At 42.2% G+C, this 57,671-nt stretch carries 42 protein-coding genes (1 of these 42 running past the window's edge); 11 read left to right on the top strand and 31 right to left on the bottom strand.

Annotated elements, in window-relative coordinates; all coding sequences use genetic code 11:
• Positions 1-519, top strand: partial view of a methyl-accepting chemotaxis protein gene (locus DPF90_RS17355; protein ID WP_114787586.1) — the 3' portion only. It extends 1,029 nt beyond the left edge of the window; 519 of the gene's 1,548 nt are visible here — the last part of the coding sequence; its start codon lies off the left edge, out of view; its stop codon occupies positions 517-519.
• Between the two features lie 46 nt (positions 520-565).
• Here the strand turns inward: DPF90_RS17355 and DPF90_RS17350 are convergent, their stop codons facing one another.
• Positions 566-1,096 carry a 3'-5' exonuclease gene (locus DPF90_RS17350; RefSeq protein WP_114787585.1) on the bottom strand — a complete coding sequence of 177 codons (531 nt, stop codon included), beginning with the start codon at positions 1,094-1,096 and terminating at the stop codon, positions 566-568.
• A 307-nt stretch (positions 1,097-1,403) separates the two neighbouring features.
• Here DPF90_RS17350 and DPF90_RS17345 point away from each other — a divergent pair, with 307 nt between their 5' ends.
• The 3 genes from DPF90_RS17345 to DPF90_RS17335 are packed head-to-tail and all read left to right on the top strand — an operon-like array spanning position 1,404 to position 6,824.
• The gene (locus DPF90_RS17345) at positions 1,404-2,036 is read left to right on the top strand and encodes a DUF2760 domain-containing protein (protein WP_114787584.1); all 633 of its coding nucleotides are present in this window, start codon (positions 1,404-1,406) and stop codon (positions 2,034-2,036) included.
• Positions 2,036-3,961 carry an Hsp70 family protein gene (locus tag DPF90_RS17340; protein WP_114787583.1) on the top strand — a complete coding sequence of 642 codons (1,926 nt, stop codon included), beginning with the start codon at positions 2,036-2,038 and terminating at the stop codon, positions 3,959-3,961. Before DPF90_RS17345 ends, DPF90_RS17340 begins: the two co-directional genes overlap by 1 nt.
• Before the next feature lie 55 nt (positions 3,962-4,016).
• The gene (locus DPF90_RS17335) at positions 4,017-6,824 is read left to right on the top strand and encodes an Hsp70 family protein (RefSeq protein WP_114787582.1); all 2,808 of its coding nucleotides are present in this window, start codon (positions 4,017-4,019) and stop codon (positions 6,822-6,824) included.
• 90 nt (positions 6,825-6,914) lie between these two features.
• On the opposite strand, the gene hppD is transcribed toward DPF90_RS17335, so the two are convergent.
• Together hppD and DPF90_RS17325 are read right to left on the bottom strand one after the other, a co-directional pair.
• Positions 6,915-8,117, bottom strand: coding sequence for a 4-hydroxyphenylpyruvate dioxygenase (hppD, locus tag DPF90_RS17330; protein ID WP_162814058.1), 1,203 nt, complete (start codon positions 8,115-8,117; stop codon positions 6,915-6,917).
• Between the two features lie 106 nt (positions 8,118-8,223).
• Positions 8,224-8,697: a GrpB family protein gene (locus tag DPF90_RS17325; protein WP_114787580.1), complete on the bottom strand. Its 474-nt coding sequence runs from the start codon at positions 8,695-8,697 to the stop codon at positions 8,224-8,226.
• 195 nt (positions 8,698-8,892) lie between these two features.
• Here DPF90_RS17325 and DPF90_RS17320 point away from each other — a divergent pair, with 195 nt between their 5' ends.
• Positions 8,893-10,218 carry a CAP domain-containing protein gene (locus DPF90_RS17320; protein WP_114787579.1) on the top strand — a complete coding sequence of 442 codons (1,326 nt, stop codon included), beginning with the start codon at positions 8,893-8,895 and terminating at the stop codon, positions 10,216-10,218.
• A gap of 62 nt (positions 10,219-10,280) precedes the next feature.
• On the opposite strand, the gene DPF90_RS17315 is transcribed toward DPF90_RS17320, so the two are convergent.
• On the bottom strand, positions 10,281-10,640 hold the full coding sequence (locus tag DPF90_RS17315; RefSeq protein WP_114787578.1) for a DUF6559 family protein: 360 nt from the start codon (positions 10,638-10,640) through the stop codon (positions 10,281-10,283).
• A 103-nt stretch (positions 10,641-10,743) separates the two neighbouring features.
• Here DPF90_RS17315 and DPF90_RS17310 point away from each other — a divergent pair, with 103 nt between their 5' ends.
• Positions 10,744-12,306, top strand: coding sequence for a response regulator (locus DPF90_RS17310; RefSeq protein ID WP_114787577.1), 1,563 nt, complete (start codon positions 10,744-10,746; stop codon positions 12,304-12,306).
• A gap of 118 nt (positions 12,307-12,424) precedes the next feature.
• On the opposite strand, the gene DPF90_RS17305 is transcribed toward DPF90_RS17310, so the two are convergent.
• The 11 genes from DPF90_RS17305 to DPF90_RS17255 all read right to left on the bottom strand — a co-directional run bounded on the left by DPF90_RS17305 (position 12,425) and on the right by DPF90_RS17255 (position 24,872).
• On the bottom strand, positions 12,425-13,708 hold the full coding sequence (locus DPF90_RS17305) for a glycosyltransferase (RefSeq protein ID WP_114787576.1): 1,284 nt from the start codon (positions 13,706-13,708) through the stop codon (positions 12,425-12,427).
• Positions 13,709-13,798: 90 nt separating this feature from the next.
• Entirely contained in the window at positions 13,799-14,587 is a 789-nt protein-coding gene (locus tag DPF90_RS17300; RefSeq protein WP_114787575.1) for a family 16 glycosylhydrolase, read from the bottom strand.
• Positions 14,588-14,659: 72 nt separating this feature from the next.
• Positions 14,660-15,634 (bottom strand): hypothetical protein, encoded by a 975-nt coding sequence (locus DPF90_RS17295; RefSeq protein ID WP_114787574.1) that lies wholly within the window; start codon positions 15,632-15,634, stop codon positions 14,660-14,662.
• Complete coding sequence (locus tag DPF90_RS17290) at positions 15,631-17,013, bottom strand: DUF3131 domain-containing protein (protein ID WP_114787573.1); 1,383 nt, start codon at positions 17,011-17,013, stop codon at positions 15,631-15,633. The genes DPF90_RS17295 and DPF90_RS17290 overlap by 4 nt, the downstream gene beginning before the upstream one ends.
• 12 nt (positions 17,014-17,025) lie before the next feature.
• Positions 17,026-18,426 (bottom strand): DUF3131 domain-containing protein, encoded by a 1,401-nt coding sequence (locus DPF90_RS17285; protein WP_114787572.1) that lies wholly within the window; start codon positions 18,424-18,426, stop codon positions 17,026-17,028.
• A gap of 35 nt (positions 18,427-18,461) precedes the next feature.
• Positions 18,462-19,787: a DUF3131 domain-containing protein gene (locus tag DPF90_RS17280; protein ID WP_114787571.1), complete on the bottom strand. Its 1,326-nt coding sequence runs from the start codon at positions 19,785-19,787 to the stop codon at positions 18,462-18,464.
• A complete protein-coding gene (locus DPF90_RS17275) occupies positions 19,777-21,636 on the bottom strand; it encodes a glycosyltransferase family 2 protein (protein WP_114787570.1) in 1,860 nt (619 codons plus the stop codon). The genes DPF90_RS17280 and DPF90_RS17275 overlap by 11 nt, the downstream gene beginning before the upstream one ends.
• 62 nt (positions 21,637-21,698) lie before the next feature.
• Positions 21,699-22,181, bottom strand: a complete 483-nt coding sequence (locus tag DPF90_RS17270) for an ATP-binding protein (RefSeq protein ID WP_114787569.1) — start codon at positions 22,179-22,181, stop codon at positions 21,699-21,701.
• Between the two features lie 19 nt (positions 22,182-22,200).
• Complete coding sequence (locus DPF90_RS17265) at positions 22,201-23,325, bottom strand: nucleotidyltransferase family protein (protein WP_114787568.1); 1,125 nt, start codon at positions 23,323-23,325, stop codon at positions 22,201-22,203.
• A gap of 9 nt (positions 23,326-23,334) precedes the next feature.
• Positions 23,335-23,667 carry an STAS domain-containing protein gene (locus DPF90_RS17260; RefSeq protein ID WP_114787631.1) on the bottom strand — a complete coding sequence of 111 codons (333 nt, stop codon included), beginning with the start codon at positions 23,665-23,667 and terminating at the stop codon, positions 23,335-23,337.
• Complete coding sequence (locus DPF90_RS17255) at positions 23,619-24,872, bottom strand: SpoIIE family protein phosphatase (protein ID WP_114787567.1); 1,254 nt, start codon at positions 24,870-24,872, stop codon at positions 23,619-23,621. The genes DPF90_RS17260 and DPF90_RS17255 overlap by 49 nt, the downstream gene beginning before the upstream one ends.
• Positions 24,873-25,075: 203 nt before the next feature.
• Between DPF90_RS17255 and DPF90_RS17250 the strand changes: the two genes are divergently transcribed.
• Together DPF90_RS17250 and DPF90_RS17245 are read left to right on the top strand one after the other, a co-directional pair.
• Positions 25,076-26,071, top strand: coding sequence for a hypothetical protein (locus DPF90_RS17250; RefSeq protein WP_240314539.1), 996 nt, complete (start codon positions 25,076-25,078; stop codon positions 26,069-26,071).
• Positions 26,072-26,219: 148 nt separating this feature from the next.
• Entirely contained in the window at positions 26,220-31,085 is a 4,866-nt protein-coding gene (locus tag DPF90_RS17245) for a beta strand repeat-containing protein (RefSeq protein WP_114787566.1), read from the top strand.
• A gap of 84 nt (positions 31,086-31,169) precedes the next feature.
• Here the strand turns inward: DPF90_RS17245 and DPF90_RS17240 are convergent, their stop codons facing one another.
• From DPF90_RS17240 to DPF90_RS17220, 4 genes are all read right to left on the bottom strand, one after another.
• Positions 31,170-31,877 (bottom strand): hypothetical protein, encoded by a 708-nt coding sequence (locus tag DPF90_RS17240; protein WP_114787565.1) that lies wholly within the window; start codon positions 31,875-31,877, stop codon positions 31,170-31,172.
• Positions 31,878-32,144: 267 nt separating this feature from the next.
• A complete protein-coding gene (locus DPF90_RS17230; protein ID WP_114787563.1) occupies positions 32,145-33,461 on the bottom strand; it encodes an HlyD family type I secretion periplasmic adaptor subunit in 1,317 nt (438 codons plus the stop codon).
• Positions 33,458-35,173 carry a type I secretion system permease/ATPase gene (locus tag DPF90_RS17225; protein ID WP_114787562.1) on the bottom strand — a complete coding sequence of 572 codons (1,716 nt, stop codon included), beginning with the start codon at positions 35,171-35,173 and terminating at the stop codon, positions 33,458-33,460. The genes DPF90_RS17230 and DPF90_RS17225 overlap by 4 nt, the downstream gene beginning before the upstream one ends.
• Before the next feature lie 121 nt (positions 35,174-35,294).
• Positions 35,295-35,930: a hypothetical protein gene (locus tag DPF90_RS17220; protein ID WP_114787561.1), complete on the bottom strand. Its 636-nt coding sequence runs from the start codon at positions 35,928-35,930 to the stop codon at positions 35,295-35,297.
• A 276-nt stretch (positions 35,931-36,206) separates the two neighbouring features.
• Between DPF90_RS17220 and DPF90_RS17215 the strand changes: the two genes are divergently transcribed.
• Positions 36,207-37,523 (top strand): DUF3131 domain-containing protein, encoded by a 1,317-nt coding sequence (locus DPF90_RS17215; RefSeq protein ID WP_114787560.1) that lies wholly within the window; start codon positions 36,207-36,209, stop codon positions 37,521-37,523.
• Here DPF90_RS17215 and DPF90_RS17210 read toward each other — a convergent pair.
• The 7 genes from DPF90_RS17210 to DPF90_RS17180 all read right to left on the bottom strand — a co-directional run bounded on the left by DPF90_RS17210 (position 37,520) and on the right by DPF90_RS17180 (position 45,423).
• Positions 37,520-40,213 carry a glycoside hydrolase family 3 protein gene (locus DPF90_RS17210; protein ID WP_114787559.1) on the bottom strand — a complete coding sequence of 898 codons (2,694 nt, stop codon included), beginning with the start codon at positions 40,211-40,213 and terminating at the stop codon, positions 37,520-37,522. The two genes, DPF90_RS17215 and DPF90_RS17210, sit on opposite strands and share 4 nt — an antisense overlap.
• Before the next feature lie 323 nt (positions 40,214-40,536).
• Positions 40,537-40,734, bottom strand: a complete 198-nt coding sequence (locus DPF90_RS17205; RefSeq protein WP_114787558.1) for a hypothetical protein — start codon at positions 40,732-40,734, stop codon at positions 40,537-40,539.
• A gap of 188 nt (positions 40,735-40,922) precedes the next feature.
• On the bottom strand, positions 40,923-41,399 hold the full coding sequence (locus tag DPF90_RS17200) for a DUF2127 domain-containing protein (RefSeq protein ID WP_114787557.1): 477 nt from the start codon (positions 41,397-41,399) through the stop codon (positions 40,923-40,925).
• 122 nt (positions 41,400-41,521) lie between these two features.
• Entirely contained in the window at positions 41,522-42,454 is a 933-nt protein-coding gene (locus DPF90_RS17195; protein WP_114787556.1) for a VirK/YbjX family protein, read from the bottom strand.
• Between the two features lie 71 nt (positions 42,455-42,525).
• A complete protein-coding gene (ompV, locus tag DPF90_RS17190) occupies positions 42,526-43,299 on the bottom strand; it encodes an outer membrane protein OmpV (protein WP_114787555.1) in 774 nt (257 codons plus the stop codon).
• 82 nt (positions 43,300-43,381) lie between these two features.
• Complete coding sequence (locus DPF90_RS17185; protein ID WP_114787554.1) at positions 43,382-44,689, bottom strand: ATP-binding protein; 1,308 nt, start codon at positions 44,687-44,689, stop codon at positions 43,382-43,384.
• A 17-nt stretch (positions 44,690-44,706) separates the two neighbouring features.
• The gene (locus DPF90_RS17180; protein ID WP_114787553.1) at positions 44,707-45,423 is read right to left on the bottom strand and encodes a response regulator; all 717 of its coding nucleotides are present in this window, start codon (positions 45,421-45,423) and stop codon (positions 44,707-44,709) included.
• 250 nt (positions 45,424-45,673) lie between these two features.
• On the opposite strand from DPF90_RS17180, the gene DPF90_RS17175 reads away from it, so the two are divergent.
• Entirely contained in the window at positions 45,674-45,856 is a 183-nt protein-coding gene (locus DPF90_RS17175) for a DUF2986 domain-containing protein (RefSeq protein WP_114787552.1), read from the top strand.
• Here DPF90_RS17175 and DPF90_RS17170 read toward each other — a convergent pair.
• Positions 45,848-46,321, bottom strand: coding sequence for a LabA-like NYN domain-containing protein (locus DPF90_RS17170; protein WP_114787629.1), 474 nt, complete (start codon positions 46,319-46,321; stop codon positions 45,848-45,850). The genes DPF90_RS17175 and DPF90_RS17170 overlap by 9 nt on opposite strands.
• A gap of 345 nt (positions 46,322-46,666) precedes the next feature.
• Between DPF90_RS17170 and DPF90_RS17165 the strand changes: the two genes are divergently transcribed.
• Positions 46,667-47,713 (top strand): GGDEF domain-containing protein, encoded by a 1,047-nt coding sequence (locus DPF90_RS17165; protein WP_114787551.1) that lies wholly within the window; start codon positions 46,667-46,669, stop codon positions 47,711-47,713.
• Here the strand turns inward: DPF90_RS17165 and DPF90_RS17160 are convergent.
• From DPF90_RS17160 to DPF90_RS17145, 4 genes are all read right to left on the bottom strand, one after another.
• Positions 47,710-48,375, bottom strand: coding sequence for a DUF2726 domain-containing protein (locus tag DPF90_RS17160; RefSeq protein WP_114787550.1), 666 nt, complete (start codon positions 48,373-48,375; stop codon positions 47,710-47,712). The two genes, DPF90_RS17165 and DPF90_RS17160, sit on opposite strands and share 4 nt — an antisense overlap.
• Positions 48,376-48,476: 101 nt before the next feature.
• A complete protein-coding gene (locus DPF90_RS17155; RefSeq protein ID WP_114787549.1) occupies positions 48,477-49,280 on the bottom strand; it encodes a hypothetical protein in 804 nt (267 codons plus the stop codon).
• Between the two features lie 35 nt (positions 49,281-49,315).
• The gene (locus DPF90_RS17150; RefSeq protein WP_114787548.1) at positions 49,316-50,077 is read right to left on the bottom strand and encodes a substrate-binding periplasmic protein; all 762 of its coding nucleotides are present in this window, start codon (positions 50,075-50,077) and stop codon (positions 49,316-49,318) included.
• A 146-nt stretch (positions 50,078-50,223) separates the two neighbouring features.
• Entirely contained in the window at positions 50,224-57,663 is a 7,440-nt protein-coding gene (locus tag DPF90_RS17145) for a Calx-beta domain-containing protein (RefSeq protein WP_205395202.1), read from the bottom strand.
• Positions 57,664-57,671: the final 8 nt, after the last annotated feature.

Raw genomic sequence — 57,671 nt, 5'->3', positions numbered from 1 at the left:
ACGGAAATTTTAGGAATTATTCGTAATATCGCCGAACAAACTAATTTGCTCGCACTTAACGCCGCCATCGAAGCAGCGAGCGCAGGAGAAGAAGGCCGAGGATTTGCCGTGGTTGCTGACGAGGTTCGCAGTCTAGCGGAAAAAACCTCCAATTCGACGAACCAAGTAGAGGAAATACTGACCAAACTTGGCAATGTCTCTAACTCTCTGATTCAAATAACAGAGGAAGGAAGCAGTACCAGCGAGGCAAGTCTCAACTCGATAGAAAACGCGGTAAAAGACATAGAAAAAGCGCTCGAAGATGTGTCTCAAGCGGACCAGATGTGTTCAAACATCGCCAATTCATCCGAGTCACAGATAAATGCTATGTCTGAACTTGTTGAAAGGTTGCTCAGCGTTGATCAACAAATCAACAGTCTAGTTGAGGACTCACAGCATATCGAGACCAATAGTGCCAAGCTCTTCTCACAGGCCAGCAGCACAAGCGAGCACCTATCTAGCTATAATCTAGCGGTGTGAGTTCAAACTAAAAGGGTGACGTTAGACAACGACACCCATTATCAATTCAGAGCATAGTCAACGCCAACTTAGCGAGGTTGTAAGCATCGACATAACCAGAATGTTGTCGGCCTTCCCATTCAATGTTTTGTGCTTCCTGAGCCGCCCTATGGCCTGTACGCTTGTCTTTAAAACGGTGCTGCACCCGGTATAATGTCGCCAAGTTAATACATTCGCGAAAAGGCATATCAATCTCCTTCGCTTGGCATTCTTTGGCTAATATCAGGTCATCTCGCCCCCAAGAAGCATAGATTTTATTGGCGCCGCCGAAATTTTTTATCATTGACTTCAAAACGTCAGCCAGTGGACGACCTTGCTTTTCTATTTTACGAGGCGTAATGCCTGTTAACTCTGCGCAAAATAACGAGATTTCATCCTGTTCGGGCTTTACATAGTACTGAGCACGCTTGACTATCTCACCTTTGGTAAGATCGATTTCTGCTAATCCTACTTCTATGATTTCACCTGTTGTTCCGACACCATTTTCATTCCAGCAACACATTTCCAAATCGAAACAAACAATACGGTTATGGTTCATTAATCGCCCAAACTTTAGTTTTCCAACAAAACGACAAATTCTATATTAGTTAAGCGTAAAACTCGACCGGGTACGACTCAATTGATCAAAACGACGTCAATTCTGTCTCTACAGCCTTCAGGTGCGTCATAAATAAGCTAACTGAGACCATAAAATGACTAAAAATAAACCAATCAAATCCGCACGCTTTCTTTTATAAGGGCCTAGCTGGTTGAATGTGGTAATATTTGCCCCAATTTAACCGAATAATAACGACAATGGTGGTCAGCTGTGACCGCTATTTATCCCTTAAATTAAGAGAAATCTCATGACGTTCGATTTACAAATGATCCCTCAAACGTTTGATATGCTGCATGCAGGCCTCACCGTTTCAAGCATTCTTTTACTTCTTATTGCAGTATCACGCAAATCTACAATCGTCGAAAAAGTAGTAGAGAAGCCGATTGAAAAAATTGTTGAAGTCGAAAAACCCGTTGAGAAAATCGTCGAAGTTGAAAAAGTGATTGAAGTAGAAAAGGTCGTAGAGAAAGTGGTCGAAGTAGAGTCTAAGCTAGCAACCGCGTCTACTGACTCCGCAATGCAGCTGCTGTCCATCATGCAGCAAGAAGCTCGTCTGATTGATTTCCTAAAAGAAGATCTCACTTCATTCTCTGATGAAGAGGTTGGTGCCGCAGCAAGAGTCATTCACACTGGCGGACAAAAAGTGCTGAGTGAGTACATTACTCTCGAACCTATTCGCAATGAAGATGAAGAAACGCTCATTACTGTTGAAGAAGGCTTTAACTCACAGCAAGTTCGCCTCACAGGTAACGTCACTGGCAATGCACCATTTAATGGCACCTTAATCCATAAAGGCTGGAGAGCCAGCTCTATGAAGCTACCCAAATTAGCTGAAAACTATGACGCTTCAATTATTACTCCCGCTGAGGTAGAGCTGTAATGGACAATCATAACACGAACTCTGCCCAGACACCTAAATACAGTGTAGGTATTGACTTGGGTACAACGCACTGCGTTTTGTCTTACCTTGATACTGCTGACGAAAGCGCAAGCGTCGAGGTCATGCCAATCGCTCAGTTAACTGCACCGGGGACGGTTGAAAATAAAAGCCAGTTAGGTTCGTTTCTCTATCAACCTCATGAACATGAAATGAACCCAGCTTCGCGCGTATTACCTTGGTCGTCGGAGCCCAAAGCACTAGTGGGTGCGATAGCTCGTAATTTGGGAGCTAAAACGCCTATCCGTCTGGTTGCTAGCGCTAAGTCGTGGCTTTGCCATGGCGGAGTTAATCGCCGTGATGCCTTTCTTCCGACAGGTAGCCCAGAAGAAGTAGAGAAAGTCTCGCCTCTTCGCGCAACTGAGCTCTACTTAGAACACTTAAAAGAAGCATGGAATCATTCGCATCCAAACCATCCACTAGAAGAACAAGATGTGACCATCACGGTCCCTGCCTCTTTTGACCCAGCAGCGCGCGATTTAACCGCAGAAGCGGCAAGAAATATAGGTTTAGCGCACCTAACTTTGCTAGAAGAGCCGCAAGCGGCTTTGTATAACTGGATAGATAACAGTAGTGAGCAGTGGCGCGATCAAGTATCCGTCGGTGACGTTGTTCTTGTGGTAGATATCGGCGGTGGCACCACTGATCTTTCATTGGTTGAAGTCACGGAAGAAGAAGGCAACCTTACCCTAAACCGAATCGCAGTTGGCGAGCATATTTTGCTTGGCGGCGACAACATGGATTTAGCGCTCGCCTATCGACTAAAAATGAAACTGGCGCAAGACGGAAAAGAGCTTCAGCCATGGCAAGTTCAAGCAATAACTCACGCATGTCGGGACGCAAAAGAAGCGTTACTCAATGACGCTTCTCTTGAAGCTGTGCCAATCGTGGTGCCGAGTCGCGGCTCCAAGCTGCTCGGTGCCACTCTAAAAACTGAGCTGACCCAAGAAGAAGTCCAACAAACCCTAGTGGATGGTTTCTTCCCAAAAGTGTCAGTCACAGAACATCCAGTACAACGTAGTCGCGGCGCCTTAACCCAAATGGGTCTGCCTTACGCTCAGGATGCGGGTATTACTCGCCATATCGCTGCTTTCTTATCCAAACAAGCTAACGCGCTGGGGAATGAGAGCGAGCAGGTCGATTACAACCCATTCGCTTCAATGCCGGGGATGGACGGATCTGATACGGTTACTACTGATTTTATTAAGCCCACCGCGATTCTATTTAACGGCGGCGTGTTAAAGTCACAGCTGCTCGCTTCTCGATTAGAAGAAACGATTAATGAGTGGTTGATTGATTCAAACTCGGAAAAAGCGCAGCGCCTGACTGGCGTTGACTTGGATCTCGCAGTTGCTAGCGGCGCATCCTATTATGGCGCGGTGCGTCGTGGTCAAGGTGTTCGTATTCGCGGTGGTATTGCATCTAGCTACTATGTGGGTATTGAAAGCGCAATGCCTGCTATTCCTGGAATGACTCCGCCACTAGAAGCTTTGTGTGTAGCACCATTTGGTATGGAAGAAGGCTCATCAGTCGATATACCAAGCCAAGAATTTGGCTTGGTTATCGGTCAACCAGTGAATTTTCAGTTCTTTGGTTCAAATGTTCGCCGTGACGATCTAGCCGGTGCACACCTTGACCATTGGGGACCTGATGAGTTGGAAGAGCTGCCAGAAATTCAGGTTACCTTACCTATTACCGATGGTCGTAGTGAAGGTGAAGTTGTCCCAGTAACTTTAGCTTCTCGGGTGACAGAGCTTGGTACCTTGTATCTAGAAGCGATTGCCGCCGACAATGATCAAAAATGGCACGTTGAGTTTGACGTTCGCGACGAAGCAAACAACGACTCATCTCATAACGAACTTGCATAATAATTTAACGGCACCTTAAACGGTGCCGTTGCTTCTCTCATCTTCAAGGTTTTTTATGGCATCTCCTCGCTTTCTCGTCGGTATAGATTTAGGCACCACAAATACAGTTGTCGCTTTTTGTGAAATCACAGACAATCTAGAGCAATCAAGCATCTCTCTTTTTGAGATTGACCAACTCATAGGTCCAGGCGAAGTAGTTCGCAGACCTTTATTGCCCTCTTTTCGCTATCATGCAGCCAAAGAGCAAATGTCGCCCCTAGATCTTACCCTGCCATGGGACTCAGAACCAATTTCTGGTGATACAGATAATGTCATCATTGGAGAGTGGGCAAGAGAGCTAGGCGCCAAAGTTGAGGGGCGTCAAGTATCGAGTGCCAAAAGCTGGCTATCTCACCAAAGTGTTGACCGTAACTCAGACATTCTTCCCTGGGCTAGTGCCAATGATGTCACTAAAGTCTCACCTGTTATTGCTAGCGCCAGTTACCTCAATCACATCAGACAAGCATGGAACTATCGTCATCCAAGCAACAAGCTCGAAGATCAAGACGTTGTGGTGACTGTGCCTGCATCATTTGATGAAACAGCGCGTAAACTTACCCTAGAAGCGGCATCTCTAGCTGGCTTAAACAAGATTGTACTGCTCGAGGAGCCACAAGCGGTATGCTATGACTGGTATGCTCGTCACCAACAAACTGCCGCAGATGAACTCAAGCAGTTGCCGCTCATTTTGGTCTGCGATGTCGGAGGAGGCACCACAGACTTGAGCTTAATCGCAGCAAAGCATGAGCAAGACAAACTCTCTCTGGATAGAATCGGTGTGGGTGAACACTTAATGCTTGGCGGTGACAATCTCGATTTAGCCTTAGCTCATCTTGCGGAAGGCCGTTTTAATCAAAGCAAAAAACTCAATGCTGCGAGCCTCACTAAACTGATTCAACAAACTCGACAAGCTAAAGAAGCATTATTGTCCCTTGAAGCGCCTGAAGAAGTAAAAATCACCATGCTTGGTAGTGGCTCAAAGCTACTTGGTGGCACGAAAAGTATTAGCCTTAGTAGACGAGAAGTACACCAGATTGCACTAGACGGATTTTTCCCTTTATCTGATTTTTCAGAAATGCCAAGTAAGCGTCGCAGCGCTATGGTCGAATTTGGTTTACCTTATGTAGCCGATCCAGCGGTCAGTAAACATTTAGCTGAATTTCTCCACCAACACCAGCAAGTATCATCCACCGCTCTTGGCAAACCAGAAAATCCTGAACCCGCCATCCCCGTAGGCCTGCTCCTTAACGGCGGTGTTTTTAACAGCGAGCTCGTCACAAAACGCATTACAAATTTACTTGAGCATTGGCGCGGCTCTCCTATAACACTGCTTGATAATCCTCACCCTGACTGGTCTGTCGCGCTCGGAGCCGTGGCCTATGGCAAAGCTAGGCGGGGCGCTCAGCTCAAAATTGGTGGTGGTTCGGCGCGCTCTTATTTTCTGCATATGCAAGAAAAGAACAACATGGGTAAAGCACTGTGTCTGCTCGCTAAAGGAACGGAAGAAGGCCATGAGATACGCTTAACTGGCCGGCGTTTTGCTCTCACATTAGGAGAGCCAGTGCGGTTTAATCTGCTTACTTCAACCCATGACACCCTGACTCAAAACGTTGCTATCCAGAATGGCATAATGGTGGATGTGGATCCTGATATCTTCGCTCCCCTTCCCCCTTACATCTTGACGTTAGAAGGTGAAGGCGCAGAGCTTCAAGCCAATCAAAAGGAGCGAGTTGAAGTGCAATTAGCCTGCCAATTGACCGAAGTTGGCACGTTAAAAATAGAGTGTGTGAACATCGATGATGACAACAAGCGGTGGGAATTGGAATTTGAAGTCCGCAATCAACAATCTGACGAGTCAGAACAAGTAACACTTCCACCACGCCTTGTTAAGTCTAAAGAGCTCATCACTCGTCTATACAGCGGCAACAAAAAAAGCGCTGATTCAAAAGAAATCAAAACACTAGCAAAAGATCTTGAGAAAAAACTAGGTAAACGTGACGATTGGGACTTTGCTACGTTGCGTCAACTGTTTGATGCTTTTGCCCAAGGACGAAAACGTCGCCGCCGCTCTGAAGCCCACGAAAAGAACTGGCTGCGCTTAGCTGGTTTTTCCCTGCGACCAGGATTTGGTGACGCGATAGACGCTTGGCGATTAGAGCAGGTCTGGGGCTTATATCAACAAAGTATCCAATTTAAAAACCATCAGGGCTGGACAGATTGGTGGGTGTTTTGGCGCCGAATAGCTGGCGGCCTTAATCAAGAACAGCAAGAAACTTTACTTGCCGATATCGCCAAATATCTACACCCGGGAGCCATGAAAAACCCACAGTCCGCGAAAGCAGCCCATGATATGGGGTATGAATCTATGGTTCGACTCGCTGCTTCCCTAGAGCATTTGGATGTAGAAGATAAAGTGCTGTTATCCAGCTGGTTTTTAACTAAAGCTATTAACCATAATCAGTTTGAACAGCCTCATTGGTGGGCATTGGGTCGTTTAGCCGCTCGCACCCCTCTGTATGGAAGCCAACATAGCGTCATCCCCCGAGAACAAGCAGAACAATGGCTGCCCAAGTTACTGGAACAAAACTGGCAAAAAGAGTCCATGATCGGCTTTGCTGCCGTGATGATATGCCGTAAAACAGGCGATCGATTATTTGATATCTCTGATGATTTTCGCCAGCAAGTTCTTACCAAACTTAAACAAAGTAAAGTACCCAAGGCTTGGGTTGAGTTAGTCGCTGAAGTTAAAACGCTTTCGCACACCGAATCGAAACGAGCCTTTGGTGATGCACTCCCCGCGGGCCTATCACTAATCTCTCGCTAAGTTTTTTGGGTGAACAAAAGGCTGCTTTTAAGCAAATAGGCAGCCTTAATTATCTCTGGATATTATGGATTGTGATTTTCTAAATTTAACTCACAAAGTCCCTCTTAGTTTCTGCTGCGCTTCAATTGCGCTAAATAAGGATTTAAAGTTACCAGCGCCAAAGCCATCGTGATTATTGCGTTGCATAAACTCAAAAAAAAGGGTTGGTCTACTTTCTACTGGCCGAGTAAATATCTGCAAGATAAAGCCTCTGTCGTCATAGTCTACGACAATGTCTAATGCTCTCATGGTTTCAATACTGATACCCAAATCTAAATCGTTCTCACAAATAGCGGATTGGAGTTCATCATAATAAGCACTAGGAACAGGTAAGACGTAACACCCTCGCGCTTTTAGAGAATGAACAGTTTGCTCTAAGTTCTCCACACAAATCGCGATATGCTGAATACCACCACAACCATGAAAGTCAACAAACTCTTGTGTTTGTGATCGCCCATCAAAGCGCGTCGACGGCTGATTGACTGGTATTTTGATTCGCTCATCAAAGTCACTGACAACAATTGAATTGAGCCCAGATGTGCCTGTTTGCAATAACTTGTCATCAACCGACCAAAAGCGTCTAAAGCATAACGAGTTTATATAAAAATCAACCACCTCATTCATTTTTCCCTGAGGTTGATTCGCTACTACGTGATCGATTCGGCCCATAGGTACCGGAGGCAAGCTTTCAGCAAAAGTATTGACTAAATTTGGCTCTATTGGATGAAAGCCAGGAAGAAACAAGCCGCGATATTGTTCACTCTGTATAAAGGAATGCACTGTGTTTCCATAGGCGAGCACACTAGCGATGAGTACCTGACCATGCTCATCTTCACTGTATGTAGGCGACAAGATAACTTGAGCGCCATTCGCTTTAGCATGCTCAAACGTTTTTTGTACGTCTTCTACACAAAAAGCAACATCACGAACCGCATCACCATGCTCTTTAACAAAAGGCGCTATAATTTCATCATTTGGGTGCAGTGGTGACTTAACCACAATACAGGCTTGATCCCCTCTCAAAACGTAAGCAGTAAAGTTTTTCTCACCCGTTTCTAATCCGGCATAGGCAATCGTTTTAAATCCTAAATGCGTTTCATAAAACATCTTGGCCTGAAAAGCATTACTGACCCAAAATTCAATATGATGGAAATCAAAATACTCACCACATTCGGGCCGCTGTTCACTTTTGCTATACTTCACTCCCGCATCAGATCCAACCAAGCTTGAAATATGGGATAACTCATTTTGCATAAAACACCTTTTTATCATTATTAATCAGATACTTAAAATAAAAATGCATGGTATTTCAATTTGAATTATTATTACAACTTAAAAATGAACTCTTTCGGGAAATGGGTTATGTATGCCCTAACACTCGCTCTATAAAAACTGATTTTTTTCTACGATAGTCATCTGCAGGCCAACCCTTGCACGACAGTTTTAGCTCATTGTACTCTTGAACTAAGTTAGGGTCTTCAAGAAGCTTATCTCTAAACTTTACAAAGAAATTAAATTCTGGACCATTCGCTACAACTTGGAAGGCTACATCTTCACCAGATCTAGACTCCATCATACATAACTGCGGCGTTCTTAATGTATCGAGTTTCTCTTTAAAGCCAAGCGTAGTAAGTCGTTTCACTGCTTTCTCTAGTTCACTAGCATTGACACCGACAAGTATATCTAAATCACCCTTAGATATTGCATTGGGAATAGAAGAAGAACCAATATGTTCAATGGCCGCATCTGGAAGCAAAGCCGCTATCTTAAGCTCATACTCACGATACAGAACTTCGCAAGAGATCTGATATTCATCGGCTTTGTAAAACTTCATATTTTCCCCTACCAAGTTTAACTATAACCGCTCTGTCAATTAAAAATCATTAATGTATTCACAACGTTAGAAACCTATCATCAATGCAAAATTACAGTCAATGTTTTGCCTTGATTACATTCACCTGAAATTTAACTCTTCGCTATCTGGCAGCATCCCTTAGCCCCAACATAATGTATGACTAAAGGAGAAATTATGAGGCAAGATAATGTATTAGCAGTAATTCTGACTACACTTTCCATTTCAGGATGTGGCGGAGGGAGTTCATCAGGAGACAATAATTCAAGTAGTAGTCCCTCGGCTTCGACTAATGTAAATCCATCATCTAATCAAACGTTTTCAACCCCAAAGGAACAAATACTAAAAGGAAATATGATTTTTGCTATCGAAGGATTAGTTGATAAAGGTGGGAGTGTGTCCAACTATTCTTCGATTCCTGTTAAGCCAAGATTACCTGCTTTCAAAGGTGCTAACACTCGAAAGGTCAATATAAACATTCCTACTCCAACCATTATTATTGATAATGATAGCCGCTGGGTTCATGACTGGCACTGTTATCAAGCGGTCGGGCTAAGTGCGCAGAGGGTAAATAATCAGTTATTGGTAGACGGCACCTTTTCTGAATATCGCTATGACATGGATGCGAATACCTGTACGAGTGAACATTTAGCAACTTATGTGTTTAACAATGCTGTGTTTACTTCATCTTTGGTATTTGAAAGCTTTGGAAGCGTTACATCTAAAACTCAGCAGGGCTCTGAGCAAACACTCCCTACCTACCACTTTATCGCTTTGGCTCATGCCAATCAGTTACAAACGAATTTTGGTAGTGCATGGGAGCAAATGCAAAGACCCCAAATTGCCGCTGCGGCCAAAAACGCTGGTGCTTCAATATTTCAGCTAAATGATTCTTCTGGAGAGATAACCTTGGATATAAGTCAGTTAGATAACGACGTCGTTATAGACTTCGCGTCATTAGATAAAAGTCAAATACTCAGCGGTTCAATTTGGGGTATGCCTGGCCAGGGTGCTGCGGATAAAAGATGGTGTCGAATCGTCAACATCCCAGATGACTTAAGTCATAGCAGTATAAAGTATCAGTCAGTCATTGCGACTAATTGTGCAAGATCGACACAGCGATACTGCGATCAATCTGAGCAATCTGCTGCTGGTATTTATCCGCCAGTTTCGCCCATTGCATGGGACAGTGATACCGCTAACAACGCTCAATTAAACTCAAATGAACAATACAAATTAGATGAGATAGGTCATTTTGTTGTTAATAGCATGGCGCAAAATTCAGCACTCATCACCTCTTCATCAGCTATCAGGCCCATCTTCGGAAATGGTAAGAAAAGAAGTGACGGACAAGTTAACAATGCTGGTGCTGACAGCTGGGCAGGGCACCCAGGGCACTGCCAAAACGTGATGAGTCATCACAGGACCAAAATGGGAATAGGTTTTAGGCAAGACAGATCAGACTCATCAAAGATGTTCTACTGGACCCAAGATTTTAATTAACAACAAGACAGGTGCGGTCTACCTCAGAGTTGGCCGCAACTTAATAGTTCGTTAATTCGTAATCAATAGCGGCTGTGCATACCAAATCGGTGTGACATATCATCATTCATTCGACCACCTTTCCAGCCACCACTAATCAGCAAATTAATCACGTCCTGCGCATTGTAGTGGTTGGAATCGAAAAAATCATTCGCTATGTCATTGCGAAGCAGCTTAAGCGATGGGCTATTGTCTAAGTCGAGATCATCAGGATTAGCAAATAACGCCAAGGCAATCTGCTGCTGACGCTTACATAACAACCTAGCACTTGTGTTAACTTGCCCAAGACTGAAATAATCACGGCTGCCATAGCCTTTTACTAACATAGGCGAGAGTAGCTTAATCACTTTTTTAATTCTACGGCGCTGGATATACCTAAGCATGTTTATCCCCTATCTAAACACTTATCCACTTTAGCGACTTATCACCTTGATCATAAGCAACCAAGTGCCTATTATTTAGGTGGCTAGGTGGAAAAGCATCATTATGAAAAAAAAGTTATCAGAATCGAATATATTGATTATTGATGATTCTCGTACTTCTGTAGTGCTTATTAAACAACAATTAATAGCATTAGGAGCAAAAAGAGAGCAAGTCTTTTCGTCGACAGACTGTAAACAAGCCATAAACATGATTGAATCAAGTTTCTTTGATTTATTGATCGTGGACTACCACTTAGAACAGACTCTCACTGGCTTTGAACTCACCTCTATTTTAATAAACAATAAGCTCATAAACCACAAAGTCGGTATCTTGATAATATCGAGTGACACAAAGCAGGGCACTGTACTTACTGCCCTTTCAGGTAGTGCACGGCATTTTATATCTAAGCCAATTCAAACCAAGTCTCTTGGAGAAAAGTTAGAGCTGATTCTTACTGAGTCGGAAAAAATAGCACTACTGTATGACCTCACTCCGATAAATAACTTTGATAAGATTTCATGTGCTATCGAAGTAGTAGAGCAAGGAGGCGCATCAGCCACAATTGAATCGGTACTAATTGATCTTGTAATTAGCAGTGAGTCATGGGATCTACTGCAACACTTTATTGACACATCTACCCTTAGAAATCATCCAAGTAAGGCTGTCGCACAAGCACACTGTTTGTATCAAACCGGACAAAACCAAGCGGCAATCAATCTTCTACATGATTACTTGATCGAGTCCCCTTTATCTTTGAAAGTCATCGACTGTTTGAGTGAATTATATCGGGAAGAAGGTGAACTCAAACAAGCTCTAAAGTATGCACTCAAATCGTTCGAGCTAACACCCAGTATCAGTAGTCGTGCGATAAGCGCAGTGAATATGGCTGAAAGTTTAGGCCAACGTGAGACATTAATAAAAATAGGCTACACATATGCCTGTCATATTTCATTGGCAGACAAAAATTGGATGAACTCGGTATCGCAATATCTCCTCAGTCTAGAAGGATGCTATAAATCGAGCCCTGAACAACAAATAAGAAGCACTATACTCCAGCACCTTAATAATTTTTATCGTCTAGCCTCGCGCCGTTTGACTCCTCTTCGCGTCCTTCATTTAAAAGCGATGCTCTCTCTATTTCAATGCCATATATTAATTCAAGAAGGGAAAGACGCCCAAGCGCACAACAAGCTATTGCTTGGCCTCTCTCTTTTTTATGAACACGACTATAATTTTCCGTCCATTATCATAAAGCATTACCTTCCTGCTCTTCTCTATTTTGGCGAAACCAAGATTGCACATACCTTCAGCATTCTTCTTAAAAAAACCAGTAGTAGTCACAACTCGTTAGAAGATCTGCCAAGGTTGTTTAGTTATACAACCGTGATTCCGCAGCCAAACTCTCTAGACAGTCTAAAAATGTATATCGGTAAGTATCCATATTCTGTGGGTGCAAAACTCGACTACATCTACAGTCTTTCACAGAATGGCCAAAGGCCTCTGATACTAGAAAATCACTTGAGTGATTTATCATCCCTAGCCCTTCCACCAAACTGGATGCAATGGGTGCAATATGCACGCGTTGAAGGTGTCTATTTACCTCCTCCCGAGCCTTTTAGCATTTAGAGAAAACGAGTGTAGAGTATAGCGATTTGACTCAGTGTAACCGCATCGTTTCTCGGGAGTATTTGGGCTCTACACAAGCCGTAGCATGATTGCTAGGCTTGCGTATGTTTAGGAAAACTTATGCTGTAGCTTGTTCATTAGACTCTTTCGCCTCTTTAATCCACTGACGAACTGAATTGGGAGACATAATCGTGGGATTGCCCAACTCTTTATCCTCAGCGTCAGCGAGCTCAGGAGGAAGGACATCAATGATAAGCTCTAAGTCATGGTAGGATTTTATTTCTGATTTAAAGACATTCGCCATTTCCTCACTATATTCGGCATTTCGAGCCTCTGCTGCCTTCACTAACCCTTCAATGAGTACGTACCAAGTCGTCATAGGACCTTGTACTATTGATGCGGACTCTGCTGCAGAATCGATAAACGCAAAAGGCACTGTCGCAATTGATTGCTTGAGTTCCATAGCCGCATAAATCCAATCTGTATCGAAAGAGAAATCAAACACTGTGGGGTTTTGCAAAATTTTAGATAGCACCTCTCGTCCATATAGTTTGAAGGCTGCCTGAGTATCTTTTATGCCGTTATCGAAGATCTGTGCCCCAATCATGCGCTGCATATGCCGTAACGTTTTAATTCCGACTCCCCAACGCTCTTCTTGTTTGACCAAAATAGAGTCTGGATGCTTCCGATTGCCAAGCACAACTTGCTTTGCATGTTTGCAAAAAGGACCGACTATCGTTCCCAGTTGCCCCAAATGTACAGAGTTGTCGGCATCAGTATATACCACGGCGTCAGCGCCATCATTTAAAGCTTGCATGCATCCATAAATGATAGCTCCGCCTTTGCGTGAGTCGTCAGCAGAAGTTAGATTTCTCAGAGGACCTTGAGTCGTCGGTAAAGCCTTACTAAGTTCAAGCACTGACACCCTCTTTGATAAATGTTCATCCAGACCATCAACTATACGTTGGGCAATGTCTGCACTTTCGTGAGGGCAACCATCATCTACCGCGTATAAATGCCAATCGACCAAACTATCTCTGGTTATCCACTCCAATTGCGCAATCTTAGTTCTTAATGAGTCTTCGCCATTAGGGTTCTCTTCGTCTTTGGCTAGCAGACGATTGTGTTCCCCCCACATAGCAAAGACAACCGCTATTGAAGCTGGCTGAGTTATAGAAAGTATTTCTCTTCGAGATTGTACTAACTTAACCGCTAATTCGAACTCCAAAGGGGCATCATAATTTTCTGATATCTGCAATAAATCGCTAAGTGGCATATCTTCAAAACAAAGCAACTTATCTGCCAGAGAGAGTAAACTGACCTGATGTTCCGGGTTGGTCAAATCAAAATGTGTATTAGACTGGTCAAGTAGCGAACGCGCCGCAGTTTTAGAACTATCCATGGTAAACTCCTAGCCGAATTACTATATTCAACTAGAAGCATAGTACTCTATTTAATAAGCAACAAAGATAGTATTAAATTTTATACCTAGTTAATGTGAGCACCTCTGAAGGGGCGTGTAACTAAAGTTTTTATAAACAGCGGTATAAGTTTTTTTCTTAGTGTGATTAAATTTTCCTGCCCAGTTAGCGATCTTTGGATCTGTAGCCCAGACGTTAAACATCATCCTTAGCCTTGAGCTTGAAATACTAGGTATGGGATCAAATGGGCTGTCAAGCACTTTCAGCACAGACTTGCCATCTATGAACCATTCTATCGAATCTTCACTCCAGTATATTCCGTATCGGTGAAAGTCTTTCGACGCATCAAAATCCAAGAATATGAGAGTTTCATGGCTGTTCGAATAATCATCATCATCAGTCCAAAAGTTCATCTGTACCATATTGGTGTTCGAACCTAGAAATTCGATGTCTATTTCGTTATGCATACCATTGCCGTCGTGAGGCTTGTCATAAGGGCCGGAAAACAAGAAAAAAGAAGTAACCACCCCTGGAGCCCTTATCGGCTTAATATCAATTTCAAAACATCCATACGAATAGAAATCATGACTCCGCACCTCCCCAGAGTAGAAATTATAACTCCCGTCACTGTTTCTTTTAGGGTCAGGTGCTAATGATATACGCATTCCTTGCTTACCAAATTTTACAGCGTCAGCTTCCCATCTGCTCAAAAAAGGATAACCATTTTCCCACCCGTCTGCTAGCCACCACTGTGTTTCATCAAAATGTTGAAGAGAATCTGTAATTGGAACTTCACTTTCAGCTTGAGCAAAAGCCATAAAACACAGCGGGACCAAAGAGAGTAAATTTCTATTGCGCATGTTTTTTCACATAGTTTTAATTTGATATTTATATTAATAGTAATGCATAATGGTGCTTTTTGAAGAATTGATTTAATTTTCAGGTGTTGGAGGAGAAAAACTTCGCCTTTGAGATGCCTGAACTGGCTCTATAACTTGCTTTTCGGAGCTGCCTCTAGATATCTGTTGGGAAGATTTATTTGTTGGCGCATCCTGCTGCTGTACCTCATCACTCGCTTGGTCAAACTCACTTATAGCGTGGTTTTTTTTAATCGGCATAACCTCTACTATCGACTCACTCCCATCTTCATTAACTAAAGATGATTCAAGTTCAGTATTTTGACGAGACTGATACGGAACGCCCCGTAAAGCAGACGGCTGAACCTCAGATGAAATTGTGCTTTTTTTCTTATTTTCAACAGGTTGGGCAGGTTCAACGACAAAAGTTTGCTTCTCCGTAAACTGGGTGCCAATTGCTAATTTTGTCTTAGGTCCATATTGGCGTAAACCTTCACCGGATTGACTGACTTGATTTTGCTCTCGTATTATTTCCGAAGTGGAACTCATCAATCCTGGTGAGGGAGATGAATAGTTTAGAACCGACAGTTTTTTATCCCATATATCGATAAGAGCAACAAGCTGTAGCTGGTACTCTTCAACATCTAAGCCCGCATCTCCCGGGACGACATTGACTTGCATGCGATTAGTATTTAGTTCTAGTTCTCTATACAAACCTGTCTTCACATCATCCCAATTGGTGCCACCCATTAAGAAAAATCGTACGCTATTGGCCCAAAACTCATAGGCAACTGGATCATTACTTTTTTCAGCACAAATAGCGGCTAGCCCCTCTAATAAACCCGCAGTACGCCACATGTTTTTAGTCCCAAGTTTGCGCTCCATAAGCATAGCTTTACTCGCTTGCACATGAAAACTATTCGCAGCTTGAGCGTACCGCCCTTGCATAACAAATATGCTTGGCGCATTCATGAGGTCTACTGAGGCTAGATTGAAGGCATTGACGGAAAATGATAATACAACTGCCAGTAAGCAACATAATCGCTTCATCTAAATGTCTCCACTAGACATTTTCGGGGGTGATCAAAACGTGAATTGAACTTAACATCTCGATACTCTTTCTCATCACGAGCTTTGTACAGTTTCCCATTTTGTTTATACAACAAAGCCTCAAGTACGCCCGAGTTGGTCTTCAAACTAATGCTTTTTTCATAAGCACTGGTTAATTCATATCGCCCTTCGTACCAGCCTCTTTTGGGGTCGTAAAGTTCTTTCACTAAAGTCATTAAACGATCTGTATAATCTGTCTTCCATAACGCCCACATCTGAAAAGCAACTCGAGTGGAAACTAACGCAAGCTCATCATAAGAAGCTCCATCTTCGGCGACAGTTATCCATGGTGTACCTAAAGCATAAATTGCATCATAAACAAAATAAGGGTCTTTGCTAACGACATGCTCTCCTCTCGCTGTGTATATACGCTCCCTATTCCAACGTTCTTCCTGAACTTGATAAATAGCGTCGGCCATCGCGGCCAAAGTATTATTAGAGTGGACAGCATCTGAAGAAGAAACATCGCCAACCTGATCCCAATTAAACTCTAAACCCATCCATAGGTAAGGTGTACTATATACTGGTCTTAAAACGTTAAATATACGTGGGTCCCTACCATCAAACAGCAAGTCAATATTATAGATAGTTGCTACGTCATAAGGCTCGATGTTCATCGCTTTATCAGGAATTAAAGACCAATCAAGGTAGCCATATGACGTGTACTCTTCGATACCTAAACGACCCTCTTTATATCGAGTTAACGTATTTTCATTCAGTGATGAACCATAAAGTTCGCCGTCAAAACTAACTAACTCACAAAAGTTCCACCTAAGAACCGCTTTATCAATGTATTCAGAAAATTCTGGTGAGTGACGTTTTACAATCGCTAGAACAATAAGAAGTCGACCGATATCAAGTGAAGACCACCCAATGTCAGTTGGCTTGCCTGAGTAATCCGTCATTTTTGCTGTTTGTGTACTGTAAACTTTATTCGGAGCATGACCATAACTTAAGTCCATTTCATTTAAGAATGTTAATACTAAAGTAAGCCTTTCGTCATACTGTTTATTCGGGATAAACTCAAATTCTCTCGCAGCCAACAATGCAATTAGATAGTCTGCAATACCGGACATGTTTGTAGTGGGATACTTATCAAGACTGTTGACCAGACCAGTATTTAACTCGGTATTATTTTCCACATATTTCCATGCGATTTGCGCCCACCCTAACTCTTCTTCAGTCAACTCACCATAGCGACCCTGCCGAATATATTGGGATTGATTAATCGAGCTGACGCCATCTGATACTCCTCGATACACCACACCGCAAGCAGTAATGGAAACAGCTAAAGTTAAAATTATCCACTGCTTAAGCATTAATAACCCCTGTTATTTAACAGGTTCTATTTTTCGGCGAGGCAAACACTGACCTTCATAACCAAATGGTGACTCAAGGGCTTTTTCCCACACACTGGGAGCAACATTATCTTTATATGTAAGTAGCTTGCCTTGTTGCTTGTAAAGTAGTATTTCTAGCGTTATTCCATTGTTGTTTGAAGTGAAGGTATTAATTAAACCCGTCCCATTTTCAAAAATTCCTTCATAGAAGCCTTTTTCTCTGTCATACGCTGTAGAGACATGATCAAACAGCAAGTCTGTGTACGGGGTGTCCCACAAGACCCACATTCCCATCGCCCCTTTTATCGCTACAGCAGAGTACTGAGGTAAAAATTCCCCGACCTCAGAAATAGTATTCCACGCAAATCCATCAGTGTAGATAGTGTCGTAGACAAAATATGGAGCACCAGCCAATTGATGCTCTGTTCTAGCGGTAATTATTCCTGTTTGTTTATATCGTTCTTCTTGAACTCGGTATATCTGTAGTGCAAATTCCGCAATCCAATCATGTGAGTAGTTCAAATCATGCGGAGTTCTATCCGAAACTAAATCCCACCCCATTTCGATACCGTCGAGCACATAACTTTCTGTAACTACATAGCTGTGAGCTTTTAACTTTCTGGGATCCCGGGTGTCATAAGGAACGTCGTAACCGAAAAGATTTATCGTCGCATAAGGCTCTGCCATAGCGGCTTGCGTTGTATCAAACCCCCATAATTCGAAACCCTTTGCAGCATATTCTTCATAGCCCAACCTACCTTCTTGCAGGTATTGAACTTCTTTACCTGGCTCAAGTAATGCTCCAAACATGGTGCCATTCTCATCGACAACATTACAAAAGTTCCATCTTAAAACGGCTGAGTCGATACTACTTGCAAACTCGGGGTAGCGATGCTTAACGATATACAACCAAATCATTAACCGCCCTAAATCGAGTGCTGAATAACCAATTTCGCCCGGCTGATTGGCATAGTCAACTTTTGCTGCATTCTGAGTGTTATAAGCTTTATTGGGTAGCTCTCCCTTAAAGAGATCTAAGGTGTTTAGAGTCGTTAGAAAACGCACAAGGCGCTTATCAAACTCTTCTTTTTTAATGATTTTTAACTCGTATGCGCTGACCATTCCTGCCAGATAAGAAGCGGCATCCCACCAAGTAACGGAAGGGTAGTTGTTTACCGCATTAACCAGACCAGTCGATTCTTGATAGTTGTTTTCAAAATATTTCCATGCAATTCGGGCAAGTTCCATCTCTCTCTCAGTAAGTGGTCCGTGCCTGGGGCCAGGTGCTGTCCAATGGTTTTTTCGTTCAACAATGTCATCAGAGAATTGGTTATACTTATTACCGCAACCAACAATGGCTATGGTGATTAAACCAATACAAATTGCTCGCATACCTCTTCCTTCTTATTTATCTTTGTTAGACATCATTACTGCGGTTCACCTATGGTTAGCAAAGGTCCATTCTCGATATAGGCTAATGATTCAAGAACAATTCCGTTAGTATTGGCCGTTATTGCCTTATTAATGCGCCCATCAGACTCATATTTCCCTGAATACCAACCTTTATTGTTAGACATGAGTTTTGCGGCTTCATCAATGAGTAAATTGGTATATTCGGTATCATATAGGGCATACCAACCAAACGCGGCTTTCGTGGAGAGCGTTTTCAGGTGTGATTGATCTTTACCGTCATCAGATATGGCATTCCACTTTTTTCCATCTGAGAAAACGGTGTTATACACAAAATACGGCGCTTCATCTACGTTATCTTCACTAACTGCGGTTAGTGTACCTGTCTTTTCATAACGTCGCTCTTGTGCTTGATATATGCGATGAGCAAACACTTTGGACACGCTGTCTGCACCAAACTCTATACCATCGAGAATATAAGACTCACTAACAACATAGTTATGAGCATGATATTTCGCTGGATCTCTTTTGTCTGTCGGAATACCAATGCCATATACGTCGACTATTTCAAGGAAATCAATATATTTCATTGAGTTAAATACATCTCTTCCCATTAACGCAAGTGATTTAGATGCGTATTCTTCGTAGCCAATGCGCCCTTCTTGCACCAGTTCCATAATGCTATCATCGGTCGAGGTTGGACGAGAGCCATACATATAACCGTCTTTCAACATATGACTGACTTGCCAATGATTAAGAACATCGTTCACTTTCTTATTGTACTCTGGGTACTGCCATATCAGTATGTTCATCGGGACCAAGATGCGACCAATATCAATCGCAGACCAACCGATCCCATTTTCTTTCGGGTTATTCGAATAATCTACCATTGCTAAAGTCTGAGTATTATAAGCTTTGTTTGGTAACTTCCCGTCAACCAATGGTAATTTAGCCAAAGTAGAAAGCGCTTTATCAATACGTTGACTGAACTCTTGATGTGTAATTACGTTAATTTTTTCAGCGGCTAACAACCCCATAAGATACGACGCAGTGTCCCACATGGTTGTGGAAGGATAACCGTCAACAGAATTGACCAGACCAGTGTTGTCTTGATAATTGTTTTCAAAGTATTGCCAAGCCACTTTAGCCCATTCAAACTCTTCCTGTGACAACACTCTTGTGGACTTGAAAGGAATGTCTTCAGGTATGTCAAAAGTTATATTACCAAGTACTCTTCCTGGCTCCCGGCTTTCTATACTGAATGCAATAATGAGCGCCGTCGCTAACCCCAAGATGAAAACCACATGATGGCGAGCGTTCACTAAAGCCTGTTTAAACCCCATACTTCAACTCCTCCGAGTCTGTCGTTTCTTGTTTATCTTCAAAAGATGTTGGCGGTGTCCAAAATGCTGCTGCAATCATTCCCCACATGGCCATCATATTATTAATTATCCAAAACGTATTTAGCACTAAACCACCAAATGAATAGTTACCCCAACTTCCAGTTGAGTGGCCAAACCAAGCAAAGCATAAACTGAACAAACTAAGCATAAACACAAGGGTTTGAGGGATGACTAATCCAAAAAATGTTCCGCTTTGCCTTTCTTTAGGTGTCGTAGGAAAACTTATTTTTCTGCCTCTAAGAACCGTCCATAAAGCACGGAGGTTCACTGGGAAAAATGATAAGAAGTTCGTTTTCCCCTTATAACCAGCCACTCCCCAAGTCCCTATCATCATCGCAAGTTCAGCAGTCAAAACGTATGGAAGAAAATGAAGATAAAAAGTGACATCATAAGCGCTGACAGGCGCTATGGATGTTAAAAAGTAAACGATTGGACATGCCAAGAAAATGATGTTCCATATTGCAGAAAGGTTCGACCAAAAGCTTGCGCCATACATTAGCTTTTGCTTAAAGTTTAGACCCTTACGAAATATTGGATTGTCATTCATAAAGATATCAATCGACCCACCCGAGTATTTAAAGCGCTGCACAGTCCATGTTTGAAGATCTTGAGGAGAAAGCATCTTGCTTTCTACCCTAGGGTGCATTACCGAACGCCAATTTTTATCCCGATCAGAATGAAGCACTATCGATGTATAAAGGTCTTCGGAAACGTGGAATTTGTAAGGTGTAAATTCGGTGTCAAACAAAATTTCATCTTTCAAGTTCGCAGAAATAGACGAATCGATAGTTTTTTCACGCGTTAACCGTCTGATCTGCTTTTCTACTTCCTCGTGTTCTCGAGTAATTTGATCTGCATAAGCTCTAAGAGCGGCTTCCATTACCGCTTCCCTTCGATGTATTGAGCCAGCACCACAGCAAAAAGAGGCATTAACCCAATTACGGCGTCTTTGAATGACGTCATAAAACATTTGTGGGTCATTCACATACGGATCTTCGCCAAGAGTAACTGGTCCATATATCCTTTCAATTCCTTGTCCTACAATACGAGACCATCGACCAAGTTTACGTTCAAGAAAGTCAGGCAGGCGTTCTCCCTCTGGCAAATCAAAAAACCATTGTGGCGTTTGAACCCATGCAACCGTCGAATCTCTGAAGTAACCTAATGTGTTCTCTAAAATTGTGGGAAAGGGACGAGTATCAGCATCACAGATCACAACAAAATCTCCGCTAGTTTGCTCCATAGCATTGCGAAGATTACCCGCTTTAAAACCAATATTACCCTCACGAGTGATATAGCGAACACCCATTTCATCAGCCATCAACCGCATATCCTCGCGTTTGCCGTCATCAAGTATATAAATATTGATATCTATTGGGTGTGGATAACGGATTTTTTTTGCGTCCAAAATACTGAGCTTAACTAACTCCGGCTCTTCATCATAACTAGGAAAAAAAACGTCGACACTTATGGCTCTGTCTTCATTGGTCTCCTTCACACACTCTGCGATTTTGTATGGTGGTGCTTTGACTGGCTCGTCTTCAGTTTTCCATAAATTGAAAGTAAATAGTATTGAGCCTATGAATGCACAGGATTCAGCAAAAGCCAAAGGTAGAGAAAACCACAGAGCCTCATAATTTAGTGCATATAACCAACGCCAACCCAAATACCAAATACCCAAGGTAAGATTGCATGTTGCAAGATATTGATAGAGAAGTTCTCTGGGTATACTGTGAGGTACCGGCTCTGGTGGAACCCTGTGTTCAAAATGCCGAAAGTAGCTATCCATCCTTTGATTCCCATTTCACGATTTTTATGCAGTCACATCTTGGTGTTTACAGCAAAGTCAAATTAAGAAGAAAAAGCTCCATCGATTAATTCACTTTCTTCTAATCGTTTAGTCAAAATAAACTTGTTATGACCAGCCTCTGAGGTCATAACTACATCATCCATCAAACTGGAAACGATCAAAAAACCTCTGCCTGAGGTCTCCCAAGTATTTTCATCATTCGGATCTGCTTCCAAAAAGTCGTTGGACAAAGCTGAAGCCAAAGCCTTCGCAGACATAGCTTCACCTTGATCAATCACCTCTATGCTCAAGTCGCGCCCAACAAGTTGACATTTAACAACGACTTTAAATCCTTCCTGCGCTTTATATGCATGAATAACAGCATTGTTGACCATTTCAACAACACATAACTCTAATTGCGTTGCAAGGCCCTGAGAAATACCAGCCTCTAACCAATAGTTGTTCAATGATTCTGCAGCCTGTCTTGATAATCCTAATGAGCTTTCATACACCTCTTCAAACGTCACACGCTTTTCTGATGACATATTTGCCACTCCCAATTATTTAGATAGTATTTAGCATGTCAGACACTCGATTGTGCGCGACATGTGAGCGAAGATTAGACCAGTTGGAATCATTACTTGGTGCTCCATTATGGCCAATACAATAATTTCCAAATATTGTTTGATGTTTCACATGAGAGTCTTTTTCGACGTGGATATAATCAAAGATAAGTGACTCTTCAACAATACTTCCTTTATCTATTTGGCAGTTGGCTCCAATTAACGTAGGGCCAACTAGCTTTGCATTGGGGTCTATTTTGCAGCCGCTACCAATTACAACTGGCGGAGTAATATCACAATTATCTATATCAACAACAGAGTTAATACCTAACCATACTCCAGCTTTAACTTGTGTCCCTGGTATTCTATAACCCGGAACTTTCCCCTCTAGGATATCTTTTGTAACACTCCAAATGTCCATGATGTTGCCAACATCTAGCCATTGGAAGTTCATCTCAACAGCATAAAAGGGAATATGCTCTTCAACCAGCTTTGGGAACAGCTCGCTACCTATGTCGTATTCAGTATCTTTTGGTATATAGTCAAAAATTGCCGGCTCAAAGATATATATACCTGTATTGATTTTTGTGGAAAGTGCATCTTCTTTGGCTGGCTTTTCTTGAAAGCTAGTCACACGCCCTTTGGCATCAGTAACTACTACACCGTATTTCTCAACCTCATCCAGAAGCACGTTCTTGGTAACAATTGTCGCAATGCCACCATTTTTTTTATGCAACCGAACCGCCTCAGTCAAGTCAAGATCAATCCAAGCGTCACCGCATACTACAACGAAAGTCTCATCAAAAAAGCCAGAGAATTGCTGGATTTTTTGCATGCCACCAGCAGAACCAAGGGCTTGACTATTATAAACTCCATCGACTAAACGTCCCTCATAGGAATAAGAGAGTTGTACATCGAAATGATGCCCATCACCGAAATATCCTTCTATCACCTCAGCAAGATGACTGGTATTAATCACTATTTTATTAATGTTATGCTGGGCATATAGCTCTATCATCGACTCCATTACTGGTTTACCAAGGATAGGTATCATAGGTTTAGGGATAACCTGTGTTATTGGTTTTACTCGCGTCCCTTGTCCTGCAGCTAGTATCATTCCTTTCATGGTAGATCCTTAAACTGTTGTTTCTACAGCAACATCCACACTGTCATAAGTTTTAATTAAACGATCCATTCTAGTTAGCTTGAATAAATCCAAAACCGGCTTTTGAGCATTTGCAACACATATCTGTCTGTCTCTAAGGAGCTTATACACGCCCATTACAGCACCTAGTCCACTGCTATCCATAAACTTCACATCTTCAATATCTAGAACGACTCGAGATCCCAACTTAGGTGTAAGAGTCTCAATAGCCTGTCTAAATTCCGGGGCGAGTTTTGCATCAAACCTCTCTTCTTTTATTTGAAGAACTGTGCTGTTGCCTTGTTCACTAATTTCATATTGCATTGAGTTTCTCCTTTTGATGGACCTTTCCATTCTGCAGTAAGAACACTGACATCATCTTCAAAACAATCAGACTGCTGCCAATGCTTAACCTTATCAACCAGAACTTCAGCTTGTTGCCTAACAGGGTAAATATTAAGAGTTTCTATGGTATTTTTGAGCCCTTCTTCAGTAAATCTTGCGCCTCCACTTTCTGCTTCAGTAATACCATCCGAATAAAACCAAACCTTGTCGTTGGGATCGAGTTGGATGATTGAAGATTGATATTCAATTTCATCAAATGCACCAACGACAAAGTTGTTGTGACCAATCAGCTCGGCGTGTTGATTTTTTCCGTGATACCAGACCAGTGGTGGATGCCCGGCACAACAATATGACATAAGACCAGTTTGCGTATTGAGCACAGCATATATCATGGTGAAATAGAGGATATTGCTCCCATCACTCATATACATACTATTTAACTTTGATACCACTTCTTCGGGAGGCACTATTTCCTTCGCATCCCCTTTTTCCCTAATAACGATAGAAGCGTCACCTGTTGTGATTGATAGACTTGTTTGAACTGAGAAAGACATCAGTGCAGAAGACACGCCATGACCTGCAACATCCAGTAGGTAGAAAGCTATATGATCTTCATCAAGCTGCATGTAGCCAAGCATATCTCCACCTATCTGAGCACTCGGAATGGAGATATAACTTAATTCAACGCAGGTGAAAGAACGCGACTTCGGTAGAAGATGCTTGATTAAATCACTTGCAGAATCGAGGTCACGCATGATCAAATCATAGGCTTTGTCTAATTTAGCATTCTTCTCAGTGAGCTCATTGTGAAGTGTAAGTGTTCTGAAACCAGCTTGAATTCTTGCTTCGAGTTCATCAACAGAGGTTTTCTTGTCTACGAAGTCATCTGCCCCCGTAACAATGCCATTAATTACTGAAGTTTCATCGCTGTTCGAAGACAATAACACGAAGAAAATATAACGGTGATAATCTCGTGATTTGAGGATCTTGCACAACTCAAGCCCGTCCATACCTGGCATGACCCAGTCACTGAGTACAAACTGAATTTCATTGGACGTCGATAAAATATCGAGGGCATCTCCGCCGCTGGTCGAAGTATGAACAACATAACCTCGCTTTTTAAGAACTGAACTCATATAGAGAAGAGTCATAGGGTTGTCATCAACCACGAGTATATCTTTCATTTCTAGCCTTATACAAACTTGTACTTTGACGTCAAACCGCAAACAAATGTGTGATGTATATTTTCTAGTTTTTAGATTCGCGGCGTTTACAACTTTAGGTTAGACTCAAATGACTTTAATGCAACTGATTTCTTATTCATTTTACATCTTGTACATTAAGATGTTTTGCTTCTAACACTAAACCGCTCGGCTTGCTGTTAAAAATGACAAATACACGAGTTACAATTTTACTCCTTATCGTCTTTATGACGACTAGTTTGGCTTTCGCTGATAACTATCACGCGAATACAGCACCTCATTCAAGCACGGTTTCTATAGATAGAAGTCAATTGACACACTTAAATGACACCACAGCCGGTAAAGATGACATCGAACATTTAGATGAGATATGGAAAGGAGTCAGCAGTTCTTTTGACTTTCCTTATAAAGAATGGGAAAGCAAAACTTTCCTTGAAGGTTTAAGCGGAAATATAGGTTACCATCACCCAATATCACAAACTAAATCAGCTAACTTACCAGCAGGAAGCACACAAGGACCAAGCAATCACAACACGACATCCACACTATCGCTAAAATATGCCATTGCCGGGAGTTGGTTCATATCCGGCACTCTCTACTACTACTGGGATAAGGATCAAAAGCAAGATTGGAATCCAGACTTTACCTATGTCTTTGGCTACAGCGATTGGCGACCATATACTGTCAGCTTGGTTTACTCTAATTATGGCGGCAATCGTTTCAACCCCGAAGCAGGTAATCCTGTAACGGAGTTTAACCAAGGAACATGGGCCCTTGGCTGGAAATTCCCCATCACTGAACCTTTTATCGATTGGCTAAGTTTTACTGAAGAAGGAGCCATTGGTTGTCAAATTGACTATAACCTAACCCCTGAATATTTCGATTTAGCCTCTATCTCCTATAAGAAGAACCACCAAACTGTCAGCTTAGGTTGCAAATACTCAATTTGGGGAAATTGGTATATGAACGGTACCGCTTTTTACTATTTTGATGATTCACAAAAACAACCTTGGAACCCTGACTATACTTATGGCTTTGGCTATTTTGACTGGCGCCCTGGCACGATCACTTTGCAATATAACAATTATTCTGGAAATCGATGGAATAGATCAGAACGTGGTGAAAATACCGGAAGGTTCAAAGATGGCGCTATAACCCTAGCATATAGTTTCTCATTTTAACCGTTGAATCATAAAGACAATGTACCTTACATAGTAATTGCAGGCGACTAGAGCTAAACTAAAACGAACCCATATGAACCCATTCTCATATGGGTTATTCAAGAAGTAAGTCAATCAGCTTATCAAATGTCATGCTAGGAGAATACAAATGGAAGGCACAAAACACGATGATGTCATTATTGGTACAGACCAAGATGATGCTGTTAACAGCCGCTCAGGAAATGACGATATCTCAACACATGCGGGTGATGATTTTGTTACAGCAGGAGAAGGCAGTGATAAAATAATGGCTGGTGATGGTGCCGATACTGTCTTAGGCGACGTCGAATACGACTTGAATAGTGAGAGTCAACAGCAAGGTAGCTCAGACCACTCATGGGGTAATTCTCAAACGGTCTACCAATTTGACAACCAGGAAGAGGAACCGCAAAGTAGCCATTCAATCAAGCTAGACAATTTTGCTGTCAATCAATCTGTAAACACCACTACTTCCGCATCAGGCTTTTCTCCAAACACGCCCATCACAGTTCAGCTTACAGATGAAGAAGGAAACCTCATTGCTTCTCAACTGGTGCAAGTTAGTAATGATGGTTCGATCAATTTAGAGATAGATATTGAACAGTCTTCTATTGGCGAAAATGGTGAAGTCACATTCACGTTCCTCAATGAACAAAATACCCCTATTACGACTCTCAGTGAGATGGACGTCGCAGTAAGAAATATCTATGACGACACAATTGATGGTGGTAAAGGCGACGATATTCTTAAAGGGCAGCAAGGCAATGACACTATATACGGAGGCGAAGGACAAGACTTCTTAGATGGTGATATCAATGATGACACTTTATATGGAGGGACCGGTGACGACGTCGTGGTTGGTGGCAGTGGCGATGACAAACTTTATGGTGATTCTGGCAACGATACCCTGCTCGGCTCTGATGGTAACGATGAAGTCTATGGTGGTGAAGGCGACGATCTCGTAATGGGAGAATTAGGAGATGATACTCTTCATGGCGGCCTAGGTAGCGACACTCTTATTGGCGACGATGGCAATGACAAATTGTACGGAGGAAGTGATAACGACAAACTCTTTGGAGGAAAAGGACAAGATTATATCGAAGGAAACAGTGGCAACGATGAAATCCATGGTGAAGAAGGGAACGATACGATTCTCGCAGGCGAAGGCGATGATTTTGTGCTTGGCGGCACGGGTGACGATGATATATCAGGTGCGCAAGGGCATGACTTGTTACTCGGTGGCGACGGCGACGACATAGTTAGTGGCGGTGAAGGTAATGATACGCTGGTCGGCGAGCTAGGCAACGACCAACTTTCAGGTGGTGAAGGTAATGATACGCTCTTTGGTGACTCTGGCGATGACATCATCGTTGGCGGCACTGGAGATGATACCCTGTTTGGCGGTGAAGGAAATGATACGTTAGATGGAGGCGAAGGCCATGACATAGTTCATGCAAATGAAGGCGTTGATATTATCACTACTGGCTTGGGAGATGACCGTGTCTATGCTGGTTCGGGAGACGACATTATCGATACCGGAGAAGGTGCTGATACTGTCTACGGTGAAACCGGCCACAACATCATATCATCAGGCTCCGGCGATGATACGGTTTATACCGATACTGGTGACGATCAAATTGACGCAGGATCTGGTCATGACAGCATTTATGCGGGGGATGGTAATAATACTATTTCATCGGGCTCTGGTCATGACATCATGTATGCTGGAAGCGGAGACGATACCATAGCGACATCTGAAGGTAACGATACTGTCTATGCAGGAGATGGTGACAACCTCATAGATACTGGTACTGATCACGATACTGTTTTTTCTGGTAGTGGTAAAGATAACATCACACTTGGTGAGGGTCACGATAAAGCATTTTCCGGTGCAGATAACGATACAATCACTGCAGGTTCAGGCAATGACCAAGTTTTTGCGGGTTCTGGTGATGACACAGTCCTAGGAAGTTCAGGCAACAATCAGCTATACGGTGAAGCTGGGAACGATACTCTTGAAGCAGGTATGCATGCGAGCGAGTTGTATGGTGGAACAGGCGAAGACAATCTGCTTGGTTCTGATGAGAGTGACAAACTCTATGGAGGCAGTGACAACGACAACATTGTCGCACAAGCAGGCGATGATATCGTTGAGGGTAATGATGGAGACGATACGATCGAATTAGGCCTTGGTCATGATATTGCCTTTGGTGGTCAGGGTAACGATCTTATTTCGGGCGGTGAAGGCAACGACACTCTCGTAGGTGACACTGGTGATGACGTATTGCTGGGTAATTCGGGTGATGACATATTAGTTGGAGGCCGAGGGAACGATACACTCGACGGTGGGACTGGCCGCAGTGAAATCTATGGAGAGGATGGCAATGACACTATCATCAGCGCTTCTGATGATGACCTACTATCAGGAGGAACTGGAGATGACGTGATCATATCCGGTCAAGGGAGTGATACTGTATTTGCTGGTGCGGGTAGCGATAATGTAGAAACTGGTGAAGGCGCTGATACTGTTTATGGCGAATCTGGATTAAACACCATTTCAACGGGCTCCGGTGACGATGTGGTTTATGGTGGTATACATACAGATAACATCATTTTGGGAGAAGGCAGTGATCAAGCATTCGCGGGTGATGGCGAAGATGCTATCGACGGTGGATCCGGCGACGACCATATTGATGCGGGCAGCGGTGACGACATCGTTAAAGGTGGTACGGGGAACGACGCAATATTTGGTGGCGCTGGTAACGACGAGTTAATTGGCGGAGAAGGTTATGACTTCATTGCAGGTGGCGATGGAGACGATGTCATCACTGATGATGGGCAAGACACTATTTTAGGTGAAGCCGGTAACGATACATTAACGGCAGCCGTCTCTGGTAGTCACAATATTTTCGGCGGAGAAGGAAACGATACCATTATAGGCAGTAACTCCGAAGATACGCTATATGGAGGTGCCGATGACGATACCATCACTGGTGCCGACGGGAACGATGTCTTATACGCTGGTGATGGTAAAGACGTCATAGATGCTGGTATCGGCAATGACACTGTATATGGTGAAGCAGGCACAAACAAAATTACTCTTGGTCAAGGAGATGACACACTTTTTGGAGGCTCAGGGGCAGATATCACATCAGGAGGTGAAGGCAGTGACACCTTGTACGGAGCAGAAGGAAACGACGAATTATCTGGTGACAAAGGAGAGGATTTCATCGATGCAGGAAAGGGAGATGACGTCGTATCTGGTGGTGAGAATAATGATTTAATTTTTGGTGGTTCGGGTAACGATTCGATTTCTGGCGATGAAGGAGACGACCTACTTTATTCCGGCACAGGTAATGACGCGCTTTCAGGCGGAGAAGGTAACGATAAGCTCACTGCTCAAGGTGGAACCAATACCCTATCTGGTGGCTCAGGTGATGACATTCTTCTTGGTGGAGACGGTGCGGATACTTTATTGGGTGGTTCTGGAGCGGACTATATCGAAGACAGTTCAGATAGTAATACAATAGATTCTGGTGAAGGTGCTGATGTCATTAAACTCACAGGATCAAACAATACAGTACAGGCTAATCTTGGAAGCGATGTAATCGAAGTTATTGGTGGCAACAGAAATACCATCGATGGAGGGGATGATGACGACTCAATTACCGTATCTGGTGACAACAACACGATTCTAGGTGGCACTGGACAAGATACTATTTCACTTTCAGGAGCCGGGAGTAATACTGTAGCCGGGGGGGATGGGAACGACACTATCACCGCGGAAGACGGGCTAAATAAGGTGTCAGGAGGTCTGGGTAATGACACCATCACTATAGATTCAGGTGTTAACACAATCGATGGCGATGAAGGGAGTGATAAAATCACAACAGGTGATGGAGCGGACATACTTCGTGGTGGTGAAGGAAACGATACACTAAATGCGGGTTCAGGCTCGGACCAACTTTTCGGCGGTGAAGACGATGATAGACTCTATGCAGGGTCTGGTGATGACACATTAGAAGGCGGCGATGGTAACGACTTTTTATGGGGTCAAAACGATACGGACACCTTAAAAGGCGGTGCGGGTGACGACTATCTTTCCGGTGGCTCTGGTACAGATACACTATACGGAGGCGAAGGCAAAGATACCTTGAAAGGTGATTCTGGAGACGACATGCTTTGGGGGGGAACGGATAATGACAACCTTCAAGGTGGCGGGGGAAAAGATACCTTATTTGGCGAGCAAGGCGATGACTCATTATCAGGCAATGGAGGTGACGATATGCTGTACGGCGAGGAAGGAAATGACAAACTATCCGGAGGCTCCGGAACCGATTATCTTTCTGGTGGCGAAGGAAATGACACTCTCAGCGGCAATGATAATGCGGATACGCTAGATGGTGGTATGGGTAACGATAGTTTATCTGGTGACTCTGGCAATGACACACTCTACGGTCAGGTCGGCGATGATCTTCTTGATGGCGGTGAAGGTGTCGATCGACTCTATGGTGGAGCTGGGAATGATAAACTTATTTTTGACTCAACCGAATTGAATAGTGGTGAAGAAAATGTAGTGCATTACAGCGGAGGGGCCGACTTTGATGTTCTGTTAGTTAATAACGACAGCCAAACACAAATGATTGATATGACACATAGTACGTTCCAAGAGCTTGAAGGAGTACAAATTAACTCTAGTGATACAGAGATATCACTTGCACTCGATAAAATCGCAGCGAACAACACTGCTGGCGAAACTGCTGGGCAATTTGTCTGTACCGGAGCCAGTAACATAGATGTTTCTGGTTGGGGTTGGCAATTGACGGAAAGTCACATAGAAATGAGCAGTGATCTGCAAGGGATATATCAAGCAAGTAATATAGATACTGGGTCATTATACGGATATCGTTTTGAAAGCGAGTCGGGCCAAGAAGTTGTCATTTGGAGCGACTTAGATAGCTCGGATATTCACTTTCCGGATACAACAGAAGCCTGATACCAAAGTTAGTTGCTACATACCAAATCAGCCCTCCTAAGGGCTGATTTCATTTTTAAACAAACTAAGTTAGCAATCTACCACTCAATTCTCTATACATATTTCCCTAGTTTTGCGTGCTAATTGAGCGTCGTTAGAGATGACAAAATAATAGTAGTCCTGACTTAACTCACTTTTCTGAATAAATGTTCTCATATGACTAAGCATACTTTTAGCTTCACCATATCTTTCCAAATACTGTTTATCGCAAACGTTGATAACATCAAGATCAACCCGTAAAGATGCAAAATTGGTCATTAGCTCATCCACTCGCTTCTGAGAAGCTAGTTTTTGGGCTTGGTCTGAGTATTCACCCTCTAACTTTGAGAGGTGTTGTGCCAATTGTCGTTGTGTTTCCTGCTGGAGAGACGATCTTTCCTTCTCTAACTTTCTTGACATCGCCACTTTTGAATTAGATGTTTCTTTTCTCTGGGAAAAGTACTGAGACCGATACCTTTCTGAGTCCTGCTGAGATGCCAGTAAAAGGGCAGATAGTTCAATAATATGCTGTTTTTGTTCTGTATTTTTTTGAGAAATGTTGGCAATCTGATTTTCAAGTAGCAACCGCTCACTTTCACTGCTTTTTTCTAACTCAAAAAGCTCTAATGATAACTGTTGTGCAACAGCACTCAGCTTAGAAGAGTTTTCTTGCTCTTCGACTAACCGTTCAAAAGTGACGAAATATTGATATCCCAAATAACCTGAAGAAAGTAAAGCTACAGAGAAAAGTGCCCCAAATACATGCCTATTCATATACGCCTCCTCTCGAGCGAAGTTTTTTGTAGCACTTCTTCTCACATTGATGACAAAAATACGCCTGATGATGTACTTTCGCACTGCAATAAGGACATCGACCATATTTTCTATCTTGGCTAAGTAACAATAAAACTAAGCCAATAGGTCCTAGGACGTATCCCAGCAATACTCCTGCAACAAAATTGTTAGTTCGATAGCCAATATATGCAGTAAAAACAAAAATTAAAACGTAAAAAGAGAGCCAAAACAACATAGAATCGCTCATTATGATTCCCTCATTGCTTTGTCCATCCCAGACATAAGCGGATCAACCAGATAATCCCAAAGGGTTCTCTCTTCAACTAGTATAAGAACATCAGCTAGCATTCCAGGGTAAAGTTCTATATCTTGAGATTGCTGTAGTTGCACTAAATCATCAGCATCAAAACGCACTTTAACCAAGTAACCTTTATCAGCATCATCTGACTGGCCACCGTGAGTAATTCTATCAGCAGATACATTGATTACTTCGCCAAGAACAGGTGGTACTTCTCTCGTACTATATGCCGTTAAACGCACCCGAGCTTTTTGCCCTGACCGCACAATGTCGATATCTTTGGGAGAAACAACCGCCTCAACAATTAATGCATCGCTTTCTGGGACAATTTCCATGAGCACTTGACCAGCTTTAACGACACCACCAACGCTTGAAATATTCAACCCCACAACCCGACCAGCAAACTCGCTACGAATTTGAATTCTCTCTCGTACATCACGAACACTACTCATAATTTGTTCAACATCTCGTATTTCATCGTCAAGTGCTTTTAACTGAGTAGAATAATCCCTCTTTAGATCAAGAAGTTGACTCTGATATGTTTTATTCAGTGTTTCCAATTCCCGTTTCGCAACCTCTATAGCAATATTGACCTCAGCCAGTTCTGCATCAATACGAGCATAGTGGCGCTTGAGCTCCAACATCCTAGTTTTGGAAACATAACCCTTCTTAACCAAACCTGTAGTCATATTGATCTCTTGATCAATTAGGTCTCTTTGCGAAGTAATGGCTTTTTTTTGAAACTGACTACCTGTTATCTTCTCGCGAAAAAGTGCCGACTTTTGTTCGAAAAGTGAATCTATGATCTGATGTCGCATTTTACCTTGCTGATACTGAAGGCGTTCACTGGCTAGAATTGGCGCAATAATTAAGTAATCTCCATCGTGCTCCTCTTCACTAAATGTTTTAGGCCAAACGAGATCATCACCATTTAACAATGCATTAAGCCTTACTTTTTGAGCCATTAATGAATGACTACGATAAAGATAGCGCCTGTAGTCAGACTCAGATTTAGCATCCGATAATTCTATAAGTAACTGCCCAACTTCAACCTTATCTCCATCCTTTACAAATACTCTTTTAACCCACCCTCCCTTCAGGTGCTGGATCTGCTTTCTTTTGCTTTCAACAACCAAATGACCTTGAGCAACCGAAGCAGAGCTCAATTCCATTGTCATCGACCAAAGCAAAAATCCCCCGATGGTTATGGTCATGAGACAAACACCGGTAATAATCAAGTATCTGGTACTAAAATTAACATTCATACGACACCCTCCTCTGAATAGCGATTGGAACGAGAAGGTTCAGAGGAACGGCTATGTTGATCAGATTCCAAGCCTAAGAACTGATCACAGGTACCAGCTTTGGCAACACGACCGTCTTTAAGACTCATCACCCAGTCCATTTGCCGCAAAAAACCGGGACGATGCGATATCATTACCACAGTGATTTTACGTTCCTTGCAGTGTTGTAAAACGATAGCGAGTGCTGTTTCACCCTCAGGATCTAAGTTTGAATTGGGTTCATCCAACACCAAAACTCTTGGTTCCGAATAAATTGCTCTGGCAAGACCAATACGCTGCTTTTGTCCACCAGATAACAAAACGCCACCTTCGCCAATATATGTTTCATATCCATTAGGTAACCCCATGATAAGTTCATGTATACAGGCAAGTTTTGCAGCAGCGACTACATCCTCGTCTTTTGCGTTAGAAAATCTTGATATATTTTGTTTTATGGTGCCAGCTAACAGTCCGACATGCTGTGGTAAGTATCCTATGTAGCGTCCAAACTGTTTTTGGTCCCACTTTTTCACCTTGGCGCCATCGATTTTTATTTCTCCAGCTGTAGGTGGATATATCCCCATCAGTAGAGATACTATGCTGGACTTCCCTGAGCCTGAATTGCCCATTATGGCGAGAGCATTACCCGCTCCGAGTTTAAAATTGATAGATTGAAGAGCTGGTGCCTTACAACCGTCAAATTGCAAAGAAACATTACTAAATTCGATATCTCCTTTAGGCTCAGGAAGCAAGGTGTTTTCCGCACCTTGATCTTTGATACTCAACGCATTAAGCCTTACCCAAGATTGATAAGCACCATACCAAGTCTTCCAGCCACTGACAGAGCTTTCAAACGGACTGACAACTCGACCAATTAAAATTGAGCTGGCAATCACGGCACCAATTCCTATATCCTGATGCAATGCCAAATAGACACCGAGCGTGAGTACGATAATCTGTAGCAGCGACCTAAAATACCGACTAACGGCTAATAACATCCCCACTCTAGAATTAGCTAACCACTGCAGCTTAAGTACTCGATTGTTTTTCCCCTTCCAGAGTTCTCCAATATCTTCACTCATTCCCATAGCTTTTAACGTTGGGGCATTCCTTAAGTAATCGTTTAATTCCGTGGCCACTCGAAACATATCATCTTGAGCCTCAACGCTCACTTTCCTACCGCCTAATATCATAGACAAAGTTAATAACGAAAAAACCAAAACTCCCGCTAGAGCCACCATACCAATGTATGGATGAAGCAAAAACAAAAGCATCAAGAAAAATGGTGTAAATGGTAGGTCTAAAATTGAGGAGGTGGATGGAGATACTAAAAAATTGCGTATTGTTGTTAAGTCTTGTAGAGGCTGCTTTTCAACCCGATTGGTCTTACACGAGTCACTGATACTGCATGACAGCAGATCGCCACTCAAACAATCATCCAGCTTTAACGCAGAACGTTGTAGTAATTGAGTCCTGATATACTCCAACAATGATTGGGACGTCACTAAAAACAAAGTAATTGAAAGCAAAGCAATCAGAGTATTAATACTCGCACTACTCATAACTCGATCAAAAAGCTGTAAGCTGTATAGAGGGATTGCTAATACGAGTAGGTTGATACCTAAACTGAAGTAAAGTGCAGCACACACATCAGCCTTGACCGCAGAAAACGGTCCCGTTTTTATTTTTTTCATACCCAGCCAGTTTATATTTATAACGTTATATATCTGAGTATAGACAACTTTTTCTGGTTAGACTGATAATTAATAGATGAATTGGGCGAAGGAGTGTAGTGGCAAAACTAGCAGGACAGATCTATGTAAAATCAAACCTTTTACTGATTTCAAAACCAGTTGCTTCCTCTCTAAAACTCTCTTTGATAATCCAATTTATCGGACTTCTCACCCATTTCTGAGGGTCATTTTCAGGAAAGTAGTCCACAACCCTCAGCCCAACAACGTCGATATTAAGAGCCTGGCATACTGTTACGCATCGGTCAGCATGCCATGCTTGAGCAACAATCATTACTTTATCTAAGCATTGGCTATTAGATGCATACCTGGCTACATCTTCAGTACTCTGATAATCGGAGCTTATTATTGGAGTATGCCTAATATGACCCAGATGCGATGAAATTTCTTGCTGCGCAAAAACGTTAACTTTGGGTTGATGATAAACAATGTCATCAACAACAGCAGCTAAGACTTTATTCACACACTCACTAGCACCAAATGAAAATACTATAACCGCATTAGCATCCTCGGGCTCGCCAAAACATTCAAGCTTTAGCTGATGGGACAACAAGTAATATCGGATCTTTTGCATGTCAGCTTGGCTTAATTGGTAAGTGTCTGCACACGAATCTAACAGGCTATCAAGTCGATATGAAGAAATACTGTCTTCTCGGCTTTTGGGTTCCAAATTTGTTATAGAGTTGAACAACGCTGGCATAGCTTACACTTCCTAACCCTAGTTATACTTAATAAACGCCTTCGGGCCTAGCCAGTTTTTTTGTTGTTATAGAGTTAATCTTATCACAAATTACATATTTATTATTAACAATAAAGAGTACACAATAATCTAACTTTGTGGCTTGTGCCCTTTTAGATAAATAAACATGTATTATCATTAAATTACAGAATTCAAACCTTTATATTTTAACTTTTGACTCACTCATATCGATTGCAGAAATATTGTCGCTTACTCTATTGCTCTTCGTGCATACTCATGACCTCTATGCTGTATGCGCAGGAAGAAACAAGTTTCTATGGTCAAAGAAGCGTCGGCATACCTGCAGAAAGAACTGAGGAGCAGACGTGGTTCTACAGGCGATATATTGCCCCAGCAGTAAAGCCAGAAACACAAGAAATACCAGAAAACATTCACAATAAGAATGCCGTCAATTCATCTCAACAAGTCGAACAATATACTCTTTCTCGAAATGAGCTTTTGATCGCCAAGAAAGCTAATTACTATTTCGCGCGTAATCGTCGCGTGGAAACGGGGTTCTGGGATTCTGTACAAGGTTATAGTCATACAACTATGTGGGATCTAGCCAGCGGTATAGCTTCAGTTCTCGCGTCTGAAGCTCTAGGGTTGAAAACATCTCGACAGGCCCTTTATGAACTGCAAAAAATGCTCTCCACATTACTTGAAATACCTTTGTATGACGGTAAGCTCCCAAATCGTGAGTACAGTACCAAAACAGGGCAACCTACTGGCAAACTCAGCGATACCCCATCAAACGGCAATGGGTGGTCAGCACTAGATATTGGTCGATTGCTTATCTGGTTCAAAATACTCATTCAACAGCATCCTGACCTCGCGGATGATGTTTTTAAAATAACGAGTAAGTGGGACCTTTCTTTAGCAATCAACAATGGAACCCTTTTTGGCACAAAACTGTACAAAGGACGTGAGTACTATCGTCAGGAGGGGAGAAATGGATACCTGCAATACGCAGCTTATGGGTTCACTTTGTTTAATCACTCCGTTCCACTGCCTGATTTAAAAAAATATATATCGTATGTCGAAGTAGATGGATCGGAGATTGCCATTGATATTCGCAATGTACCCTTCCTAACCAGTGACCCATATGTCCTAGCGGGCTTAGAATATGGTGAAGACCCGACATGGAGTCAATTAAAGCAATTTTATCGACTACATAAAGATAAATGGCAACAGAATGGGGTTTTAACCAGTTATGCAGAAGATGCGATGAGCAAAAATCCTTGGTTTGCATATAATAATATTTTTTATTACGGTAAGCCATGGACGAGCGTAAGCCCAAGCGGTAAACCAATTGAAAACCCTCAAACTTTCAGTAATAAGGTAGCTTTCGGGTTTAGTGCTCTTTTTAACGACAGTTTTAGTCAGCAACTATTTAATAAAGTCCTTGAAGATAGTCTAAACCATAGGAGTATACCCACCGGAACCTATGCCAATAATGGTGCTAACTCATCTTACAATATCAATACTAATTCTATGATTTTAGTGGCTTTATGGTATAAAGCTAATGGCTTCAAGCCAATATTATCACCCTAAGTAGACTCAAACAGGTCACAACTCATAGTGTTTAAATCATCTTCACTTTCCTGATGGGGAACATATCTTATTTCACCAATATCGAAGCTGAAAGCTTCATCGGCATAGATCAGCAATGGTGTGTTGACATCAGAAAAATTGACTCCTTGATTCGCAAAACACTCTAAGGGTATGCGGATCGTTAGCCATTCTCCTTTATCACCATTACTCACTTGTTCAAGGAACTCTGAAATTGGAGCTATAGCACCACATGGGTAGACACAATGTGAGGCCAGTTTTAAAGATGAAGGGATAGCGCTACGAATTGAGATATCAAACTCGAGCTTTGATTTTGCAGCGAGGTAATCTCTCATATCAATCCCTTTTTTATCTGGAGTCTGGATATAAAACTGCATGGGGAACGTATTGCCAAATTTAATAGTCAAGGCATCATGTTGGTGTTTATAGTTTAACGGGCTAGACTCGGCGCTCCCTATTTGTGTTACCCTTTCTGTCGATAGTAGATGTTCCTTCCAATTAGTCATTTTCCCACTCATTTTGGGGATAAAGATATGTGTCGAGTTTCGACTAAAGAGCTCCATTGCTTCTGTTGGAATGGTAGTAACTTGACTCTGACCACATCCCCAATCTCTAGAATCCATAGCAAGGGTTAAATCATTAATCTTAGAGCCATTTGAGTAGTTCAAGCCGTAGCCATAACTAAACAATACGTTCGAGTCAGTGTATGGAGCCTCAAACTTTGGAGGGATATAGTCTGGGATTATTTCGCTAGGTTTATTAATTGCTGTCGCACATTTTTTATTTGGCCAAGAAAATGCAAGTCTTCCTGTAAAGTCATAGCCTTGATTGGAAAATAAAACATCAGTTATCCCTCTAGCTTCGGTTCCAGGGAGCCATGCGGCAACGAAGGCATCAGATAAATCAAGTTCTGGATTAATGTACATTGGCCGGCCAGAAAGCAAAATAGTCAATACTTTGAAGCCCTGACTTTTCAATTTAGAAATCAGTTTAAAATCGTCAAATTGTTGAGAACCTTGTTCAGAATAAGCCAGTGTCTGATGAGACTTAATATCACCGTGCATTTCTGCATATGGATCTTCACCAATAACTACTACAGCAATTGAATCTAAGGGAGCTTGGTCAATGGACGTAAAAACAGACTTGGTACCAACTTGCTTGTAAAAAGCTTCAAGAACCGTATCTCCATAAGCAAAGTCCTCTCTCTTATTATCTTTCCCTTGCCAAGAAAGAGTCCAACCTCCCGTCTGCTTTCTCATGTCATTGGCAGCGCTGCCTACAACTAAATATGGTTGATTTTCGACTTTAAGTGGAAGAAGACTCTGGCTGTTCTTAAGTAACACTAAGGATTCTCTGACTGCTCGACGAGCGAGGCGACGGTTCGAGTCCATACCCAGTATCAGTTGCTCTCCGGCAAGCTCGCGATATAGTGGCCTTGGTTTCTCCCATAAGCCAGCTCGCATTTTTACCCTCAAGATTCGCGTTACGGCGTCATTGATTCGTTCTTCGGTTATGACACCATTCTGCACCTGAGCGATAACATTTCGATAAAACCCTTTCCAATCTTTGTTATCCGTTACCATAAACAAATCGTTTCCAGCATTCACTGCTTTGGGACAATTTGAGGCTGTACAACCTGGAATTTCTCCATGTCCATTCCAGTCCGTTACAACAATTCCATCGAACCCCATCTTTCCCTTGAGCACTTCTTGAATCAAATATCGACTTCCATGAATCTTACCGAACGTATTATTATTTAAAAGATTAACATCTTCAGGATCTTCGCTTTGCCATGAGTTAAATGACGTCATTACAAGCTGAGCGCCAGCGTTCAGAGCAGCATAATAACCTTGAGCATCAATATTTCTCAGGTAATCCTCACTGTATTTATTGTTTCCTCTATCTTTGCCTTGATATGTTCCGCCATCTCCAATCCAATGTTTGACAGTGGCTAATACTTTCTTGTGAGAGCGCAATCCACTTGCATCACCTTGGAGCCCTCTCACAATTGCCGCACTATAATCAAAGGTAATATCTGAACTCTCAGAATAACCTTCATAAACGCGTCCCCATCGATAATCTCGTGGTATAGCTACCGTGGGTGCAAAGGTGATGTCTATTCCTGTAGCGGCAACTTCTAATGCAGTAACTTCACCAATTTTATGCAATAGGTCCGGATTATTAGCGGCACCTAAGCCAATATTATGAGGAAAAATAGTAGCCCCATAGACATTATTATGACCATGAACCGCGTCAGTGGCCCACATGAATGGAATTCTAAAACCTCGTCCAGAATATGCTTTATCTAACGCAAGCCAATACTTGTCTGCAAGCTCAACCCAATCCATAGATGAAGCATACTTATTATTGTTTGGCCAACTACCTCCACCATTGAGGATTGAACCTATTTTGTAGTATTGGGCTTCTTCGGGAGTTATCTGTTTTAGCTCGGGCATTATCATCTGACCGACTTTTTCTCCCAAAGTCATCTTTGAAACAATGTCTTTGATCCTAAGTTCAATGTATGGATCTTGCTTTATTTCACTATTTAGTTTTGGCCATGTTTTGTGATAAGTATCAGCAGACGACTCGTTACTTAGGGCTTTACCCGTAACTACATTCAATAAGACGCCAAATATCACAATAACAAGAAAATTAGTTGGTTTATCCATTATAGCCAAGCCTAACGTTATGTTTTTTCAATTATAGAATAATGATGAAATGATATAGCTTTGGGTTGAAATATATTTACCGACGTATAATTAATTCATGTCACTGTAGATAGTTCTGTTAAAATTTTGGTGTAACTAAAGAAATCATTATTGTCGACATTTAATACTTAGATGAAGATATTGACATTTAAGCAATAGCATAAAAAGTAAAAGAGTGCCGTAATTGCACTCTTTAATTTCTTAGATTAGGTAAAGTTTAACCTTTAGCGGTATGTCGTTTAAAATTGAACCGTCTAGACACAACGTATAGACTATAAACTCTATTAAGCCCCTGCATCTGCATTAGCGACTTTTAAATCCTCGTTGCGTTCAAACTCAACAAGCGAATAATCGTCATTGTTTTGAGCTACGGCATCTCGATACCCATCATAAGAACACTCTCCAATATCATTTCTCGGACATATAGAGACCTGATTTTTATCAATCATCTCTATCCCACAGTTCGGACAATATTTACTCATGAGACTTCTCCTGACGTTGTCTGCCTTGTACTGTACATACAGGCGTAAATCCTGCTAATAAAACTCTAACTGTTTTTGACTGTGAAGCCAGTCATCGTGCATTCAGGTTTACAGCTTTATACTCTTCATTACACTATTTACTGCATTTTATATGGGTTTTACAACATAAATATGACATTGAGCACAAATTAATTTTGTGCAGCAAAATTAGACTCGGGCTTACTATAAAGTGTCCTTGCTATATAAGCAATGATCCCCAAGTTTATTATGAGCAGTGTGATGCTAACCTTACTTGGATGATTAATTGCAGCATAGATTTCAAAGGGTATGTAGATAGCACAACTGATCAAGGCTAACCACTCAGTCCAACGAAACTCATTCCATAAGCCATAAGCCTCAATCCATCGAACCACAGTGTATAGAACAGCAATCATCATCAACAAGCTCATATTTAATTGGGGAACTCTCCTCGAGAGGTCAATGAGCATTTCAGAGATTGGGTGAACAGGATTAAGGTGAAAATGCTGAACAAGAAGCTCGGCTAATTGACGCAAATCTTTGCTCGGGAAAGCATATATTCCTAAGACAACGGCAAATGAAATGACGCCTTTTAGCGCCTCTACAATTGCAATGACCTTAAGGCCAGACCTAGTTTCAACCTGCATAAAGCTCACACCTCGAACAACATTTTGAGCATAACTTCAATGACAGTAACATGCTGGTTCAATATTAAGTGAAAACTATGTAAAGTTTTCGAAAAATATAAAAATAAAAAATACTTTTAAAACTAACATTCACTATTGATATGAATGGCCTGTATTCCGGATAACTGGCAGCACACCTCTTCTTTGACCTTATCTAACCAAGCGTATCGTTTGGTATACAGCCGGCGCTTATTCTTATTCAATGTGCTGGGATCCTTACGAATAGGGTTTAGCGGAATATCATACATATATTTTGATACTTGCTTTCCTCCGTACTCGCTCCATAGCTCACCGTATTGATAGCTGATGCTAGATCGCTTTGAGCCTGTATATCTAAGCGCCTGATAGACATGACCTTTATTGGTAATACCATAGAGAGTGTCAATCCTCCATTCTTTGGCAAGGATAAGCAAAACTTCTAACATCAAGGCTTTTGGTCTCAAGCCATGCATTCCTCGAGTCAACGACTTTATCACTTCTCCGCGATCGGTAATCTGTTCACTAGGTCCTTGCAAAGCACCAATATAAATCTCTCGCTTTGGGGTGGTTGATATATTGAACGCTAAAGTAAATAGGTCACGACCAATTGGATCAACTAATTTTAAGGCCAGAGAACCTTCTCTTTCAGGTCCTGAGCATAAGAACAAAGAACAATCGAGGATATCCATTAGCCTCCAGCCATCGCCAGTATAAAAGCAAGTGATATTGGAACCATACATCTGATACAAAGCTTGAAAGTGCTCATGGATCTTCACCGCCCTTTGGCGTGGACGCCAGTTTAAACAGACATATGGCTTTAGGGGTTTCTCAAAAATTCTAGGGTGATGCTCTTTTATGGGTTGAAACTTGGGTTGGTCAAACAATGTCTGCATCGTGCGCAAAACTGAAGGCTTCAGCATTGACCAGATACAAAAACGAGCATTGTAACGTAGCTTTTTAATGCCTTTAATGTCTGGATAAACGCTCTGTGCCACTTTAGGCAAAGACTGGATAAAATATATGTAATTCAGAAACATAAAATTCTATTAAACTCACGCAACGCAAGAAGCCTGACCGGATGGTCAGGCTTAAAGCTAAGAAATGAAAATTAGAAACTATAAGAGACCGTCGCTCCAACAAGCCACTGATTAGCGCTATCAACAATAGGCGAATCTGCAATTTCATCACCTAGGCGTGTGTAGGTCGTAGTTTGAGTCAACTGCCAGTTGTCGCTGATTGGCACAATAACTTTATAACCTACGTCATACGAGACATCACCTTTACCTGTGTATGCTTTACGCTTTTGGGTTGCTTCCTTGTCTTGCACACCAAAATAGTAATCAACATATTCTTTGCTCTGATATGAAACACCTGCAAATGGAACAAAGTCGGCTTTACCGATGGTTAAAGGCAAGAAATACTTTACTCCAGTTAGGTAACCGTCGTACGTGTCTACAACATCATGCTGATAATAAGTTGAGATAGTGCCTTGAGATAAGTGGAAGTCAGCATTGATACCAAGGTCTAAACTTAGATGGCGTTTATCCATACCTTTTAGAAAGTCTGAAGTATCTTTGTCGTACATAAGACCTGATGTACCCAAATACCCACTCAGGTTAACAACATCTCCCGTATTCCCAAAAAAACGGTAGTTAATACTCTGAAGTGTAACGTTAAGATCTTCTCCTTGATAACCGAAGTTAGCAAGTGGAGCTACATTATGCTTTTGACCTGTATATAGGTCGGTCATACCCGCTGCACCAAGCTCAGCAACCCAGCTGTTTTCTTTATTGTAAATGTTACCATTACGAATATACGAATCGCCCGCATAGGCAGCATTTGCCATTGTTATCGCTGTGATTATTAGAGTGAGCTTTTTCATCATTTTGTCCTCGTGTTAACTCATAATGAACACTGTACAAAACTATTAGGATTGTAAATATGATGAATTTGTCAGGCAATTGTCACAGATTGTCAGTCAAGTGCGACAAACGAGGAATGCGTATAGTAAATTTAGCCCCACCCAGTGAACTAGCGCCTACCCGAATGTTCCCGCCATGCCGGTCGATAATCAATTTAACGATCGCAAGACCAAGGCCAAAGCCGGTATTTGATTTGTTTCTTGAAGGGTCTGCACTATAAAAGGGTTTAAAAATAACACTCCACTGCTCTATTGGAATGCCTGGTCCATCGTCTTCTATGATAATGAATACCGCACCCTCGTCCTGATTAGCAGATAAGCGAATCTCCTGATCTACATAGCGCAACGCATTTGATAGAAGATTGTTGATAAGCCGCTTAGCGAGTGCGCTATCAGCATCAATTATCATAGTTTCTGGAACGTCCAATACAACCAGGTCACGATAATTATTAGGAAGCTTATTAATAAGATCCTCAATGTATCTCCGTAACGCTATCGGTTCAATATTAAGAATCGAGTCTGGTCTCTCCACTTTAGCGAAGTACAGTAACTCATCCACCATTTGCTCCATTTCTTCAGTATCTTCTATAATACTGGCAATTTTTTCATGCTGAACTCGAGTCAAGCTTTCATCCTGTAGCATCTCAGCTTGCCATTGAATTCGAAAAATAGGCGTTCTTAAATCATGAGCAATAGAGTTTGTCAAAGACCGATTACTGGTAATAAGGTCCGAAATCTTATCTGCCATGTAATTAAAGCTGTCATTCAAGGAACCGACCCGATAACGGCTTCCCGTGGGGGCTCGAGAATTGAAATTACCTTGTGCAAACTTGACCGTTGCCTCTTCAAGCACTCTTACTCTTCGACTAAGGAACCAAATGAATACGGACGTATATATGAAAAAACCGGCTAAAATAAACCCCCAAAGCAAGTCATCGTCAAATGCGATAGCTTTACGAAGACTCGACTCCACATCTGGTTTTACGCGATAGATAACATCTGGGGATGAAAGCATAAACCAAAATTCACGTTCATCATCATAAAACGTAAATAAGTGAGTTCTATCACCACTAAAGTAGTTTTTTACCTCAATAGGCGCTTTGGATATTGGATAAACGGTCAGGGTTTTAGCGGTTTGATTAATAAAATCTCGCAGAACATTCAATGCCTCCTTTTCTCCCTGGCTCTCAGAGATAGACATCAGCACTTCTCTAAATGCTGCACCCTCCAGATCCTCCAAAACATAGTCGTAATCAGTATTAATCTGATAAACGATAAATTCATATGCCATTAGACTCAAAGTAAAAAGCAATAACAAACCAGCGAATGCTTCTATATAAATTCTTCGCATACATACTCACTTTTTACTTACCAGCTATCGGGGACAAACAAGTAGCCTTTCCCTCTAACTGTAATGATTCGTTTCGGCGTAGCTGAACTATCACCTAGTTTCTTTCTTAAGGTAACAATCTTATTATCAATAGTGCGATCTAAACCATCATATTCAATACCTCTGAGCGCTTTGGTTAGCACGTCTCTCGATAGGACTTGGTCGGGCGAACTTGCCAAGATCCAAAGCAAGTCAAAGTCACTGTCTGACAGTGTGACTTGCTGATTATTCAACAGACAAATTTTGCGAGGTCTGTTTAAGGTCAGTTGTCCATAACACAGGAGATTTGCACTATTTGAGCCGCTGTCAGAAGAGACATCTACAGCTTCTCCGCGTCTCATCAGCATCCTTACTCTGGCCAACAATACCCTTGGTTTAACTGGTTTACTTACAAAGTCATCAGCACCTATTTCTAATGCCGCAACATGGTCAAAATCATCATCACTTGCGGTCAACATCAGTACTTTACCCATGTACTTTGACCTTATTTGCCTGCAAATGGTCAACCCGTCGGTTCCGGGCAACATAAGATCAAGTAATAAGATCGCAGGTTGATGTTCAACAATCGCCTCGATTGCACTGGTACCATCCTCAAATATTTTCACATCAAAATCATGTTTGATGAAATATTCTGCAAGCATTAAGCGCAGTTTTGCGTCATCTTCAACAATAAATAAAGATTGTAAAGGGCTCATCTACTACTCAACCAGAGTTCTTATTATGAAATGACCTAATAGTAGCGTAAACCTCAACAAAATACTGTATAAATAATGTACCATGACTCTACATTTTGAACAGCATTCAATTAGAGCGAGGGATCTTGATGATAATACAGACAAATGCCGCTGTGCGTCACTAGACGATTTTGGCTATACCACTTTCGGTTTTTAATGAAGTGAACAGCATTACGATTTTTGTTACTATACAATTGACCAAGGGGAAGTTATGAATCGAAAGAAAAAAATTAATCAAATATTAAAAGCGAAGCATAAAAAGAAAAATGCAAAGTTGCATAAAACTAATAAGCCTCGCTATGTGTCAAAAGCGGAACGAGCTACACTAGATACACAAGCAACGGAACCTTGTGAAAACAACACTCCCGATCAACCTTTAGATTCCCTAGAGTAACAGGTCATTGTCGATTGCAATGTAGCTATCACATGCATCGATAAGGGATTGCGCACAAAGCCCTGGAACTGCAAACACATCCACCTTAGTACCAAATCTTTGTTGTACTCGTTGCACTAAAATTTCAAAGTCACCATCACCGGATAGCAGTATTATTCTATCTACGGTGCTTGCTATTTCATAAACATCAAGTGCAATACCGACATCCCAGTCTCCTTTAGAACTGCCGTCTCGCCTTTGAATATAAGGCTTAAGTTTAACGTTGAAGCCTATTCCACGCAGAATATGGTGAAATTGCCTTTGCTTTGGATCTTGGGACGATATGGCATAAGCATTCGCCTCTAACACATGTCGACCTTGCGTCGCTATGTACCAAAACTGATTATAATCAAAATTCGACTGGTACTTATCTCTTGTTGTGTAGTAAATATTCTGAACATCGACAAAAATCGCCACTTTTTCCACTGAGGGCTCCGTGTTTACTTTCCATAACATTGCCAGAATTTTACCACTGATTTTCATCGATAAGCGAAATTAAAGATAATACTTCAGAATTAATTATTTACGTGAACCAAATTCCAATATAAGACAATTTTATAACGAATATCTGAAATACTAGTCTTTCTGAAAAAGTAAATAAAGCCTTATACTTCAACATCTTATTTTCATATAGTTTTCAGTTAGTTCCTAACAAACCCTAAGTAGTTACTATTGTGTGATCCTAGTTCAAGATAGTGCTTGATCCCCCATGTGAAAAGCATACTATTATTCGATATTCATATAAACATATATTCATACAAGGCTGATCTAATGGAGCTAGATATCTTCAACCCCTCTAGGCACTTGCGTCGCGCAGTCTTGTTCTGGCTCAGTGCTTTACTTGGCTCCCTCTGTCTGATAGGTGTAATAGTCAATGGTTTTTTTGATGATTACCCTCAAGTCGCATCTGCACAGGCATTTTTTTGCAGTTTCTCATGCTATGTCGCCTTTCATAGCTATCGAGGCAATACGTCACTCTTGCTATCTAATGGCTATATCTATTCTTTTATGAGCTTAATTTCCTTTAATACTTATATTTATTCAATAGATAATGGTGTCTTAGTCTGGAGCTTCCTTTACCCTGTGCTCTCATATCTCATATTAGGTAAGAGATACGGTATGATAGCGACTATGGTTGGTTTCGTAGCTCAATTCTGTCTAATAATCGACAAATGCATCCTTAGTGAGGGCAACATAATTTGGGAGCTTCCACTTAATTTCGTTACTGCTTACTTAAGTGTTTGGTTGGCCAGCCACGTGCTAGAGGTTAAAAGAAAAACCTCCGAAGCCTCGCTGGGTCAATTGGCTTCTCGTGATGCCTTAACAAGTGTGTATAACAGACATGCTCTAATTCATAATTTTGAGCGCTATCGACAGGAGAGCAAAAAGCTACCGTTATCACTGTTAGTATTAGATCTCGATTACTTTAAGCAAATCAATGATAAATATGGCCATGATGTGGGAGATAAAGTATTGGTGCAAACGGCCGCTCTGATTGACGGTTTATGTGATGAGCACCTAGTATATAGAATCGGTGGCGAGGAGTTTTGTATTGCACTTCATAACACTACGATTAAGAATGCCGTAAGTAAAGCAGAGGAAATTCGAATCGCCATAGAAAACCATACATTTAATACGCACGAGCAACCAATATTCCAAACAGCAAGTATTGGTATTTATCAATGCGATCTTTTTAACGACCTGGATAGTGTGCTCAGAAACGCCGACAAAGAACTATATAAAGCGAAGAAAAACGGGCGTAATCAGGTAATGGTATGTCACGAACATAAGGAGACTGTCTTGAGTGCTCTGAGCTAAGCGATATCATCTTCTTCGTCAAAAATGACATTGTAATTTTCTGTATACGTACATTGGGGCTGTCTACTGCAAGTAAAAAAGCGGCGGCCCTGAAAATCACCTTGTGTTGCTGTCTTGATGACCATAGGACTACCACAACGCTTACAGAAGCGCACTTCTTTCTCAGATTCAATCAAGTCAATGTGTGTCGCGAGTAACCGTCTCAAACGACTCACCTGATAGCTATGTTTAACTGAAGTACCAATAAGAGGAATACCAGAAGATTTACACACATGCATAAGGAGCTTTTGACGTTCGACTTTTCCCTTATCAAGTTCTCGGCCATCATCGAGCTCTATCGCAACTCGAACCTGTAAGGTTCTCGGGTCGCATACAACATAATCGAAATAACTTTTGGAGATACGATTATTGGCAATGAACCATTTCTTTTTGTTGGTTTCCAATGGGGCAATCACACTGGTCATGTTGACCTTAGACATAATAATACCGTGTTGTCCCACAGCGCTTAATAAAGCATTGTAAAACGCCATTTCTTTCATATTTAACAAAGCGCCTTTCTTCTTATAGTGACTGTCTTTTAGCTCATCTTGCTTCGCATAACGCTTTTGAACGAAAAAAAAGAATAACACCAGTAAACCAACAACGACAAAAACACTTTCCATAATCTGTTATACACTCTCCAACTGATGGGAAACAGTATGATACACTTTTGAGTTTATACGCTAACTTAGTAGATAAGTCAGTTTTTTAGGGCAATTCAACACTATTTGTGAGAGCTAGCTTTGGGTAAACTGAGATTTATAACAACCCTTTGGTCTGGGGTTATTCGTTCGTAAGTGCGCTGCCAATGCTTTTCAATAAGCTTTCCCATTAGACCGCTTGCTTTGGCCTGCTGCAACGCCTTTTCGATAACAGTTTGATAGCCAGCGGCTGATTCAGAAAGGTAAAAATAGAAGTCTTTATCATAGACAAGCATCAAGCGTTGTTCGATAGCAAGATGGTTATTTTGCTCGGCTTCATCAACAATTTCAGTCATTCCCCTAGGAAAATAATTGACCTCACCATCAGAACTTATTTTCGAGTATAGTGTTCTCCACTCTCCATCTTCGACATGAACAGGCAATTGATTCATTTTCCACACATCTATGTCATACCAGTTCATACCAAGTCCTGCCACCATTTTAGACTGCTGAAGGTCTTTTAGGTTATTAATCGTATCGAACTCGTTTTGAAGTTCAGGCGGGATAAGTAGAATTCGTTTACCTATCATTCCATTCGTTAAGGGGACTCTGACTGGTATGTATTTTTGATTGCGCTGCTCCGTACCGATTAACCAAGTCAAAGAAAGCTGCCCGGCTTCAACCATCTTCACTGCGCGTTTTTGTGGTATGTGTTCCATAGGCGTATTAATTGTGACATTGTAACCGGCATCAGTTAAGGCAGTATGTAAAAGGTCATGATAGAACTTGTGGCCGCCATCTTGCTGAGAAGGTAATGTGAGTGTCATCTTTTCTTGTGCAACTACGGACTGGCAGAATATGAATAATACGATTACTAACTGATGCATGTACCCTTCCTTATGGAGAAAATTATCTTATTCAGCTATTTGTATTTAGCTACGATCTCCTGGTATTGAGACTGTCCTGACTCATTTTTCTTATCTTTGACTGCATCTATACCAAGCTGCAGTTTTTCAACTAGTTTATCATCTACTTCTTTATTGAACGCGTAGTATAATTCACCATCACTTAACACAAACACAGGCTCATAATCATCAGTATTATAACCTTTTTTCTTTAACCACCATTTTGCTACATTTTCTTCATATGCCCATATGTCAATACGGTCTTTGGCGAGTTGATCGGCAATATTTTCTGGTAGAGATGCTTCATACATACCATCTCGAGGGACCCCGAGCTCTAACATCAACTGTTCACCTACATCATCACGTATTACACCAATTCTGTATTGGACGAAATCTAATGCAGCTTTAACTTTGATACCGCGCGATTTCTTGGCCAACGCAACAATCCGTGTACTGCTTAGTGGTCCTACCCATTTAAACAAATGCTCACGAAGCCGTGTACGGGTAGTTGCGAATAAAACTGCATCGGGTTTTATTAATGTTGTGCGATAAGCTCTTGCCCATGGCTGAACTTCAATATCATCCAATGTCAGATCGACGCCCTGCGATTTTGCTGCAGCAATGAGCAAATCAATCGAGATACCCTTTTTTTGTCCATCTTGAGTGTAATTATAAGGCGGGTATTCTTCCGTAAGAAAACGAAGTTCATCCAATTCAACAGAGCTAACAGGAAAAGGTAGCAAGACCAAGGCAAGTGATAATCTCAGTAATGATTTCATAGCGACCATAAACTAATAGAGGTTTGTGTTTATTAGTAAACTGTAGAGCTGTATCTACCATTCGTCTACATTGAGAAGCCATGCATGTATATTATGCTGGAAGCAGGACAAATCACGAGTATTAAAAAAGGCCTTTCGGCCTTTTTTTATTCGTGTGTCATCATGAGTTCACTTAGTAAACTAGTCAAGTCGGTACCTGTCACACTACCCGAGCTTAGATCAAGTCCACTGAATTGATCTACCACATTTTCCAATTTGATTGACTGGTGCTGGCCACTATCTCGTTGAATGACTAGCTCAATATCATTGTTGTCAACATTGGCAGATATATCAGAAAGAAGATCATCTATAGTTTCACTTCCTACCAACAAATCTGAAACGTTAATTTTGTCTTCGGAAACGTGGAAATCAGTGATGACATCTTTACCTCCATCAATATCGCTTCCTTTCCAAACAAACTGGTCTTGGCCAGATCCACCCGTTAATATGTCATCACCCTGCCCACCAATTAATATATCATCACCTTGGCCACCGAGAAGGATGTCATCTCCAGCGCCACCATCTAGAGTGTCATCACCACCTTGACCATACAAGATGTCATCGCCCAAACCACCCTGCAAAATATCGTTTTGATCATTCTGGCGTGAAACATCAAAGTTACTGTAGTTTTGACGTACAAAACTACTTATGTTTTCGCTAGATACATCGGCTAGGGGATCACTCGTTTCTGCAGAAACATACTTCTGGAGAGCAGAAATACCCTGTCCATCAATACTGTCAAAATTGATTAGGTCACCGAATAAGATATCATTGCCATCACCACCAATAATCTCATCCTGTCCTTGGTTTAAAGCAACTTCCTGACCAAGAATCGTCTCAGCTAATCTATCTACGTTGATATTGGATACAACCGTCCCATCCGAATCATACTCAGACAAGGTTGCGGCATTAATACTATCTCCAATACCAATAGCTTCAATGGAAGACATGAGTAGCAAAACTTGATACATGTGGTGAGTATGTATAGTGATCGAATTACTATCACTATATCTAAGCCCATTTGAGTGAGTTAGATTACCCAAGGTCGAACCCGTCAATGGTGATTTAACAGCACCAGAACCAGAAACGAGCTCTTGTCCTTTATATATCACCGAAGTACCAAGCTGATAGTCGGATGGTAAAATATCATCCAAGGTGACGACCTCCTTATTGGAGGCATCGAAGTCTAAAACCACTTCGTCAAATCGATTTTCATCCAATTTATGTTTATGGATATAGTTGGGGTTGCCATCGGTAATAAAATAGGTGATGTTCTCAGCTTGCTCATTTGTATTTGCATCAAACCATTCGATTGTTGCATTAAAGCTGGCTTCATAATTAGTGTAGCCGCTACCTGAATCCTCAATGTCACTCAATTGCGAAATGAAATCAGTTAGCGCACTCGGTGAATTCAAGTCGACTGAAATGACCACTCCCGTACTAGTAGCGAACTCAGTTAAAAGCATATTCACTTTGCCAGTGTTAGGCCCTGAGTTAACAGTATTGTATAGTTGTTCAAACACCTCAATAATTTCCGACTTCGCTGTTGCAACACTATTTCGCATACTACCCGAAGTATCGAGGACAAAAGCAATATTATAATCCTGACCTGCTATAATCTGAATTCCCTGTACATCCCCGACAATCAAATCATGAGTATCGCTTCCTTCAATAACATCATGTCCATGAGAACCAGATTTCATTGCATAACCGACGGGGTCAGGTAGTACATGCAGGTTAATGAACTGGCTTACGGATTCTGAAGTTGCAGGTGCATTGTCTTGCGCTGTTGCAATTAACTCAAGTGGATAGTCACCTTCATCCAATACGTAAACCTCAAGCCCGGTTAAATCATCAGTCCACGCTGATAAATCAACACTGTTTTTTCCATCCTCAGTTGCAAGCACACGAATAGAGTGACCATTACCATCACGAATGATGGAACCCTCAGGTAAGCCATTTAGCAAAAGTGAAAGCGTTTCTGACCCATCAGTATCGTTTAAGCTTACCGCAATCTCACTTAATGAGATGTAGCTGTCCTCGAGCCCTACATTATTGGCTTTCTCAAGTTTAATATCGTCTAGCAATGCACCGTAGCTATTTGAAGACGTCTCAGACTCAAAGACGATTTTATAACTGCCGCTCGACGGCGTCTGAAAGTTTATATTCTCTTTATGCCAAGTTAGACTCTGTTTGTCTGTGTAATCAAATAAGACTTCGCGTGTCCCATTTTCATCTTCAAGAAATACCGTCATAGGAGAGTCGTTTACTCTGCGAGCGACAACATCAAAAGACAATGTGTAGAATTGATCCGCCTCTGCACTGAATTCCGTAAACAGTTGATCATCACCACGACGTCCTTCTAGTTCGTACAATTGGTTGTCACCATCTGAAGCACCACCTCGATAGACGCTTTCCTTACCAACCTCATTATACTGTCCGGGATTATCAGTACCCCAAGTACCCAACACTCCATCTGCCTGGGTCAGCTCGCTGGACGTCACATCACCACGCCACGAACGATTAGACAAATCGATGGAATCAAAGGTATTCAATGAGATGACTTCTGGCTCAGATACAGTAACTGTAGGAGCGTCGGTTTGAGCATCAACTTGAACATTGATATCATGCTCTTCAATCAACTCATTATCGGCGGTGTACCCCTGTACCTTAAGTACAAAGTTTTCATCACTGTTGTTAGGTGGTGTTATGGTAAGTTGTTGTAACTGCTGTAATGTTAACTTCGCCTCTCCATTGGATACAGAAATCGGATTATTGCCCGATGTTAACACTGCGCCTGGCGGTATTTCACTCACTACTATTTTATCAACTGAACTGCCTTGAGGAAGGCTAATATTGAGAGCGATATTACTGTCTTCAGTGCCCGAAGAACGTTGTTGTACAGACAAATCAGGAACTTCACTCACGGCAATAATAGTGGTGGCGATATCTGAATTTTGGCCATAAGAATCGGTCACGTAAAACTTTATTTCACGATCCGTTTCATCAGGGTTTTCGCTGATATTCTGATATTTAATCCCTTGCAAGAAGGCTTCAAACTCGGCAGCAGAAGCGCCATCGAGGGCATCACTCGTAATAAGGAGACTCAGACCAGAGGCAGTACTGCTTTGGCTAACTGTAAACCCGGCCATAGGCAACCAAGTAAGCTGGTCTCCCTCATGACGCTGATTTAGTGAAACATGCATAGAATGGAGGGTATCTTTATCATCAAAGATGTTAGCGTCTGTATCTGCAACAGCAATCGGACCATCACCTTCTGTAAAGTCAGTGATAAAGTCTATATTGGTGTCTTGCTTGGCGATTTTGACAATAAGATCATTGTAGTCATTGTCATCACGTGCATGATCTACTTGATCATCGAAGTAAATGATAGTATCACCGTTATCATCAAGGGTAGTCCTCATTAGTGAAGCTTCATCATGACTTAACAGTACTTTGGCATTGTCCTGAATGCTGCCATTGATCATCAATCGACCATCAGAGTTAACCTCAAAAGTTGCGTCCGATGATACACTATCAACTAGCCTCGCCCCGTCAGCAATAAGGAAGTATTCAACGTTGTCCAAGCTGTCAAGAGAAGCAAGCACAGGTTCAAAACCATCTTGGCGAGTGTCATGCGAGTCAGACATCAAAACTTGCAGCTGCTGAATATCAGACGCTGGATCGTAAACATAATAACCGAAGACATTACTATAACCTGCATCTTCACTGACAAATTCAACCTGGTATTGGCTACCGTCTAAATCTATTAATGGCTTTTCATTATCTTCAATAGTGGCTTTAGCACTTATCTGGTTTGACTGATGTTCAGTACTTGCCGCCAGCAAAAACGTCTCATTATTTTCTGAAACTTCATCATCAACCGTGTGAACTGAAACAGAAAAGTCGCTCTCACCTGCTGGCAAGTTAAACTGGAATAAACCGTTCTGAATTGAAACAACCTGCGATTGTTCAGGATCTCCGTAAGATACTGTGACAGCGCTTCCATTATAGTCTTCTGGTGAAGATGCTGTTCTTTCTTTTAACTCGAGCGCTATAGATGTATCTGAGGTACTTTGACTTGAAAGTGCAACATTAAAGATGGCATCACTGCCCTCAGCCACGGTACCTTCACTGACACTTATTACGACTGGGCGGTCATCATCTAACCCTGTGCGACCATCATCGCTGATGGTTGATACTTTGGAATCCAAGCCCTGAGCACCTTCCACTCCGCTCACGACCAACGCAAAACTCTCTGCTCCCTCATAAATAGGTTGAGCATTATCATCTGCGGTGTGCACTGTCACACGAACCTGAGTCACTCCAGCAGGTATAACAAGGTCGCCATTATCAGCAATTGAAATAGACTGCCAGCCTTGCCCATCGTGATAGGCCGCATCCATATTACTGATATCAGACGCATCCGTTTCTGAATGAGACACCAATAGGTTCACCGTCACCGCTTGCGCTGTATTTTTGCTTAGCGACACCGTAAACTCTGCGCCAGAGCCCTCACTCACATCGCCTCCTCCCGAGACCGACACGAGAGGGATATCGACGTTATTAATCACACCAGACGCATTTTCTCCTCCAACAACCAAGGTGTAATCTTCAGCATGCTCATACACACCATCCAGCACGGTTGGGATCACAATAGAGAATGCATTGATACCGACAGGCACTACTAATTGTTGATGAACCGCATCATAAGTAACGCCATGTGTAAACACCGCTTGACTCAAATCAACATCTGCATTGTCAGCAGTATCTGTGTCAGGTTGACCAAACGTCACGCTGTATCGTGTTTCTTGAAGGACGCCTTCCTCCAAACTCACCTGATAAACAAGGTTGTCCCCTTCGGTCACCGTCTCGTCAAGCATCGACACCGAACTCACCGCCACATCTTGAGGAAGCGGGTTCACCACTACCGATACCGTCGCCTCAGAGTAACCACCTTTGTCGTCTGTGATCACATAGTCAAAGCTGGTTTCACCGACAAAGCTGTCTTCCAAGTCGATATAAACAACACCATTTTCAATGCGTGCTTGCGCATTATTCACATCAGACACATGAGTAATGCGAATGTTGTCACCATTAGGGTCAACATCATTACCCAGCAACTCAGTTACCGGGATCTCTAAAACCTCACCTTGGTTGGCCGCATAAGAGCCCTCTCCCGACGCTTTAAAACCAGTTAAGAAATAATCTGAGGAGTCGCTACCACGCGCTGGAGTATTGGTGAAGTCAAGCGCTTCAAAGACGACCGTATCAAAAGCAACCCCACCTAAATCTTCTTCATCAAAATGGTAAGTGCCTCGGTTATTGCTCTCATTCGCCACGAAGGTGCCACTGGCAACAGGGTTATCGCCAAGATAAGCCACCCATTTGCCTTGCTCGTGATTTTCTCTCCCGCCTTCATTTTTATACAAGTTCGAGATTTCAAAACTGAATTCTGTTGCAGGCTTGTCCAATGAAACGGTCAGCTGCTCTGACTCCCCATCTTCTCGGTTATATTGGATCTGAGCCCCTGGTCCTCCGTTTTCATCACCAGATACGCCGCGTTTTACACCGCCTTCGGTGATGGTTTTCTCTTGACCTTGATAACTCGCACTAACACTCACCCCATCGTGTGACCAAGAACTTGAGTTAAACGTGCCTAATGCAACATCAAAAGCAACGGGGTCATCGGCTGCGATAGGCGCAGTGTTTCCTTCAACGAGCGTCACCGTGTGCTCATCACTGTGGTTGCCATCACTGTCCACCGCACGATAGTCAAATGTATCGCTGGAAGAGGCTTCTAAATAACGAAGCTCCCAGTTACCCGGCCCCTCAGTGGTGACAATAACAGACTCAATTTCTCGTCCCTCTGGGGCATCAATGGTGGCCACATGGAACAAATCTGTATTGCCCGACGTGTCTTTGGTCACCGGGACGTCAATCACTGAACCATCGTCTAATACCGCCTGCACAACCGCAGTCGTTTCATTACGATGGCCTTCTTCAAACCATCCGCCCAATCCATCTAGACCAACTTCAATTGAGGTTGAAGGGCGGTCACTCAAGTCAATGGTGATGGTTTCACCCTGCTGTATACCACCATCGTCACCAACACCGAGTCCATACCCAATATGGCTGGCCCCTGCAAAGTACTGAGTAAGTGGCTGACTCGCAGAGGTAATAGTAATTGCATCGCCATTATCAAACTGCATCACCCGCTGAGCTGGGTTGCCTTCAACTGCTTCACCCCAATTTAGGAACGTGCTTTGGCTTGCATTGCCATCCATGCCTTCTGGTGTTTGCTTAACACCAAGCACAAATCCTGTTGATTCGCTGTCATTTTCGTAACGAATAAGGTTTGGATCACTAAAGACGGTGCCTTGCTGAAGGACCTCCCCGTTGGCTGAAAATGTCGTAACATCACTGGCGTCAATCAACTGATTATCGTAGTAGAGCTGCCCTGATTGAGGGAGCTCAGTGATCACCACACCCACCGGCGTGTTGCTTGCATCATCTTCATCATCTGAAATATGGTCTTGCGCGACGTCATGGCTATCGAAGAAAATACCTGCGTGACCATTGGCATCCAATGCCACACTAAAGTCTTCTGCTTGAGGAGGATTATCAGCAAAATCCAGAATCGTTGCACTGGCGCTCGTTGAAGTTCCTAGTACTGTATTTTGCCCTGCCGCTACGGAGAGAGTGAAGCTCTCATCACCTTCATATGCCGTATCCTGCGCCGTCACTACCCTTACATTGACCGAATCAGAGCCGGCAGGCACTAAAATTTCACCAGACACTGGCACATCCTGCCATACTCCGTTCGTATCTTGGTATTGATAAGCAGCGATATCTTGAGCTGAGGTATCACCTTGCTCCAAAGTCAGTACAAAGGAAACCTCAGAGGTTGCTGTGTTTGAGAGTAGAACAGTGAAGTGCGCCGTATCACCTTCTGCAATCTCTCCCCCTCCTGTAATGGAAACAGCTGGGCGGTCTGAATTATCGGTAATCGTACCTGCGCCTGAATCGGTGACATCAAAATTCTCACCGCCCACCGTTGCTGTCGCTCGAGCGTCTAGRTTAAAGGTTTCTGACCCTTCAAAAATCGTATCATCTGAAGTTTGTACCGACACCTTAATGTCACTGGCATTACCCGGTATGGTGTACGAACCATCACCATTGGCTGCGGCGTTAAAGCTGGTCTCTCCCACCTTATAAGTCACACTCAATGGGTTCGAAGCAAAATCTGCTAACTCAGCGCTTTGTCCATCAACATCGATCGTGAATTCATAACGAACGTCACCATCCACTTCATTCGACAGAGCCACATCAAACARCGCTGCCTGTCCTTCTACGACCGTCTCTGTGCTGACCGACAAGGTTGGCGTGTCGGCATTGTTCATGCCGTCGCGGTCATCGGTAATCGTACCTGCGCCTGAATCGGTGACATCAAAACTCTCACCGCCCACCGTTGCTGTCGCTCGAGCGTCTAGGTTAAAGGTTTCTGACCCTTCAAAAATCGTATCATCTGAAGTTTGTACCGACACCTTAATGT

The sequence above is a fragment of the Vibrio tetraodonis genome (genome assembly GCF_003350295.1).
Taxonomy (GTDB): Bacteria; Pseudomonadota; Gammaproteobacteria; order Enterobacterales; family Vibrionaceae; genus Vibrio; species Vibrio tetraodonis.
This window is presented reverse-complemented; position numbering and strand designations above follow the sequence as displayed.

Excerpts from the sequence above, each read along its gene's own strand:
- DPF90_RS17180 (WP_114787553.1), bottom strand. The coding sequence starts at position 45,423 with ATGAGCCCTTTACAATCTTTATTTATTGTTGAAGATGACGCAAAACTG.
- DPF90_RS17265 (WP_114787568.1), bottom strand. The coding sequence starts at position 23,325 with ATGAAAGGAATGATACTAGCTGCAGGACAAGGGACGCGAGTAAAACCA.
- DPF90_RS17295 (WP_114787574.1), bottom strand. The coding sequence starts at position 15,634 with ATGAAGCGATTATGTTGCTTACTGGCAGTTGTATTATCATTTTCCGTC.
- DPF90_RS17350 (WP_114787585.1), bottom strand. The coding sequence starts at position 1,096 with ATGAACCATAACCGTATTGTTTGTTTCGATTTGGAAATGTGTTGCTGG.
- DPF90_RS17220 (WP_114787561.1), bottom strand. The coding sequence starts at position 35,930 with ATGCCAGCGTTGTTCAACTCTATAACAAATTTGGAACCCAAAAGCCGA.
- DPF90_RS17175 (WP_114787552.1), top strand. The coding sequence starts at position 45,674 with ATGAATCGAAAGAAAAAAATTAATCAAATATTAAAAGCGAAGCATAAA.
- DPF90_RS17300 (WP_114787575.1), bottom strand. The coding sequence starts at position 14,587 with ATGCGCAATAGAAATTTACTCTCTTTGGTCCCGCTGTGTTTTATGGCT.
- DPF90_RS17335 (WP_114787582.1), top strand. The coding sequence starts at position 4,017 with ATGGCATCTCCTCGCTTTCTCGTCGGTATAGATTTAGGCACCACAAAT.
- DPF90_RS17150 (WP_114787548.1), bottom strand. The coding sequence starts at position 50,077 with ATGAAATCATTACTGAGATTATCACTTGCCTTGGTCTTGCTACCTTTT.
- DPF90_RS17275 (WP_114787570.1), bottom strand. The coding sequence starts at position 21,636 with ATGGATAGCTACTTTCGGCATTTTGAACACAGGGTTCCACCAGAGCCG.
- DPF90_RS17215 (WP_114787560.1), top strand. The coding sequence starts at position 36,207 with ATGACCTCTATGCTGTATGCGCAGGAAGAAACAAGTTTCTATGGTCAA.
- hppD (WP_162814058.1), bottom strand. The coding sequence starts at position 8,117 with ATGCAAAATGAGTTATCCCATATTTCAAGCTTGGTTGGATCTGATGCG.
- DPF90_RS17245 (WP_114787566.1), top strand. The coding sequence starts at position 26,220 with ATGGAAGGCACAAAACACGATGATGTCATTATTGGTACAGACCAAGAT.
- DPF90_RS17240 (WP_114787565.1), bottom strand. The coding sequence starts at position 31,877 with ATGAATAGGCATGTATTTGGGGCACTTTTCTCTGTAGCTTTACTTTCT.
- DPF90_RS17165 (WP_114787551.1), top strand. The coding sequence starts at position 46,667 with ATGGAGCTAGATATCTTCAACCCCTCTAGGCACTTGCGTCGCGCAGTC.
- DPF90_RS17250 (WP_240314539.1), top strand. The coding sequence starts at position 25,076 with ATGACAAATACACGAGTTACAATTTTACTCCTTATCGTCTTTATGACG.
- DPF90_RS17270 (WP_114787569.1), bottom strand. The coding sequence starts at position 22,181 with ATGTCATCAGAAAAGCGTGTGACGTTTGAAGAGGTGTATGAAAGCTCA.
- DPF90_RS17255 (WP_114787567.1), bottom strand. The coding sequence starts at position 24,872 with ATGAAAGATATACTCGTGGTTGATGACAACCCTATGACTCTTCTCTAT.
- ompV (WP_114787555.1), bottom strand. The coding sequence starts at position 43,299 with ATGAAAAAGCTCACTCTAATAATCACAGCGATAACAATGGCAAATGCT.
- DPF90_RS17305 (WP_114787576.1), bottom strand. The coding sequence starts at position 13,708 with ATGGATAGTTCTAAAACTGCGGCGCGTTCGCTACTTGACCAGTCTAAT.
- DPF90_RS17320 (WP_114787579.1), top strand. The coding sequence starts at position 8,893 with ATGAGGCAAGATAATGTATTAGCAGTAATTCTGACTACACTTTCCATT.
- DPF90_RS17345 (WP_114787584.1), top strand. The coding sequence starts at position 1,404 with ATGACGTTCGATTTACAAATGATCCCTCAAACGTTTGATATGCTGCAT.
- DPF90_RS17280 (WP_114787571.1), bottom strand. The coding sequence starts at position 19,787 with ATGGGGTTTAAACAGGCTTTAGTGAACGCTCGCCATCATGTGGTTTTC.
- DPF90_RS17205 (WP_114787558.1), bottom strand. The coding sequence starts at position 40,734 with ATGAGTAAATATTGTCCGAACTGTGGGATAGAGATGATTGATAAAAAT.
- DPF90_RS17340 (WP_114787583.1), top strand. The coding sequence starts at position 2,036 with ATGGACAATCATAACACGAACTCTGCCCAGACACCTAAATACAGTGTA.
- DPF90_RS17195 (WP_114787556.1), bottom strand. The coding sequence starts at position 42,454 with ATGTTTCTGAATTACATATATTTTATCCAGTCTTTGCCTAAAGTGGCA.
- DPF90_RS17285 (WP_114787572.1), bottom strand. The coding sequence starts at position 18,426 with ATGCGAGCAATTTGTATTGGTTTAATCACCATAGCCATTGTTGGTTGC.
- DPF90_RS17260 (WP_114787631.1), bottom strand. The coding sequence starts at position 23,667 with ATGCAATATGAAATTAGTGAACAAGGCAACAGCACAGTTCTTCAAATA.
- DPF90_RS17160 (WP_114787550.1), bottom strand. The coding sequence starts at position 48,375 with ATGGAAAGTGTTTTTGTCGTTGTTGGTTTACTGGTGTTATTCTTTTTT.
- DPF90_RS17225 (WP_114787562.1), bottom strand. The coding sequence starts at position 35,173 with ATGAAAAAAATAAAAACGGGACCGTTTTCTGCGGTCAAGGCTGATGTG.
- DPF90_RS17310 (WP_114787577.1), top strand. The coding sequence starts at position 10,744 with ATGAAAAAAAAGTTATCAGAATCGAATATATTGATTATTGATGATTCT.
- DPF90_RS17200 (WP_114787557.1), bottom strand. The coding sequence starts at position 41,399 with ATGCAGGTTGAAACTAGGTCTGGCCTTAAGGTCATTGCAATTGTAGAG.
- DPF90_RS17325 (WP_114787580.1), bottom strand. The coding sequence starts at position 8,697 with ATGAAGTTTTACAAAGCCGATGAATATCAGATCTCTTGCGAAGTTCTG.
- DPF90_RS17290 (WP_114787573.1), bottom strand. The coding sequence starts at position 17,013 with ATGCTTAAGCAGTGGATAATTTTAACTTTAGCTGTTTCCATTACTGCT.
- DPF90_RS17155 (WP_114787549.1), bottom strand. The coding sequence starts at position 49,280 with ATGCATCAGTTAGTAATCGTATTATTCATATTCTGCCAGTCCGTAGTT.
- DPF90_RS17315 (WP_114787578.1), bottom strand. The coding sequence starts at position 10,640 with ATGCTTAGGTATATCCAGCGCCGTAGAATTAAAAAAGTGATTAAGCTA.
- DPF90_RS17210 (WP_114787559.1), bottom strand. The coding sequence starts at position 40,213 with ATGGATAAACCAACTAATTTTCTTGTTATTGTGATATTTGGCGTCTTA.
- DPF90_RS17185 (WP_114787554.1), bottom strand. The coding sequence starts at position 44,689 with ATGCGAAGAATTTATATAGAAGCATTCGCTGGTTTGTTATTGCTTTTT.
- DPF90_RS17230 (WP_114787563.1), bottom strand. The coding sequence starts at position 33,461 with ATGAATGTTAATTTTAGTACCAGATACTTGATTATTACCGGTGTTTGT.